General features: G+C 38.3%; 60 protein-coding genes (1 of these 60 cut by a window edge). 14 read left to right on the forward strand and 46 right to left on the reverse strand.

Annotated elements, in window-relative coordinates; genetic code table 11:
- Positions 1 to 117 carry the 5' end (the start) of an aminotransferase-like domain-containing protein gene (locus MKY88_RS14870; protein ID WP_340814039.1) on the reverse strand. 1,281 nt of this gene lie to the left of the window's left edge, so only the first 117 of its 1,398 coding nucleotides appear in the window; its start codon is at positions 115 to 117; its stop codon lies off the left edge, out of view.
- A gap of 129 nt (positions 118 to 246) precedes the next feature.
- Here MKY88_RS14870 and MKY88_RS14875 point away from each other — a divergent pair, with 129 nt between their 5' ends.
- Entirely contained in the window at positions 247 to 1,410 is a 1,164-nt protein-coding gene (locus MKY88_RS14875; protein ID WP_328200386.1) for an aminotransferase-like domain-containing protein, read from the forward strand.
- Between the two features lie 44 nt (positions 1,411 to 1,454).
- Here MKY88_RS14875 and MKY88_RS14880 read toward each other — a convergent pair whose 3' ends face one another.
- Complete coding sequence (locus MKY88_RS14880; RefSeq protein WP_069481891.1) at positions 1,455 to 2,009, reverse strand: helix-turn-helix domain-containing protein; 555 nt, start codon at positions 2,007 to 2,009, stop codon at positions 1,455 to 1,457.
- Positions 2,010 to 2,119: 110 nt separating this feature from the next.
- Here MKY88_RS14880 and MKY88_RS14885 point away from each other — a divergent pair, with 110 nt between their 5' ends.
- Complete coding sequence (locus tag MKY88_RS14885; RefSeq protein ID WP_328200383.1) at positions 2,120 to 2,707, forward strand: LysE family transporter; 588 nt, start codon at positions 2,120 to 2,122, stop codon at positions 2,705 to 2,707.
- Positions 2,708 to 2,749: 42 nt separating this feature from the next.
- On the opposite strand, the gene MKY88_RS14890 is transcribed toward MKY88_RS14885, so the two are convergent.
- The 5 genes from MKY88_RS14890 to bioD all read right to left on the reverse strand — a co-directional run bounded on the left by MKY88_RS14890 (position 2,750) and on the right by bioD (position 6,901).
- A complete protein-coding gene (locus tag MKY88_RS14890) occupies positions 2,750 to 2,872 on the reverse strand; it encodes a hypothetical protein (protein ID WP_008178200.1) in 123 nt (40 codons plus the stop codon).
- Between the two features lie 389 nt (positions 2,873 to 3,261).
- Positions 3,262 to 4,257: a biotin synthase BioB gene (gene bioB / locus MKY88_RS14895; protein ID WP_193832505.1), complete on the reverse strand. Its 996-nt coding sequence runs from the start codon at positions 4,255 to 4,257 to the stop codon at positions 3,262 to 3,264.
- Positions 4,254 to 4,847: a biotin transporter BioY gene (locus MKY88_RS14900; protein WP_258269013.1), complete on the reverse strand. Its 594-nt coding sequence runs from the start codon at positions 4,845 to 4,847 to the stop codon at positions 4,254 to 4,256. The genes bioB and MKY88_RS14900 overlap by 4 nt, the downstream gene beginning before the upstream one ends.
- Positions 4,840 to 6,216 carry an adenosylmethionine--8-amino-7-oxononanoate transaminase gene (gene bioA, locus MKY88_RS14905; RefSeq protein ID WP_340814836.1) on the reverse strand — a complete coding sequence of 459 codons (1,377 nt, stop codon included), beginning with the start codon at positions 6,214 to 6,216 and terminating at the stop codon, positions 4,840 to 4,842. The genes MKY88_RS14900 and bioA overlap by 8 nt, the downstream gene beginning before the upstream one ends.
- Positions 6,197 to 6,901 carry a dethiobiotin synthase gene (gene bioD, locus MKY88_RS14910; protein ID WP_258269011.1) on the reverse strand — a complete coding sequence of 235 codons (705 nt, stop codon included), beginning with the start codon at positions 6,899 to 6,901 and terminating at the stop codon, positions 6,197 to 6,199. The genes bioA and bioD overlap by 20 nt, the downstream gene beginning before the upstream one ends.
- 263 nt (positions 6,902 to 7,164) lie before the next feature.
- On the opposite strand from bioD, the gene MKY88_RS14915 reads away from it, so the two are divergent.
- A complete protein-coding gene (locus tag MKY88_RS14915) occupies positions 7,165 to 7,629 on the forward strand; it encodes a hypothetical protein (protein ID WP_025116115.1) in 465 nt (154 codons plus the stop codon).
- Positions 7,630 to 7,674: 45 nt separating this feature from the next.
- Here MKY88_RS14915 and MKY88_RS14920 read toward each other — a convergent pair whose 3' ends face one another.
- Entirely contained in the window at positions 7,675 to 8,715 is a 1,041-nt protein-coding gene (locus MKY88_RS14920; protein WP_328200375.1) for a beta-carotene 15,15'-monooxygenase, read from the reverse strand.
- Between the two features lie 108 nt (positions 8,716 to 8,823).
- Positions 8,824 to 9,717, reverse strand: a complete 894-nt coding sequence (locus MKY88_RS14925; RefSeq protein WP_193832511.1) for an AraC family transcriptional regulator — start codon at positions 9,715 to 9,717, stop codon at positions 8,824 to 8,826.
- A gap of 107 nt (positions 9,718 to 9,824) precedes the next feature.
- Between MKY88_RS14925 and MKY88_RS14930 the strand changes: the two genes are divergently transcribed.
- Together MKY88_RS14930 and MKY88_RS14935 are read left to right on the forward strand one after the other, a co-directional pair.
- Positions 9,825 to 10,742 (forward strand): DMT family transporter, encoded by a 918-nt coding sequence (locus MKY88_RS14930; protein ID WP_328200372.1) that lies wholly within the window; start codon positions 9,825 to 9,827, stop codon positions 10,740 to 10,742.
- Positions 10,743 to 10,906: 164 nt separating this feature from the next.
- Positions 10,907 to 11,959: a Cj0069 family protein gene (locus MKY88_RS14935; protein WP_193832513.1), complete on the forward strand. Its 1,053-nt coding sequence runs from the start codon at positions 10,907 to 10,909 to the stop codon at positions 11,957 to 11,959.
- Between the two features lie 29 nt (positions 11,960 to 11,988).
- On the opposite strand, the gene MKY88_RS14940 is transcribed toward MKY88_RS14935, so the two are convergent.
- The 3 genes from MKY88_RS14940 to MKY88_RS14950 form a co-directional block, all read right to left on the reverse strand.
- Positions 11,989 to 12,621, reverse strand: coding sequence for a LysE family translocator (locus tag MKY88_RS14940; RefSeq protein ID WP_025116110.1), 633 nt, complete (start codon positions 12,619 to 12,621; stop codon positions 11,989 to 11,991).
- A gap of 117 nt (positions 12,622 to 12,738) precedes the next feature.
- A complete protein-coding gene (locus MKY88_RS14945) occupies positions 12,739 to 13,482 on the reverse strand; it encodes a tetratricopeptide repeat protein (protein ID WP_328200368.1) in 744 nt (247 codons plus the stop codon).
- A gap of 87 nt (positions 13,483 to 13,569) precedes the next feature.
- On the reverse strand, positions 13,570 to 15,285 hold the full coding sequence (locus tag MKY88_RS14950; RefSeq protein WP_193832515.1) for a methyl-accepting chemotaxis protein: 1,716 nt from the start codon (positions 15,283 to 15,285) through the stop codon (positions 13,570 to 13,572).
- Positions 15,286 to 15,491: 206 nt separating this feature from the next.
- On the opposite strand from MKY88_RS14950, the gene MKY88_RS14955 reads away from it, so the two are divergent.
- From MKY88_RS14955 to nspC, 3 genes are all read left to right on the forward strand, one after another.
- Positions 15,492 to 15,698, forward strand: a complete 207-nt coding sequence (locus MKY88_RS14955; protein ID WP_036126902.1) for a hypothetical protein — start codon at positions 15,492 to 15,494, stop codon at positions 15,696 to 15,698.
- A gap of 227 nt (positions 15,699 to 15,925) precedes the next feature.
- Entirely contained in the window at positions 15,926 to 17,155 is a 1,230-nt protein-coding gene (locus tag MKY88_RS14960) for a saccharopine dehydrogenase family protein (RefSeq protein ID WP_036126904.1), read from the forward strand.
- On the forward strand, positions 17,152 to 18,291 hold the full coding sequence (nspC, locus tag MKY88_RS14965) for a carboxynorspermidine decarboxylase (protein ID WP_025116106.1): 1,140 nt from the start codon (positions 17,152 to 17,154) through the stop codon (positions 18,289 to 18,291). Before MKY88_RS14960 ends, nspC begins: the two co-directional genes overlap by 4 nt.
- Positions 18,292 to 18,431: 140 nt before the next feature.
- Here the strand turns inward: nspC and MKY88_RS14970 are convergent, their stop codons facing one another.
- From MKY88_RS14970 to mce, 5 genes are all read right to left on the reverse strand, one after another.
- A complete protein-coding gene (locus tag MKY88_RS14970; protein ID WP_008181662.1) occupies positions 18,432 to 18,920 on the reverse strand; it encodes a chemotaxis protein CheW in 489 nt (162 codons plus the stop codon).
- A gap of 26 nt (positions 18,921 to 18,946) precedes the next feature.
- Positions 18,947 to 20,062 (reverse strand): M20/M25/M40 family metallo-hydrolase, encoded by a 1,116-nt coding sequence (locus MKY88_RS14975; RefSeq protein ID WP_328200366.1) that lies wholly within the window; start codon positions 20,060 to 20,062, stop codon positions 18,947 to 18,949.
- A 136-nt stretch (positions 20,063 to 20,198) separates the two neighbouring features.
- A complete protein-coding gene (locus tag MKY88_RS14980; RefSeq protein ID WP_328200365.1) occupies positions 20,199 to 21,152 on the reverse strand; it encodes a hypothetical protein in 954 nt (317 codons plus the stop codon).
- A gap of 128 nt (positions 21,153 to 21,280) precedes the next feature.
- Complete coding sequence (locus MKY88_RS14985) at positions 21,281 to 22,828, reverse strand: acyl-CoA carboxylase subunit beta (protein WP_025116102.1); 1,548 nt, start codon at positions 22,826 to 22,828, stop codon at positions 21,281 to 21,283.
- Positions 22,829 to 22,833: 5 nt separating this feature from the next.
- Complete coding sequence (mce, locus tag MKY88_RS14990) at positions 22,834 to 23,247, reverse strand: methylmalonyl-CoA epimerase (RefSeq protein WP_069481907.1); 414 nt, start codon at positions 23,245 to 23,247, stop codon at positions 22,834 to 22,836.
- Between the two features lie 125 nt (positions 23,248 to 23,372).
- Between mce and prli42 the strand changes: the two genes are divergently transcribed.
- Positions 23,373 to 23,468: a stressosome-associated protein Prli42 gene (gene prli42 / locus MKY88_RS14995; RefSeq protein WP_150907189.1), complete on the forward strand. Its 96-nt coding sequence runs from the start codon at positions 23,373 to 23,375 to the stop codon at positions 23,466 to 23,468.
- Between the two features lie 21 nt (positions 23,469 to 23,489).
- Here prli42 and MKY88_RS15000 read toward each other — a convergent pair whose 3' ends face one another.
- The 10 genes from MKY88_RS15000 to MKY88_RS15045 form a co-directional block, all read right to left on the reverse strand.
- The gene (locus tag MKY88_RS15000) at positions 23,490 to 24,467 is read right to left on the reverse strand and encodes an aromatic acid exporter family protein (protein ID WP_025116101.1); all 978 of its coding nucleotides are present in this window, start codon (positions 24,465 to 24,467) and stop codon (positions 23,490 to 23,492) included.
- Between the two features lie 188 nt (positions 24,468 to 24,655).
- Positions 24,656 to 25,096, reverse strand: a complete 441-nt coding sequence (locus MKY88_RS15005; protein ID WP_008179942.1) for a BrxA/BrxB family bacilliredoxin — start codon at positions 25,094 to 25,096, stop codon at positions 24,656 to 24,658.
- Between the two features lie 154 nt (positions 25,097 to 25,250).
- Positions 25,251 to 26,348 carry a methylmalonyl Co-A mutase-associated GTPase MeaB gene (gene meaB, locus MKY88_RS15010; RefSeq protein WP_328200360.1) on the reverse strand — a complete coding sequence of 366 codons (1,098 nt, stop codon included), beginning with the start codon at positions 26,346 to 26,348 and terminating at the stop codon, positions 25,251 to 25,253.
- The gene (scpA, locus tag MKY88_RS15015; protein ID WP_008179938.1) at positions 26,348 to 28,501 is read right to left on the reverse strand and encodes a methylmalonyl-CoA mutase; all 2,154 of its coding nucleotides are present in this window, start codon (positions 28,499 to 28,501) and stop codon (positions 26,348 to 26,350) included. The genes meaB and scpA overlap by 1 nt, the downstream gene beginning before the upstream one ends.
- On the reverse strand, positions 28,498 to 30,201 hold the full coding sequence (locus MKY88_RS15020) for a methylmalonyl-CoA mutase family protein (protein ID WP_328200357.1): 1,704 nt from the start codon (positions 30,199 to 30,201) through the stop codon (positions 28,498 to 28,500). Before MKY88_RS15020 ends, scpA begins: the two co-directional genes overlap by 4 nt.
- Positions 30,202 to 30,322: 121 nt before the next feature.
- Positions 30,323 to 31,666, reverse strand: a complete 1,344-nt coding sequence (locus MKY88_RS15025) for a dihydrolipoamide acetyltransferase family protein (RefSeq protein ID WP_340814837.1) — start codon at positions 31,664 to 31,666, stop codon at positions 30,323 to 30,325.
- 167 nt (positions 31,667 to 31,833) lie between these two features.
- Complete coding sequence (locus tag MKY88_RS15030; RefSeq protein ID WP_036148983.1) at positions 31,834 to 32,817, reverse strand: alpha-ketoacid dehydrogenase subunit beta; 984 nt, start codon at positions 32,815 to 32,817, stop codon at positions 31,834 to 31,836.
- Entirely contained in the window at positions 32,817 to 33,833 is a 1,017-nt protein-coding gene (locus MKY88_RS15035; RefSeq protein WP_069481913.1) for a thiamine pyrophosphate-dependent dehydrogenase E1 component subunit alpha, read from the reverse strand. Before MKY88_RS15035 ends, MKY88_RS15030 begins: the two co-directional genes overlap by 1 nt.
- A gap of 88 nt (positions 33,834 to 33,921) precedes the next feature.
- Positions 33,922 to 35,349 (reverse strand): dihydrolipoyl dehydrogenase, encoded by a 1,428-nt coding sequence (gene lpdA / locus MKY88_RS15040; RefSeq protein ID WP_328200355.1) that lies wholly within the window; start codon positions 35,347 to 35,349, stop codon positions 33,922 to 33,924.
- 185 nt (positions 35,350 to 35,534) lie between these two features.
- Positions 35,535 to 36,629 (reverse strand): Leu/Phe/Val dehydrogenase, encoded by a 1,095-nt coding sequence (locus tag MKY88_RS15045; protein WP_008179924.1) that lies wholly within the window; start codon positions 36,627 to 36,629, stop codon positions 35,535 to 35,537.
- A gap of 388 nt (positions 36,630 to 37,017) precedes the next feature.
- Here MKY88_RS15045 and MKY88_RS15050 point away from each other — a divergent pair, with 388 nt between their 5' ends.
- A complete protein-coding gene (locus MKY88_RS15050; RefSeq protein ID WP_008179922.1) occupies positions 37,018 to 37,254 on the forward strand; it encodes a DUF2627 family protein in 237 nt (78 codons plus the stop codon).
- Between the two features lie 46 nt (positions 37,255 to 37,300).
- On the opposite strand, the gene MKY88_RS15055 is transcribed toward MKY88_RS15050, so the two are convergent.
- From MKY88_RS15055 to nusB, 16 genes are all read right to left on the reverse strand, one after another.
- Entirely contained in the window at positions 37,301 to 38,029 is a 729-nt protein-coding gene (locus MKY88_RS15055) for a glycerophosphodiester phosphodiesterase (protein ID WP_069481915.1), read from the reverse strand.
- Positions 38,022 to 39,593: a DUF342 domain-containing protein gene (locus MKY88_RS15060; RefSeq protein WP_069481916.1), complete on the reverse strand. Its 1,572-nt coding sequence runs from the start codon at positions 39,591 to 39,593 to the stop codon at positions 38,022 to 38,024. The genes MKY88_RS15055 and MKY88_RS15060 overlap by 8 nt, the downstream gene beginning before the upstream one ends.
- 333 nt (positions 39,594 to 39,926) lie before the next feature.
- Positions 39,927 to 40,112: a hypothetical protein gene (locus MKY88_RS15065; protein ID WP_340814042.1), complete on the reverse strand. Its 186-nt coding sequence runs from the start codon at positions 40,110 to 40,112 to the stop codon at positions 39,927 to 39,929.
- A gap of 5 nt (positions 40,113 to 40,117) precedes the next feature.
- The gene (locus MKY88_RS15070; protein WP_340814043.1) at positions 40,118 to 40,348 is read right to left on the reverse strand and encodes a hypothetical protein; all 231 of its coding nucleotides are present in this window, start codon (positions 40,346 to 40,348) and stop codon (positions 40,118 to 40,120) included.
- A 250-nt stretch (positions 40,349 to 40,598) separates the two neighbouring features.
- A complete protein-coding gene (gene spo0A / locus MKY88_RS15075) occupies positions 40,599 to 41,390 on the reverse strand; it encodes a sporulation transcription factor Spo0A (RefSeq protein WP_069481919.1) in 792 nt (263 codons plus the stop codon).
- A 392-nt stretch (positions 41,391 to 41,782) separates the two neighbouring features.
- Entirely contained in the window at positions 41,783 to 42,730 is a 948-nt protein-coding gene (locus tag MKY88_RS15080) for a SpoIVB peptidase S55 domain-containing protein (RefSeq protein WP_340814044.1), read from the reverse strand.
- A gap of 122 nt (positions 42,731 to 42,852) precedes the next feature.
- A complete protein-coding gene (recN, locus tag MKY88_RS15085) occupies positions 42,853 to 44,544 on the reverse strand; it encodes a DNA repair protein RecN (protein WP_193832526.1) in 1,692 nt (563 codons plus the stop codon).
- A 33-nt stretch (positions 44,545 to 44,577) separates the two neighbouring features.
- Positions 44,578 to 45,027: a transcriptional regulator AhrC/ArgR gene (gene ahrC / locus MKY88_RS15090; RefSeq protein ID WP_008179906.1), complete on the reverse strand. Its 450-nt coding sequence runs from the start codon at positions 45,025 to 45,027 to the stop codon at positions 44,578 to 44,580.
- A 100-nt stretch (positions 45,028 to 45,127) separates the two neighbouring features.
- Positions 45,128 to 45,946, reverse strand: coding sequence for a TlyA family RNA methyltransferase (locus tag MKY88_RS15095; protein ID WP_340814045.1), 819 nt, complete (start codon positions 45,944 to 45,946; stop codon positions 45,128 to 45,130).
- The gene (gene dxs, locus MKY88_RS15100) at positions 45,946 to 47,847 is read right to left on the reverse strand and encodes a 1-deoxy-D-xylulose-5-phosphate synthase (RefSeq protein ID WP_340814046.1); all 1,902 of its coding nucleotides are present in this window, start codon (positions 47,845 to 47,847) and stop codon (positions 45,946 to 45,948) included. Before dxs ends, MKY88_RS15095 begins: the two co-directional genes overlap by 1 nt.
- Before the next feature lie 161 nt (positions 47,848 to 48,008).
- Positions 48,009 to 48,890, reverse strand: coding sequence for a polyprenyl synthetase family protein (locus MKY88_RS15105; protein WP_340814047.1), 882 nt, complete (start codon positions 48,888 to 48,890; stop codon positions 48,009 to 48,011).
- Positions 48,891 to 48,893: 3 nt separating this feature from the next.
- Complete coding sequence (xseB, locus tag MKY88_RS15110) at positions 48,894 to 49,127, reverse strand: exodeoxyribonuclease VII small subunit (protein WP_193832530.1); 234 nt, start codon at positions 49,125 to 49,127, stop codon at positions 48,894 to 48,896.
- Entirely contained in the window at positions 49,124 to 50,482 is a 1,359-nt protein-coding gene (gene xseA, locus MKY88_RS15115; RefSeq protein ID WP_340814048.1) for an exodeoxyribonuclease VII large subunit, read from the reverse strand. The genes xseB and xseA overlap by 4 nt, the downstream gene beginning before the upstream one ends.
- A 231-nt stretch (positions 50,483 to 50,713) precedes the next feature.
- A complete protein-coding gene (locus MKY88_RS15120) occupies positions 50,714 to 51,529 on the reverse strand; it encodes an undecaprenyl-diphosphate phosphatase (protein ID WP_258268990.1) in 816 nt (271 codons plus the stop codon).
- Between the two features lie 127 nt (positions 51,530 to 51,656).
- Positions 51,657 to 52,514 (reverse strand): bifunctional methylenetetrahydrofolate dehydrogenase/methenyltetrahydrofolate cyclohydrolase FolD, encoded by an 858-nt coding sequence (folD, locus tag MKY88_RS15125; protein WP_193832533.1) that lies wholly within the window; start codon positions 52,512 to 52,514, stop codon positions 51,657 to 51,659.
- 31 nt (positions 52,515 to 52,545) lie between these two features.
- A complete protein-coding gene (gene nusB / locus MKY88_RS15130; RefSeq protein ID WP_008179889.1) occupies positions 52,546 to 52,929 on the reverse strand; it encodes a transcription antitermination factor NusB in 384 nt (127 codons plus the stop codon).
- A 211-nt stretch (positions 52,930 to 53,140) separates the two neighbouring features.
- Here nusB and MKY88_RS15135 point away from each other — a divergent pair, with 211 nt between their 5' ends.
- The 3 genes from MKY88_RS15135 (at position 53,141) to MKY88_RS15145 (ending at position 55,503) form a co-directional block, all read left to right on the forward strand.
- On the forward strand, positions 53,141 to 53,308 hold the full coding sequence (locus tag MKY88_RS15135; RefSeq protein ID WP_083244710.1) for a DUF2197 domain-containing protein: 168 nt from the start codon (positions 53,141 to 53,143) through the stop codon (positions 53,306 to 53,308).
- 11 nt (positions 53,309 to 53,319) lie between these two features.
- Entirely contained in the window at positions 53,320 to 54,156 is an 837-nt protein-coding gene (locus tag MKY88_RS15140) for a MerR family transcriptional regulator (protein ID WP_193832534.1), read from the forward strand.
- 177 nt (positions 54,157 to 54,333) lie between these two features.
- Entirely contained in the window at positions 54,334 to 55,503 is a 1,170-nt protein-coding gene (locus MKY88_RS15145) for an MFS transporter (protein ID WP_340814049.1), read from the forward strand.
- Positions 55,504 to 55,593: 90 nt separating this feature from the next.
- On the opposite strand, the gene MKY88_RS15150 is transcribed toward MKY88_RS15145, so the two are convergent.
- The 3 genes from MKY88_RS15150 to MKY88_RS15160 form a co-directional block, all read right to left on the reverse strand.
- The gene (locus tag MKY88_RS15150; RefSeq protein ID WP_036126940.1) at positions 55,594 to 56,004 is read right to left on the reverse strand and encodes an Asp23/Gls24 family envelope stress response protein; all 411 of its coding nucleotides are present in this window, start codon (positions 56,002 to 56,004) and stop codon (positions 55,594 to 55,596) included.
- A gap of 126 nt (positions 56,005 to 56,130) precedes the next feature.
- Positions 56,131 to 56,457 carry a nucleoside triphosphate pyrophosphohydrolase gene (locus MKY88_RS15155; RefSeq protein ID WP_340814050.1) on the reverse strand — a complete coding sequence of 109 codons (327 nt, stop codon included), beginning with the start codon at positions 56,455 to 56,457 and terminating at the stop codon, positions 56,131 to 56,133.
- Between the two features lie 64 nt (positions 56,458 to 56,521).
- Positions 56,522 to 56,689, reverse strand: a complete 168-nt coding sequence (locus MKY88_RS15160; RefSeq protein ID WP_186321086.1) for a hypothetical protein — start codon at positions 56,687 to 56,689, stop codon at positions 56,522 to 56,524.
- A gap of 190 nt (positions 56,690 to 56,879) precedes the next feature.
- On the opposite strand from MKY88_RS15160, the gene MKY88_RS15165 reads away from it, so the two are divergent.
- Positions 56,880 to 57,404, forward strand: a complete 525-nt coding sequence (locus MKY88_RS15165; protein WP_144787516.1) for a GNAT family N-acetyltransferase — start codon at positions 56,880 to 56,882, stop codon at positions 57,402 to 57,404.
- Positions 57,405 to 57,671 lie beyond the last annotated feature (267 nt).

The following is a 57,671-nucleotide window of genomic DNA, read 5'->3' on the forward strand; positions in this document are numbered from 1 at the left end:
TCCTTCTTTAATGTCTTCCTCTAGCTGTTGTGCAATGGCTATATATAATGGAGCCGTGCTACTACTAATATCTGGCTTCCAACTCATAGGATACGCATCAAATGAATTAATAGGCATTCGCAAAGCGCCTTCTTTCTATTAATTTGCATACAATAGTTTAATTGTCTTGCATACAATGATAATATTGTATGCAACCGATGACAATGATATAATTTTTAAAAAATCAGAAAAAAAGGACCGATCATTATGCAATATTCTGAAAGAATCTTAAATACTCCATCCTCATTTATTCGAAATATTTTGAAAGTGACCGATGCAGAGGATGTCATTTCCTTTGCTGGTGGGCTTCCAAACCCAATTTCTTTCCCAATTGATGCGTTAAGAGCATCAGTAGATCAAGCTATTACAAAAAACGGTAGCCGCCTTTTTCAGTATTCTTCAACACAAGGTTACGCACCATTACGTGAGTACATTGCAGCGAAATATCAACGTTTACACGGACTTGATATCCATGCTGAAGACGTCTTTATTACAACAGGTTCACAGCAAGCACTTGAATTAATTGGTAAAGTGCTTATTAATAAAGGCGATGGCATCATTATCGAAGAGCCTGGTTATTTAGGAGCTATTCAAGCCTTTACATTAGCTGAACCAACCTTCCATGGGGTAACACTAGAAAACGATGGTCTTAATCTGGAAGAATTAGAGCAAGCTCTACAACAACCAAATATAAAATTTATTTACACAGTTCCAAACTTCCAAAATCCAACGGGTCTAACATACTCGAAAGAAAAGCGTGAGCAAATATACGAATTGGTTGCCAAATACGATGTTGCTTTAATTGAGGATGATCCTTATGGGGAGCTACGTTTCCAAGGCGAGCCTCTTCCTTATATCGGCGCTGGTAAATTAGAAAATAGTATTTTACTAGGTTCTTTCTCTAAAACGGTCACACCCGGCATGCGCCTTGGGTTTATCATTACTAAAAACAAAGAGCTTTTACAGCATATCGAAACAGCTAAGCAAGCATCTGATCTTCATACTAATATTTTCTCACAATATGTTATCTATGATTATTTAGCAAGTAATGATTATACGGAGCATGTTAATAAAATAATTAGCCTATATAAAAATCAATCAGAAGCGATGCTGGATGCGATGCAAGAGTTTTTCCCTGCACATGTCGAGTACACACGACCAGAGGGAGGCATGTTCATTTGGGCGACAATGAAAGATGGTACGCCAGCCCTTGATGTATTCCATAAAGCGATGGAACAAAAGGTTGCCTTCGTGCCTGGTGATCCATTCTATACATCCAAAACAAACGTGAATACAATGCGATTAAACTATACAAATGCAACACCTGAAGTAATCCGCGAGGGTATCAAACGTTTAGCAAGTATACTGTAAAAAATGAAACCGTATAAACGCTTTGAAGGCGTTTATACGGTTTATTAATGTGGATAGTATATGGTCATGCTGAGACGTGTTAAAGTCTCCCCGGGGTTGATATATGTGTGGGGGCGATCAGCTTTAAAACGGATTGCATCACCGCTTGCTAATCGATAGTCCTTATCTTGTATTCGAATAATTAATTCCCCATCAAAAACAGTTAGATATTCCTCCGTTTCTTCTCTATGCGCCTCAGCGTGTAATGTCCCATTTTCCTTTATCTCGATACTATAAATTTCAAAGCGGCTATCCTTTTGAAAAGGAAAATGAGGATAGACGATATATTTCCCGTTATCTTCCTCTAATGCATGAATGTCCTTGCCTAAGATGAGCTCTGTCTCTGCCTGCGGTTGATGAATAAGCTCTGTGAAAGAAACTTTTAACCCATTAGCTATTTTCCAAATAGTAGTTAATGTGGGGCTCGATTCCCCTCTTTCAATTTGTCCGATCATGGCTTTACTTACGCCACTTAATTGCGATACCTTCTCTAGGCTTAATTTCTCTCTCTCACGAATAGCCTTTAAATTTCGAGCAAAAATCAGTTGAATATCATCCATATTTAATCCCCTTATATACAATATAACGCACATAGTGTACAATAAAACAACCAACGTTATAATGTCTGTTTCGGACATTATAACATACAAATTGAAAGTGGTGATGATCCTTGCCTGTATTTTCCTTTTTAGTTTTTATCACGATTACAAGCTTCACTCCTGGCCCTAACAACTTTATGGCGATGGTATTTGCTAAACAGCTTGGCTTATCAAAAACTTTGCCCTTCTGTTTAGGTGTAGGGATTGGTTTTTTTATCATTATTGCTCTAAGCAGCTTTTTCAACATAGTCATGCTAAATATTTTACCGATCATTAAATTGCCCTTAACCATTTTTGGTGTCTGCTATATGCTATACTTAGCCTTTAAGATTGTAACAAGCAAAGAGCAGGAGGAAAGCAATGAGGTAGAAGAAAAACGGAACTTATTTTTTGTAGGAACTTTCTTACAATTTATCAATCCAAAAGGAATACTATTTGGGATTACCGTTGTTGCCACTTACATCCTTCCTTATAATTCTTCCTATATAAGCTATCTACTTTTCGCAATCTTTTTAGGCTTCGTTGGGATCATTAGTACATTTAGTTGGGCATTATGTGGGTCCGTTTTTCAAAAAGTATTGCAACAGCATCGACAATTATTTAATATCATCATGGCTTTATTACTTGTGTATAGCGCCTTTTCAATTGTTGTTCATTAAAAAAACAGCCCTCAACTGTCGAGGGCTGTAGTAAAAGAACTTTTATTTTGTATATGTTAAAACCGCATTTTTTTTGAATTTCGCCAAAGCTTCTGTTGCCTCATTTTTGTTTGCATACTCAAAAATTCGAACATCCTTTTTATCAAATACTGTAATAACCCACATGTAAAAAGCTCCCTTCTCTTATTTTTTGTACTATAACAATTACTAAAACTTGTGAGACTATTCGTCAACTGTTTTACAACAATTCCTTACTTGATTCTTATTTTACGCTGAATTTTTGAAAAAGAAAGCTTTATGTGAAGGTCTTCACAAACTGTTCAATTTCAAACCGCTTACATTGAACAATTTGTGAATTTCTTTATTTTTTAGGTATATAACCGGTTTGGAATGTTAGGATTATCCGTCACTTTTCGCTCTATATCCATTGCATTTCGGCTTTTATCCGTAGCTTCTTTCTATTTATCCATCCTCATTACAACTCTATCCATACTTAAGCAAAAAACCGTACGAATGTACGGTTTTCTGTAGTAGTAGATTTCATTTCTAAAACCCTAACAAAATGCTGCTTCTTGCTTTTGTGTTAATTCAATCTCAAAGCCTAAATCCTCCAACATACGATAATCACTATTTGCTTCCTGACCAGCAGTTGTTAAATAATCCCCAACGAATATACTATTCGCCGCATAGAGGCCCAGTGGCTGTAGAGAGCCGAGATTGATTTCACGTCCACCAGAAATTCGAATTTCCTTTGTTGGATTGATGTAACGGAATAATGCTAAAACCTTTAAACAATAGCGTGGATTTAAGTCCTTTGTCCCTTCCAGCTTTGTGCCATCAATCGCATTTAAAAAGTTAACAGGAATAGAATCTGCATCTAAATGATGGAGGGCACGCGCAATATTGACGACATCCTCCCTAGTTTCCTTCATCCCAATAATGGCGCCCGAACAAGGGGAGATACCATGTTTTTTAACGATCTCTACCGTATTGACACGATCCTCATACGTATGTGAAGTCGTAATGAAGGAATGGTGACGCTCAGAGGTGTTCAAATTATGGTTATAGCGATCCACCCCAGCCTCCTTTAATTGCTGTGCCTGTTCTTCTTTTAGCAAGCCAAGGCAGGCACAAACCTTCAAGCCATATTTTTCTTTAATTTCAGCAACTGCCTCACTTACGACATTGACATCCTTCCGTGTCGGTCCACGACCACTTGCTACAATGCAATACGTTCCAATCTTATTATCAAATGCTCGTTTCGCACCAGCTAAGATTTCCTCTTTCGTAATAAAAGGATATTTTTCAATAGGCGCTGTTGATTTAGAGGATTGAGAACAATAGCCACAATCCTCTGGGCAGTACCCGCTTTTAGCATTCATAATCATATTCAGTTTTACTTTTTTACCATAATAATGCCGACGAATAGCAAAGGCACCGTCCATCAGTTGTAATAGCTCATCATCCTTACTATTTAAAATAGCGAGTGCCTCCTCATTGCTAATGATTTTGCCACCAATTACTTCCTGTGCTACCTGTAAAAAATTCATATCATCGTCTCCCCTTCCCCTTGAGAAATACTTACTCTTCTAGCTGACTGAAATACTTTATACAATTTCTCTGCTAATAAGCCGGCTGTAATAGCTAAGCCAAAGTCAGCAATGATACTGCTTACAAAGCCAACAACAAAAACATGTGACCAGCTTGTTTTCATATCTAACCAGAAGTTTAAAGCTATATATAAATACGGAACAGCTACAGCATATACAATGAAAAGCCCCAAAATGGTGGCCCCAATAAAATGCTTTTTCGTTGGCTTCTCAATTCTCTCTACGATCATTCCAATTACATACGCGGCAAGAGCAAAGCCAATAAGATAGCCAAATGTGGGCTGTAATACATAAGTGATCCCTCCGCCCTGAGTAAAAACAGGTAGCCCTACTAATCCAACACCGATATAAACAAGCTGACTATAAAGCCCGTTGCGGCTACCTAGTAAACAACCTGCTAAAAAGACGAAAACAATTTGTAAAGTAAATGGGACAATCGGTAAAGGAATTTTAATAAAAGCCCCTATCGCCGTTAAGGCAGCGAACATAGCAATCATGACTAACGCTAATGTGGAATGACGTTTAATCAACTTCATTCCCCCTATCTTTGAAAAATTGTTCAATTGTTTCTTTCGTTGTATTAATCATAAAAGTCATTTCTTCATTTGAAATGATGTAAGGTGGCATAAAATATACAATATTGCCAAGAGGTCGTATGAGTAGTCCTTTTACTAACGCTTGTTGATAAATTTGGTAACCAATTCGTTCTTCACTAGCAAATGGCTCTTTCGTCTGACGGTCTACAACAAGTTCTATAGCCCCCACTAAACCAACTTGTCGGTATTCACCCACATATGGCATATCACCAAATGCTGCCATTGCTAGCTCTCGCATTTGTTGCCCCTTGCGTTGAATCATGTCCATTATTTGCTCTTCTTCAAATATTGTTAATACTTCCAACGCCACACGACATGCCAATGTATTGCCAGAATAGCTATGAGAATGTAAAAATGCTTTCATTGTCCCATATTCATCATAAAATGCGTTATAAACTTCATCACTTGTTAGGACAGCAGATAATGGTAAATAGCCGCCTGTTATGCCTTTGGATAAACACATAAAATCAGGTGAGATACTCGCCTGCTCGCAGGCAAACATTGTCCCTGTACGACTGAATCCAACAGCAATTTCATCAGCAATTAAATGAACATCATATTGTGAGCATAATGCTCGTAGCCTTTTTAAATAAATAGGTGGATACATTTTCATTCCTGCTGCTGCCTGAATAAGTGGTTCTATAATAACAGCCGTGATTTCCTCATGATGCATCTTGAGCTGTTCTTCTACAAACTGACTACATGATGCGTCACAGCTTTCTGGTAATTTCTGAAACGGGCAACGGAAACAATCCGGCCCCTGGGCACGTACAGTATCCAATAAAAGTGGCTCAAATACTTTATTGTAAAGTCCTACCCCTCCTACAGATAATGCACCAACGGTTTCACCATGATACGCATCTGTAAACGCTAGAAACCTAGTTTTTGTTTGTTTTCCAGTTTGCATATGGTATTGAAAGCTCATCTTCAATGCCACTTCAACGGCAGAAGAGCCGTTATCCGCAAGAAATACTTTATGTAAACCAGGTGGTGCTAAAGCGACTAATTTTTCAGCTAATCGAATAGCCGGTTCATGTGTAAAATTAGCAAAAATCGTATGCTCCAATGTAAAGGCTTGAAGACTTAAGGCTCGACTAATACGCGGATTGGCATGTCCAAATAAATTTACCCACCATGAGGAAACAGCGTCCAAATAGCGTTTATCATGCTCATCATAAAGCCACACACCTTGTCCTTTTTTTATGACGATTGGTGGAAATGCTTCATAATCTTTCATTTGCGAGCACGGATGCCAAATATGCTGTAAATCTCTAGCTTGTAATTCAGTTATTTCTCGTACCATTGCCATAAAGCCTTTCAAATAAAGTAGTGTGTGTAATGTTAATATTCACTAGCTGTGAAATGTCCTGAAGACGTGGAATAACCGCATAGGGCAAAGGGTGATACTGTAAAATCGTATTTATATTGTCCTGTTCCATCATACTGCCCGTGTCACCATTAAAAACAATGCCAAGAACGTCAATCTGGCGTGATTGCAATGCCTCCATCGTTAACAAGGTGTGATTGATTGTCCCAAGTGATGTCCTTGTAACGAGCACTACTGGCAATTTGCTGCTAACAATGACATCAAGCAGTGTTTTGCTTTGTTGAACATCTAAAGGCACAAATAATCCCCCTGCTCCCTCGGCAATAACGACATCGTAGGATTCTTGTAAGAATTGCATACGCTGTAAAAGATTTTCTACATCAATTTGCTGTCCCTCCAGTTGAGCAGCAAAATGAGGAGATGCGGCCTCCTTAAACGAATAGCCATTCATATGCTCTTTATTTAATGCTTGCAAGGAATACTTTTCATACATAGCTGTATCTGCATAATAGCTATGCAAATTGTCGTATACCTCTCCTGTTTGCACAGGCTTGAAAGGAGTAATGTTCAGCCCCAGCCTTTGCAATTGACACATCAACAGCGTGGTGACAATCGTTTTACCAACATCTGTATCAGTACCGACAACCCAAAAATGTTGCATTGTTAACCTCCCCCTCTTTTTAAGTTAACCTAATACAATTTAAAAGTTAACACATTTAATTTCTTTTTGTAAATGCCTATTCTTTAATTTCTCAGAAACTTGCACAAAAATAGCAAAATCTTGTCATAGCTTCTTGAAAATTTAGACCTTTCAAGGAATGCACTAACTGAATACGCTTTTTCATAAAATAAAGTAGGAGATACTTCTTAAATGAAAGGAGTTTTATCGAGTTGTGTAGTATTACACTATATGGGGGTGGTTGTATGTTTGGGATTTTTAAAGACGCAGAGAAAAGCATTGATACATATGAGCAAGTGCATACAATTTTAAAATCATTGCTTACCTATGAACTAAAAGAATTACCGACTCGCTATGAATTTTGGTATCGTGTAGCTATTCGTCAGGAGGAGTGTCGTAGTCTTCAAGCGGAACATCGTGCAAAAATTTCGATGACCTCTGCAGTAGGACGGTTTCATCAAAAACAATATGAAGCGATGACAAAAAAACTAGCCAAACTGGAGCGCCTAGCTGACATCTATAAATTATTTTGTCTGGAGGAAGAACGAGCGAATCTAAATCATCGACTATCCTTCCATCAAGAAGATATTGCCGCTCTATACGATCATATTCAGCATAAAGAGCTTTATACGTATTGTGACTCGGTTCAACTGCAATTTTGGGAAGCCATCCGTGATGACATTTTACAGGCAATCGCAGACCTCGATTAAATAAAAAAAGCCAACGTTTTTAATCAAAACGTTGGCTATATATATTTAGGCAAAATGCTTTGACATTCTTAGTTGAAGCAATTGTTTAAATTCTTGTGACTGGTCAACTTTAATCGCTACTTGATGATAGCTTTTTTTAATGCCTAACATAAAGGTCACTTCCACTGGCTCTTTCATTTTTAAAATAACGTGCGGATAAGCTTCACCAAAATCACGTGCCACGAAATCTATCGTATCCTTTGATAATTTTCCTTCTAATAGTACCTTATCCTCTATGATCTCTTCAATTTTATTAAAGTCTATTTCTGTACGCTTCATTAAACCTAGCGAAATATATATTGTTTCGTCTGTTACGTATACAGGATTTAATCGAATCGCCTGCATATCTGCGATAAAAAAGATCACTGAATACACATTAAAAATGAGCAAAACAATGGAAAGGATCATGGACTTCTCATGTAGCCACCAATGAATGCCAATTGTTTCAATCACAATACCGTGGATAATCATCAGCTGAAAAGCGATATAGCTAGAATTTTTATGCAAAGTGAAACCGAGTCGTTCTTGTCGCTTCCAGCTAGCAAACCCATAATAAAGGACAAGTAAATCCGAACAAATCATTTGAATGACAGGATGCTGTGGTATTTGTTTTTCCACAGCTTTTGAAAATGAAAATAAATCGGGTAATGAACTGGCACGTACTTCGGCAAGCACTCTTGGTAGATAACCTACAAGTGTAGCAATGAGTAAAATTTCTAACACGATCATAATGCCTTCAATGGCAAAGCCTGCCCACGTGACTGCCACAAAGGGCTGAAGATGCTCTAGCGGAATGATAAAACGTGCGGCAATACAGCCAACTGCGGCTAATAATATGGCTCGCTTTAATGAAAACTTCCCTTTATAAAGCATCCATAATACAGGTATGATGACTACTAGATCAATAAGGGAACCTAAGACAATTCCATTTGTTTCGATTGGCAAGATGGACGAACCAAGCCCCGTATTATAAAGCGTATAATTGCTGACTAACACGATGAATAAAAAGGCTAGCCATATATTTTGCTTTTTCCTTAAAACCATCATTCTAACGCCCCCTACATGCTATTCATTTCAATTTATTGCAAATGATGAATCATGTATATATTACAGGCATAAATGATTATACTTTTTCCAATTATGTTCAAGATTTTTTCACATTTTAATATTTTGCAGAAATTTCTTGCGATAAACATGTGGTGAATAGCCAGTATATTCTTTAAACTTCTCAATATAATAGCTGACAGTACTAAAGCCTGTATTGGCAGCAATGATCGTGACGGTTTGCTCGTCATCCCTCAATAATTCAATACTTTTGCGAAGTCGATATTGTAATAAATAAGTAAATGGTGTTAGTCCAATTATTTTCTTAAAATAACGGCTGCACTCTGTCCTACTTAAATACACGTGCTTTGCTAAATCTTCTAAAGTTATTTTTTGCTGAAAGTGCGTATGTAAAAAATTCAGCATCATTTTAGCCCGTTCTTGTTGCACAATGATAGAGGGGTCCATGATTTCTTCAGTCAGCAAGGATTGGGTTAACATCAATTCCCAAATGTATAGTAGCTCTCTCCATACTTTTAGTTGAAAAAAGGCATCTTGCTCTCGCAATATATCAGCCATACATGCCACCTTTTGTGATAACTCCTTTGTAAGCTTGACGTATGGCAGTCGATGATTCGTTAAATAAGGTTGAACATAATTAGTTATAAAAATACTGCCCTCATGTCCACCGATGATTATAGGATCTACGTTTATACAGTAAACAATAGCCTGCTCCATTTGAAAGGGCTTCGCCTCATGTAATTGTGAGGCGTTGATGAATAGCCCCTCCCCCTCCTCCAAAACTAAAACATTCGTTCCTATCCGATACTTAGCACGTCCACTTTTGAGATAAACAAATTGTATTTCTTTATGCCAATGGAGCGGTAAAAAATCCATACTATCCATGCTCATTGTTGTTTCATACAAGGCAACTGGAAATTCTTTAGATCCATGCAATGTTAGCTCTTGTAAATCTTTCGCAATTTTTATATGTGTTAAAGGCATCCTCATCACCTCAATATATTGATATTTTTAACGTGTTAACACGATATTTATTGTTTTTTAGATATTTTATAATCACTTTATATTGATAGTTTAGGAGATGTTCATCCATGAATCAAATCATCCCAAAAAATCGTACCCTCGGATTTTTACTAGTTATCCTCGGGGCAAGTTTTTGGGGAATCGGTGGAACCGTAGCCCAAAGACTATTTCAGCAGGAGCAAATAGCTGTAGAATGGCTAGTTTCTAGTCGTCTACTTTTGTCTGGTCTATTACTTATAGGGATATATAAAATAACCCATCGACATGGATCAATATTTGTAATGTGGCGGACAAAACAAAACGCAATGAGACAGCTACTATTTAGTTTACTAGGCATGCTTGCTGTCCAATATACGTATATGATGTCTATTTCCATTGGAAATTCAGCGGTAGCCACGCTTCTACAATATTTAGCACCGTTGTTTATTATGGCGTATTACCTCTTATCTAAACAAAGCCCGCTGACAAAACAGGATAGTATTGCTGTTACACTTACACTTGTGGGAACTTTTTTATTATTAACAAATGGGTCCTTTTCAACACTGTCAGTTCCTTTTATGGCGGTCTTCTGGGGAGTAGTATCAGGACTTTCAGTTGCCTTTTATACACTATACGCCGTTCCCCTTCTACAGCAATTTCATTCCTTACTTGTTGTTGGTTGGTCCATGATCATTGGAGGAATCGTTATGAGTTTTTTCCATCAACCATGGGCTATTGATGTATCAGACTGGACTGTTTCTACGATTTCCTATTTTCTTTTTATTATTATATTCGGCACAATGCTAGCTTTTTGGTTTTATATTGCTAGCTTGCATTATTTATCCCCGAAGGAATCAAGCTTACTAGGAAGCTTAGAACCATTAATGGCCGTCATCACAAGTGTATGGTGGTTAAAAATAAGCTTTGGAGGTTATCAGTTTATTGGCACTTTGCTAATTCTTCTAATGATTCTATATCTCACAGTGTTTCAAAAGAAACAGGATTAAACACCTAAATGTCTGATTTTTCTGATTTTTCATAGTCAATACCTCCTATATCGAATATTGAAATATATGAATTTATACATAAAATTTACATATTTCATATATCTTTTCTCCTTGTTTGTCTACTATACTGAAAATAATGACAACCAAAAAGGGAGGTATTATTGATGAATAAAAAAGTAATTTTTTTCGAGGTTGAGGGTGGCACAGACAAAGGACCTGATGGCTATCGTCCAGATACAATGCCAATGGTGGAAGCTTTAAAGCAACGTGGGCAAGATGCAGAGGTGCTATTTTTTGAAATTGCAAAAAAACAGCAAATTTTTGACTATGTGAAAGAACATGGTGCTGCCTATGTATCACGTATAAACCCTGGCAACTTACAGCATGAAGAACAATATTTTGCGATGCTTCGAGAACTTTGCCAAGTCGGCGTAATTGGTATGCCACATCCCGATGCAATGATTAGCTATGGCTCTAAAGATGTATTATCCAAGCTTACTGCTACAAATTTAGTACCTAATGATACGTTCGCCTATTATACGATTGAAGCATTTAAAGCACAATTTCCTACTTCACTAGCATTAACAGAACGTGTTCTGAAGCAAAATCGTGGTTCTACGGGTGAAGGTATTTGGCGTGTAAAATTAGTAGAACCTCTAGCCGAAGGAATGACTGTAGTTCCACTAGATGCACAAATTAAATGTACGGAAGCGAAAGATAATCATGTGGAATATTGGTCGCTTGGAGAATTTATGACATTTTGTGAGCCATATATTACTGGACTGAATGGTATGTTGATCGATATGCGATTTCTTCCACGTATTACAGAAGGTGAAGTTCGCTTATTGATGTTGCGCAATCACCCCGTTCACGTAGTACATAAAAAACCTGCCAATACCGAGGATGCCTTTAGCGCAACATTATTCTCAGGTGCGCAATATCGCTATGATCAACCAGAGGATTGGCAAGAGCTTGTCGATAACTTTTTATCACAACTCCCTCAAGTAACGAACTTATTAGGTGGTTATGACTTACCCTTAATTTGGACAGCTGATTTTATGTTAGATACAGATGAAGCTGGAGAAGATTGCTATATATTAGGTGAAATGAATTGTTCTTGTGTGGGCTTTACTTCAGAGCTTTCCTTAGCACATCAAGTAGCAGAAGAAATTTTGGCTTGTCTCCAAGAGCAGACAACAGTCGTTTCACCATCATAAAAAAAGTGCGATCTGAGAGATCGCACTTTTCATATATAAATTTTAATTGCTTGTATAAATTCATATATAAAATATCCAGCAAAGCCAATTAACAAGAATCCTGCCACAATCGTAAATGTTTTAATCATTTTACGATTCATAGCTTTACGCGTAACTGAGACAATGGTTAGTAAACCAAGATCATGGAGTAAAATTCCACTAAGGACGCCAGCAGCAATGATTAAAAAGCTTGTTTGCTCCCCTTGTCCGTAAGATTTAGCTAGAACCACACCGAATACATTGACCCAAAAAACAAGGTTACCAGGGGAGATCGCTACCAATAATCCATTAAAATAAGAGGCAAAAAAGGACTTGGTTACTTTTTCTCCTGCCAATGTAATATCATGATCGGCATTCTTAATAGAGTCATACCCTAACAAGAATAAAAAGCCCGCTCCAATGATCCACATCGGAAGCTGTACCATAGGCATTGCCAAAATGGAGGCTAATCCCATATATAAGGCAAAAACTAATACGATGTCAATGGTCATGCCACCAAGCCCTACAGCCCAGCCGTGCAGAAAACCATTTTTGAGTCCTTGCTTCGTCATTTCCACTGTAATAGCACCTACAGGCATGGCAATGGCAAGTCCCACTAATACATACGCTACATATAAACTCAAAAAAACACTTCTTTCATGTCATCGATAAGCTTCATACGTCCGTTTATAGTTTCATAATAGCATAAATATACTTAAAAGGAAATAATTATTAATAGTTTAAACGTCTCTTTTCTAGATTTATAGCATTTGCTTTTTCCATTGACTTAACACATCATTTGATTTCACGAGATCCATTTTCAAGGTAATTTGCTTGGTAGAACAGCGTTTTTTAGCTCTTTCCCAAGCCTCTTCTAAAGCAGGTAAATAGCTTAAATTTTTCGTAGCAGCTACTAGCTGTAAAAAAATATTACCTTGAATATAGTGCCAGCGAGGATTCATACCATCTAGCTGTATGGCTTCCTCAATGAGTCTAAGTGCTAAATAAGGGCTCCCCTCATGACGATTTAAAAATTGAGCAAAGGCACCCCAATAGAGACCTTTGTTAGGCTGTAATTTGATAGCCTCCGCAAATTGTACCATTGCTTTGTCATGTTCTTTAGTAAGGACGTAGTATTCAGCCATCGTATAATACGCGTTTGCCTGTGCTTCAATGGGCCCGGCTAATAATTCGTCTATTACCTTCCCAAACTGTTCCTCATCTTGAGTTCCGATATAGGCTGTAAGAACATCTCGCTCTGGGTACGAACCATCTGTACGTTCTGCACTTTGCATTACTTTTTCATCAGTCGTTTCGGGCATATTGGCATATCCATTTGCCTCAAGTAATGCAACATGTTGCTGAATAAGCTGATGGGTCTCACCTTTTAAATTTATCTGGTTGGCAAGTATCTCCTTTGCTAGCTGATAACTCTCTTTTACTTGACCACTTATAAATAAGTCATTCATTTGCTGTACTTGCTCATCCATTTGTTTTACCACCATTAAATCCTCACCTTCACCAAAAGAAAAATCTTATTGATAGTGTACCATCTTAGACACGCAAGCAAAAGCTAACTTATTCTAATTTTTCTACAATTCTTTTAATTTAAATGCTTTTACGTGTTGCTCTAGTGTATGTGCCATATGGGTCGTTTCATTCGAACCTTGCGCAACCTCATCAATACTTGCTGTTGTTTGCTGGGCTGCTAAAGTAATTCTATTCATGGCTCCTTCGATGTCTCTAATGGATTCAGTTAATTGTTGTATCATCTGGACAATTCGAGCTGACTTTTCATTTTCAGCAGTCACTGCATGAGAAATACTTATAATTTCCTCAACGGTCTTCGCTACAGCGTTTGAAATATTTCCTAACGATTGTGCTGTTAAACCGACAGTCTCTGTTCCTTTTTCAATATATTGCGTATTATCATTCGTTGACGACATTACTTGCTGAACATGTTTCATCATATCCTGAATAAGCTGTTCAACTTGTAATACTTCTGCATTGGACTGCTCTGCTAGCTTTCGCACTTCCTCAGCAACAATCGCAAAGCCTTTTCCTTGCTCTCCTGCTCTAGCCGCTTCGATAGAAGCATTCAGTGCTAATAAATTTGTTTGTGATGCAATACCAGCAATGGATGTTGTAATTGCCTGTATTTTAGCAGCAGACGTAACTAAGTTTTCAACAGTATGCTTCACTTCATCTGATCCGCTTTGAATTGATGCCATATCATTGTTTATGTCTTTGGCTAGCCTTTCTCCCTCTGTTGCTAGTTTCATTGTTTCTCGTGCATTATTAGCACTATCCGTAGCATTGTACTGGATTACCTGCAAGTCATCTGCTAAGGAGGTAAGCACTTCGGTAGCATTTTCAGCATGATGCATGCCTGCCGTCACAGTGCTTGTTACCTCTTCGATATTATGAGCGACCTCTTGAATGGTATTTGTCATATCGTTTAAGGTGCAAGCGGTTTCATCAGCATTATTAGCAAGTGTATTAGAAGTAGAACGCATGGTCATGATCATACTTTGCAGGCTAGCGGTCATACGATTTAATGTCTTCGCTAAATCCTCCACCTCATCCTTGCTATTTATTTTTGTTTCAGCTACTGCTAAATTGCCATTCGCAATTTCTTTGGCCTGTTGAATGAGAACACTAATTGGCTTCACTTTTCGTCGGATTAAAAAGCCTGTAATAATTGAAGCAATCAGCATAGGGAAAATACTAATTAATATCCCACTTCGCACAACATCCCATGTACGCTCCTTGACAATATTGGCGTCAAAATCGATCACACTGATGGCAATGATTTCTTTACTTGAATCGTGATCTTTGAAAATGGGCGCATAACCCGATAAGCGATCCATGTCAGCATACGTATAGGGCTGAGAGTAAGTTGGATGCTTATCTTGTAACAACCTATCAATCGCCTCTTGATCCAAATAGAAAGAATCCCCAGGGGCAAATCCTTTCTCGGCTAAATGGTCGTCCAGCGCTAACAATGTACCATCAAGGGACAGAATATATTGAGTTTGAAAAATATCTTTGTGTCCGGTTGTCCAGTTTAAGTCATTCCCAATCCGTTCCTGAGCTGCCTGGTCACCACGCATGGCCTTGTCCATCAGTTCAGGAGCAATTAAACCAGTCGTAATATTGGCACATCCATATGCCTCCACACCAGCAGCATCATAAAGTTTATTGTAAGCAGTTATGTATGTAGCGAACGATGTAATCCCTAGCATGACCACTAAAATACCAGCGATAATCGTTCCAAGTTGAAAAGTTAATGAATTTCGTAATTTCACGATTCATCTTCTCCCCTTTCTTGTAATAATCTATGAATTTTCCCTTTATTTTCTCATCATACTATAAAAAGATGTATTAAAAAAGCATCTTTAATTTTTCCTATAAAATAAAAGTATTGGATAAAAGTTCTGAATTATGCGATAATTGAAACGGACTAACTTTATTTTGAGGCATTTATCATTCATCTACAAAGGGGGGGCTTACAATGAATAAACGTTTTCATTTTGTATCGCTTATTACTGGAAATTTGCTAACAATAGGAGCCATATTCATTTATGCCGTGCAAAGCCAAGTACATGTAGCCCTCAGTACGTATGCACTAGTGATGGGATTTTTAAGTACATTACTTGTGATTTTCTTCTATGTATGGGGAGATGAAAAGCAACAAATATCCAGTCGTTTTTTAAAATAAAAAGAGTGAAATGATGTTCTGATGTTTCAAGCAATGATGTCCCTTGCTACCTTTGTAGAAAAGGGATTTTTTCATGTATTCCATGCTTTTTTCTTCTGATTACGTCTAATTGATGTAGAAAAATTAAATTTTTTGTAGAAAATTTTAAAACAATGATTGAGTACTATATCAAATTTCTGTATAATCAGCTTGTTTGACAATACTTTTATGAACTTGGGGGTAGACAATTGGGTAAAGCATTGATTATCGGAGCTGGCGGAGTTGCCAGTGTTGTGGTACACAAGTGTGTTCAAAATTCGGACGTATTTGAGGAAATTTGTATCGCAAGTAGAACTGTTTCAAAATGTGACGCTCTAAAAGAAAAACTAGACGGCGGAAAAACAAAAATTCATACTGCACAGGTAGACGCAGATAATACAGAAGAGGTTATTGAGCTTATTAAAGCTTTCGGACCAGATGTAGTGATTAACGTTGCCCTACCTTATCAGGACTTAACGATTATGGATGCTTGCTTAGCGACAGGTGTGCACTATGTGGATACTGCAAACTACGAGCCACCTGAAACGGCAAAATTTGAATATAAATGGCAATGGGCTTATAAAGAAAAGTTTGAAAAAGCTGGCTTAACTGCATTACTTGGTAGCGGTTTTGACCCAGGTGTAACAGGCGTTTTCACTGCTCATGCGCAAAAACACGAATTTGATGAAATCCACTATATCGATATCGTGGATGCAAACGCAGGAGATCATGGTTATCATTTCGCAACAAACTTCAACCCAGAAATTAACATTCGTGAAATAACAGCGAATGGTCGTTACTGGAAAGAAGGCGAGTGGGTTGAAACGGCACCACTTGAGAAAAAAGAAGTGTATAACTTACCAGAAATTGGACCAAAAGATATTTACCTTCTATACCATGAAGAGCTTGAATCACTAGCGAAAAATATTAAAGGATTAAAACAAATCCGCTTCTGGATGACGTTCTCTGAAAAATACTTAACACACTTAAAAGTATTAGAAAACGTTGGTATGACATCAATCGAGCCGATCGAATTTGAAGGTAAAATGATTCAACCAATCCACTTCCTGACAGCGGTATTACCAGATCCAGCTTCTCTAGGACCACGTACGAAAGGTAAAACAAATATCGGTTGTATCATTCGCGGTCTAAAAGATGGCAAAGAAAAAACGTATTATGTGTACAACGTATGTGACCACGAAGAATGCTATAACGAAGTGGGCTCACAAGCAATTTCTTACACAACTGGCGTACCTGCTATGATTGGTGCAATGCTTGTGATGAACGGCGAATGGCGTAAACCAGGTGTTTGGAATGTAGAAGATTTCAATCCAGATCCATTCATGGATGCATTAAATAAATGGGGTCTACCATGGCAAGAAAGCCATAACCCAGAGTTACTGGACCTTGATTTAGATACAAAGGAATTAAGCCGATGAAACCAATTGATTTTTCAAAAGTTCCATCCCCTTCTTATGTAGTGGATGAGCGATTATTAACAAAAAATCTTGAGCTTTTAAAATCAATTCAAGATCGTACAGGCTGCCGCATTTTACTAGCCCTTAAAGGGTTCTCTATGCATTCAACTTTCCCGCTAGTAGGGGAATATTTAGCAGGTATTACAGCCAGCTCCCTGCATGAGGCACGTCTTGGCTACGAAAAAATGGGCAAAGAAGTTCACGTTTATGCACCTGCTTATATTGAGCATGAAATGGACGAGCTTCTAGGCTATGTGGATCACGTCGTATTTAACTCATTTAACCAATGGGCTCAATTCAAGGATAAAGTAAAATCTACTGGTAAAACAATTGAATGCGGTATTCGTGTGAATCCTGAGTACTCTGAAATTGAAACAGCTCTTTACGATCCTTGCTATACGAATTCCCGTCTTGGAACGACTTTGGCTAACTTCGATAAATCCCAACTTGACGGCATTGATGGCTTACACTTCCATGCAATGTGTGAACAAAACTCGGATACGCTAGAGCGTATTATTGAAGTAGTGGAAGAAAAATTTGGTGATGTATTACATCAAATGAAATGGTTGAATTTCGGTGGTGGTCACCATATCACGCGTGAAGATTATGATGTAGAGAAGCTTGTGAACATCATTAATTATGTGCAAGAAAAATATAACCTGCTTGTGTATTTAGAGCCAGGTGAAGCAGTAGCCCTTAATACTGGTTATTTAGTTGCTACTGTACTTGATATTCAAGAAAATGGGATGGATCTTGCTATTTTAGATACGTCGGCAACATGTCATATGCCTGATGTACTTGAAATGCCCTACCGTCCAATGATTATTGGTTCAGGTCAAGCTAATGAATTTGCCCACACATATCGCTTAGGTGGACTAACATGTCTTGCTGGTGATGTTATTGGCGATTATTCATTTGAACAGCCATTAAAACCAGGAGATCGTCTTGTATTCACGGATATGGCCCATTATTCAATGGTAAAAAACCATATGTTTAACGGTGTTAACCTCCCTTCTATCGTTTCTTACAATGATGAAGAAGGTATTAAAATTATTCGTGAATTTAAGTTTGAAGACTACAGTGGTCGTCTTTCTTAAGAATACGAAAAAGCCCTTCCGTTTTTTGCAGGAAGGGCTTCTTTTTATAGCTGTATAGTCTTTTAACGATATTGGGATCGGTTCACATGTTGCCTTGTCCCCCATTACATTCTATTTGAACATAAGAAAAACGTAGAAGCCTAAGCCTCTACGTTTTCTTTTTCATTCTCAAGCATTTTGTGTAAATAATTGATAATTTCACGAATACCCTCTAATGAATTGACGAGTATTTTTGGGTCAACATACGTAATCATCCGGTTTTCAAGATTAGCTACAGCTGTAAAGTAGCGAGTTTTACTATAATTCACAAGTCCTAGCTGTTGAAGTATAGACTCATCTAAATCAAGAATTTCACGAGCTTCCGTAACAAGTAACCCATAGTTAACAACATCTGTATTCAATACAATCACCCGAGCAGTTGCTGTATTCGAAGAGCGATTATATAATATTCGTTCAAAATCTAGGACAGGCACAAGCTCCCCACGAATTCTTGTAAAACCTAAAAGATAGTTAGGTAAATGAGGAATTGGTGTTACCTGCTCTAATTTTTCAATTGAAATCGCTTGCTCTACAGGCACTGCATATTCCTCTGTACCACAAGCAAAAACTACTGCTTTTACACTTTCCATATGGTCACACCCTTCAAATTCGACTATTATTTTTTCGCAGATTCTTTGACGATCTCAACTAGTAAATCTGCTAATTTTTCTAATTCTTCAACGGGTATTTTTTCATTTGTCGTATGAATATCCTCATACCCAACTGATAAATTAACTGTTGGAATACCAAAGCCTGCAATCACATTTGCATCGGACCCACCACCTGAAATACCTAATGTAGGGGTACGATCAATTTGGTGTGCCGCTGCCATTGCCACTTGAACGACTTTGTCTGATTCGGTTACACGGAAACCTGGATACATAAGCTTCACTTCAACTTCAGCTCGTGCTCCTAATGAAGCAGCTACTTGTTCAAATGTCTCTTGCATATGCTTTGTTTGAGCATCTAATTTTGTTTTATCAATCGAACGCGCTTCAGCTAGAATAGTAACTTCGTCGCAAACAATATTTGTCGCCTGTCCACCCTCAAAGCGACCAATATTGGCTGTTGTTTCTTCATCTAATCGACCTAGCTTCATCTGTGCAATACATTTTGATGCAACTGTAATAGCTGAAATTCCTTTTTCAGGCGCAACACCAGCATGCGCAGTTTTGCCGATTATCTTCGCGAAAATTTTCGCTTGGAACGGTGCTGCTGTCACAATACCTCCAACTTTGCCATCACTATCCACAGCAAAGCCATATTTTGCTTTAATGATAGATGGGTCTAATTCTTTGGCACCAACAAGACCGCTTTCTTCACCAGCAGTAAGTATAAACTCAATATCTCCGTGAGCGATATTTTGCTCTTTTAAGCGTTTTACCATTTCTAGTAGTGCTGCTAGTCCTGCCTTATCGTCCGCACCTAAAATCGTTGTGCCATCCGATACAATATAACCATCTTCACGTAATGATGGCTTTATGCCCTTACCAGGAACAACTGTGTCCATATGAGAAGTAAAATAGATCGGTTCTACATCTAATGTGCCTTTTAATGTGGCAATTATATTGCCTGCACCATGTCCGTTACGTGTATGGGCGTCATCTTGGACTACTGTAAATCCAAGTGCTGATAACTTATCGACTAAAATTGGTGCGATTTCTTGTTCATATTTTGTTTCTGAATCAATTTGAACGAGCTCAAAAAACTCTTCCACTAAACGACTTGTCATGTTGTAAAACTCCCTTAGTTTACGTGTTTTTCCACGTTATAGTATAAGTATTATTTTAGCACAACGTCAGAAGAGTTGAAATCATTCAACAATACTACCCATATAAAAAGTCTGAGAAATTAATCTCAGACTCAACTTACGCATTGAAAATGGTTCCTTGTTCTTGTTCGATTGTTTGTAAATAGTTCGCTGCTTTATTATGTTTATCCTGTAAGCGCCAAATTGTATTATGTACATCATCTTGGACACGTGAAACCTGTTCTCTTGCGGTTGAAATTTTAGAATGGACCGACCAAGCTGAAAAAAGATCATCGAAGAAGTAGTCCGCAAATTTAACAAAACCATCTGTTTCGACTTGTAGTGTCTTTGTAGACATCTCATGAACATCTAATAACTCATTATGAAAACGTTGCAGCGCAATTTGGGCACTATGTATATAATTTTCTGATTGATCAAGTGCACCATGCTTTAAGTGTGTAGCGATAACTCCACCGCCCAAGAATGTATCCCAAGTCGAATATCCGTTGGCCGAATGAAGTGACGCAGCTGCTTGCCCCAACTTTGTCAGAGCTACCTCCCCTGCTCCTTCTGCTTCTTGAATTTCAGCAATGAGTTGCTTTGTGTGCATTTTTTCCTGAGCTAAATGCTCCAATCTCTCTGCCTGCCCAGGATTATGGATTTGTAAATAGCCCTTCTTTTTTGCGTGAATTTCTCGAAGCTCATCTTGTAATGCTATTTTATCGATTTGAGCTAATTTCTGAGTTATTTGAACTTTATCTTCGTTTAAATCCGTCTGCATTTTCTTCGCTTCTTTAATTTTTAATTCAAGCACGGCTGCTTTATCAATTTTTTCAGCCCGTAATTCATCTTGTTGCCCCGTCCAAGTACGAATCATATTCATAAATGAGAAACCCTCTAATTTATGTAGTTTGGACCGAATTTGATTGAGTGTCCTAAAATGTTTGTTTATTTCCTGTTGTGTATGCTCAATCTGCTTGTCAATTAACAGTCCTTGCTCGTTTAGCCTTGCTGCTTTTCTTAGTTGTGTATGAATCTTTTCCTGCTCTTTTTGTAATTGCTTCCATTCCATTCATATCAACTCCTTATATATCAGTACGGTTGACAAGGAAAAATGTTTCAACTTTCATTGATAATATTGCATACTAATTTTTGGAAATTAAAAGCCTAGTAACTGCATAGCTACTAGGCTTGGACATTTTATAATGGAATATTACCATGTTTTTTCTCAGGACGCGTTTCCTGTTTATTAGATAACATATCAAGTCCTTGAATAAGTTTAATACGTGTATCTCTTGGATCAATAACATCGTCTACCATACCGCGAGATGCTGCAACATATGGATTAGCAAATTTCTCTTTATATTCTTCAATTTTTGCGGCACGTGTTGCTTCTGGATCATCTGATTTCGCAATTTCACGGGCAAAAATGATGTTTGCAGCTCCGGCAGCTCCCATAACTGCAATCTCAGCGTTTGGCCAAGCAAAAACAAGGTCCGCACCAATTGATTTAGAGTTTAGGGCAACGTAAGCGCCTCCATAAGCTTTACGTAAAATCACTGTGATTTTTGGTACAGTTGCTTCTGAATAAGCATAAAGAATTTTCGCACCATGACGAATGATTCCTCCGTGTTCTTGTTTAACACCTGGGAAGAAACCAGATACGTCTTCAAATGTAATGATTGGAATATTATAAGCATCGCAAGTACGGATAAATCGAGCTGCTTTATCGGAAGAATCAATATCTAATCCTCCAGCAAGTACTTTTGGTTGGTTACAAACAAGACCAACTGACTCACCAGCAATACGTGCAAAGCCAACTACAACGTTTTTCGCAAATTCTGCATGAACTTCCATGAATGAACCTTCATCCACTACTTGTTCAACGACTTTACGCACATCATAAGGACGTGTTGTTTCAATCGGCACAGTATCTACGATTTCTGGACGGTAGTCATCCCCCTCTGGTCGATCCTGACGAGGTGCTTTTTCTTTATTGTTTTGTGGTAAATAGCTTAATAGTTTTTTAATTTCTTGAATTGCCTCTTCTTCAGATGGTGCACGGAAATGAGCATTTCCACTTACTGCATTATTTACTTTTGAACCACCTAAATCTTCAGCCGAGATTTTTTCACCTGTTACAGTTTCGATAACTTTAGGTCCTGTTATAAACATTTGAGATGTTTTATCTACCATTAAGATAAAGTCTGTGATGGCAGGAGAATATACAGCTCCTCCAGCACATGGCCCCATTATTACGGAGATTTGCGGAATAACGCCCGAGTAAATCGCATTACGGTAGAAAATATGACCATAGCCATCTAGTGAAAGAACACCCTCTTGGATACGTGCGCCACCTGAATCGTTAATACCGATAAATGGTGTGCCATTTTTCGCAGCGAGGTCCATAACTGTTGCCATTTTTTTCGCATGCATTTCACCTAGTGCGCCACCAAACACTGTAAAGTCTTGAGAGAATAAGTATACTGGACGTCCGTTAATTTTACCGAAACCAGTTACAACACCATCACCAGGTCCTTCCATTTTCTCCATTCCGAAGTCTACTGTACGGTGAGTAATAAATGGGTTGATTTCAAAAAATGTGCCTTCGTCTAGTAACAAATCTATACGTTCACGAGCTGTTAATTTCCCTTTTTCATGCTGTTTTTCGATGCGCTCATAACCACCACCAAGTTCAATTACCGTCTTACGATCATACAAGTCATTGATTTTGTCGAACATATCCATATTAATCACTTATCCCCTTTTCCACTTTTATCACATAATTCATATAACACCCCGAACGAAGATTTAGGATGCATGAACGCAACCTCTGCACCTCCAGCACCAGGTCCTGGCTCTTCCGATAAAAGACGTACACCTTTTTCACGAAGCTCTACCATACGCTCACGAATTCCTGTCACACCAAAAGCAATATGGTGAATACCTTCTCCACGTTTTTCAATAAATCCATGAATGGCACTTTTTTCACTCATTGGTTCTAATAGCTCCAATTTCACGTTACCTGCGTCAATAAAGGCAACACGAACTTGTTGTGAATCTACTTCTTCCACTTTCATCAACTTTAAACCTAAAGTTTCTGTATAATATGTAATGCGCTCATCAAGATCGCGCACCGCAATCCCAATATGGTCTACTTTCTCCATGGTGACATCTCCTTCTGTTATGGTACATACTCTATTTTACAGACTTTTTTGTCAAAACTCTACTACTTGAGAAATTTTTCAGATTTGATAAACTATTTATAAGAAAAGAAGGAGCGAACGAGCATATGAGTAATAAAAAGTTTCAAAAAATCGTTGTTTATACTATGGTCGCAATCATGCTAATCTCATCTCTAGCATTCGGCTTATCAATGCTAGTTTAAGGCAAGGCCATAGCGTCCACACTACTGTGGGCGCTCTTTTTTTACCTTTAAACCCTTAAATGACTGCTTTATTTCTAAATACCTGTCCATTTCCTCGATAAACTGATAGAGTGCGGCTTGAGCGATAAATTGCTCATGGTTTTGCGGCAATGGTAGCTGAGAGAAATCATGTTTCACCTGCTCTAGCTTTTCCCGATAATGACTCGCTGTATTTCCAGAATGAATATGTCCCCCGAGGTCTTGTAAAAAATCTGCCACAATTTCAGCCTCTTGTACTATAACAGGTAAAGTTGTAATTTTTGGTAATACTCTTTCAATAATTTCTAGCTGCTTTTCTCGCATATCGAAATACATATAGTAATCATTTTTGCGTCTCGTAAAATGGTTTTCAACATCTTTAAATGCCAAGGACTTTGCATCATTTAATGTTCGAATAGCTTCAATGATCTCATGCCCATCCCATAACGTATCCCCTTGTCGTAAATAGCTAGCAATTTCTAAAAATATCTTGCTATATAGTTCCTCAATTTTAACTCTGTAGTAATTTAATTCCTTTTGAATATCTGGCATATACATATTGATGGCTATACCGGTTCCATAGCCGATAGCCATTAACGCCAATTCATTATAAACAAGCTCCATCGAAAAACTTTTAGCGGCGTAAATATGCATAATAATTACGACACTAGAAATAAATCCGTCTGCAACTCTCAAGGACACAATTGTTGGAATAAAAAGTATTAGCATTCCCGCTAGTGTAAGTGGCTGGTAGGAAAAAAGCTCAAAGCTTACAAAGGCAAAAAACATGGCCACTATACTAGCAACTAATCGTGTATAGGCTGCATGAATGGATTTTTTCTTCGTTGGCTGTACACATAATATCGTTAGAATACCAGCAGAGGCATACGAGGCTAAATTAAAATATTGAGCAATGGCAATCGCAAGTGCTGCACCAATTGCTGTTTTTAAAGTTCGATAGCCGATTGAAAACTTCTTCAGGCCGACTGCCTCCTATCTTTTAGTACTCTTCAGTGAAAATAGCTAATTATTTAGCCAATATTACAAAAATTTTAATGGTAATGCTGAACTATCTATACATGATAATTAAGTAGGAAGCCTGCATAGATCAACTTTCTATGAGGCTTTTCTACTTAGTTATAAAGGATTGCTCTTATGCAAGAATTGACTTAAAGCTCGTCACAATATTCTTCGAAGTTTGCTTGTAAGTTTGTCACAACTGACATCGGGTCATGCCCTTCAATTTCATAGCGCCCCACTTCAGCCACAACTTGTCCATCCTTTAATAGAATAAATGATGGTGAAGATGGTAGGTGATCTTCTCCAAAAAGATAACGCGCCGCTGCAGTCGCTTCTTTATCTTGCCCTGCAAATACTGTTACTAAGTGATCTGGGCGTTTATCGTAATGTACACATTGCGCTGCTGCTGGACGAGCAATACCACCCGCACAACCACACACTGAGTTCACCATAACTAATGTTGTACCTGGACGAGCAAACGCCTCCTCAACAGCCTCTGGTGTTTTTAGCTGTTCGTAGCCAGCCGTTTCAATTTCAGCACGAGCTGTTTTTAAAATTTCCTGCATAAATAAATCATAATCCATATTCATATAGCGATAGCTCCTTTCAAATCGCGTCAATTCAGCTTTTTATAGTAGGTATTTGACGCACATACATCTCTTATCATAGCAGTTTGCAACGAATTTGTGCACCCACTTGCTCATACATGTCAGTTGAATTTTCTAAGCTTTTAAAGAAACTAGTTTACTGATCTTCCTGTTCCTCGCTAAATAAACGATCTACACCTTGTGTAACCGTTAGTTGGCCACTTAAAATTTGACGTTCCAGAAGCTGTACCTGTGCTTTACGTTGTGGATTTCCATAGAACATATCTATTAAATGATCAGTAATCATGGATTGGAACCACTCTTTTGTTTGTTTTTGACGTCGAGTAGCCCAATAACTGTTTGATTCAACAATTTGTTTAAATTCTTCTATGGTTCCCCAAACCTTATCGAGACCCCGTTTTTCCAATGAACTAACTGGCATTGCAGTTGACATCCAGCCTGGTGTAGCAGGCTGTAAAAAATGCAGAATCTGTTTATATTCTGCGACAGTTTTTTTGGCAAGCCTCACATTATCACCATCTGCCTTATGCACAACAATGGCGTCTGCTAACTCCATAATGCCCTTTTTCATGCCCTGCAATTCATCCCCTGCTCCAGTTAAAACTAGAAGCAAGAAGAAATCCACCATGCCTCGGACATAGGTTTCACTTTGTCCCACACCCACTGTTTCAATGAGAATGACATCATAGCCTGCTGCTTCACAAACTAACATCGTTTCACGTGTCTTTTTATGAACACCCCCAAGGGTACCAGCCGATGGTGAAGGGCGTACAAAAGCAGTAGGCTTCTTGACGAGCTCCTCCATGCGCGTTTTATCCCCTAAAATACTCCCCCCTGATAAAGAAGAGCTTGGGTCAATCGCAAGGACTGCTACTCGTTTTCCCATGTCACAAAGCATTGTTCCGAAAGCCTCAATGAACGAGCTCTTCCCCGCTCCTGGAACGCCCGTAATCCCGATTCGAATACTCTTTCCTGTATACGGTAAAAGTTCCTGTAAAAGCTCCTGTGCTTGGACTTTATGAGTGGCATTCGAGCTTTCAATGAGGGTAATCGCTTTTGACAAATGTGTGCGAGAGCCTGCACGTACTTGTTGTGTAAGCTCTCTAATATTAACAGTGTCGGCTTTTTTCTTTCGGAATTTTTTAGGTGTACCATAGTGCATACCGTCGTGAGTCGCCTCGACCCCGTCCATCACAAATAGCGCACTTTCTTCCATTCCTTTGTTGTTGTCCATTATTCAGACACTTCCTCATAGCCTAAACGTTTGTAGATTTCCTCAATGATTTTCTGTGCGGATACAGGAATCACGGTACCTGGCCCAAAGATAGCTACTGCCCCAGCATTATAAAGGAAATCATAGTCTTGAGCTGGTATAACACCACCCACAATGATGATAATATCTTCACGCCCTAATTTTTCTAGCTCCGCGATCAATTCAGGCACTAATGTTTTATGCCCCGCTGCTAACGAAGAGACACCAATGACATGAACATCATTTTCAACAGCCATTTGCGCTGCCTCAGCAGGTGTCATAAATAATGGAGAAATATCTACGTCAAAGCCTAAATCAGCATAGCCTGTTGCGACAACCTTGGCTCCACGGTCATGTCCATCTTGTCCCATTTTAGCTACTAAAATACGTGGACGACGGCCTTCGTTTTCAAGGAATTCTTCTGTCATTTGCTTCACTTCTGAAATTTGCTCTTCATCAGAGAAGTTGGCAGAGTAGACACCTGAAATAGAACGGATGACAGCTTTATGTCGTCCAGAAACGGCTTCAATTGCATCCGAAATTTCTCCTAATGAAGCACGTGCACGAGCCGCATCAACTGCTATAGCTAGTAAATTTTCTTCGCCATCTTGCGCGGCCTTCGTTAAACGAGCTAAATGTTTTTGAACCTCAGCCTCATCACGTGCGGCTTTCATCGCTTCTAAACGCTCAATTTGTTTTTGTCGCACTAGGGTATTATCAATATCTAGAATATCAATTGGCTCTTCTTTCGTCAGACGATATTTATTTACACCAACAATCGTCTCTGTCTTGGAGTCAATTTTCGCTTGACGTTTAGCAGCGGCTTCTTCAACTTTCATTTTCGGAAGACCCGTTTCAATTGCTTTCGCCATACCGCCAAGTGCTTCAATCTCTTCAATCAATGCCCATGCTGATTTAGTAATTTCTTCGGTTAATTTCTCCACGTAGTACGAACCACCCCATGGATCAATTACTTTCGTCATTGCTGTTTCCTCTTGTAAAAATAACTGCGTATTACGTGCGATACGTGCAGAGAAATCCGTTGGAAGTGCAATAGCTTCATCCAGTGCATTCGTATGCAGTGATTGAGTATGTCCCATTGATGACGCATTTGCTTCGATTAACGTACGTGCTACATTATTAAACGGATCTTGCTCTGTTAATGACCACCCTGATGTTTGCGAGTGGGTACGTAAAGCTAATGTTTTCGGATTTTTTGGATTAAACGTTGACATCATCTGTGCCCAAATACGACGTGCTGCGCGCATTTTAGCCACTTCCATATAATAGTTCATGCCAATGGCCCAGAAGAACGATAGACGTGGTGCAAATGCATCGATATCAATACCTGCTTTCAAACCTGTACGCACATACTCCAAACCATCTGCTAACGTATAGGCAAGTTCAATATCATTTGTTGCTCCCGCTTCTTGAATATGGTAACCAGAAATCGAAATCGAGTTAAATTTCGGCATATACTTCGCTGTATATTCAAAAATATCTGCAATGATTTTCATCGACATAGCTGGTGGGTAAATGTATGTATTACGCACCATATATTCTTTTAAAATATCATTTTGAATCGTCCCTGCTAATTTTTCTGGTGTTACCCCTTGTTCCTCCGCTGCCACAATATAGAAAGCAAGAACTGGTAGTACGGCACCATTCATCGTCATAGAAACAGACATTTGATCTAACGGGATTTGATCGAAAAGAATTTTCATATCCTCGACAGAGTCAATGGCAACACCGGCTTTTCCTACATCCCCTGTAACTCGTGGATGATCAGAGTCATAGCCTCGGTGAGTTGCTAGGTCAAACGCTACAGATAACCCCTTTTGTCCCATTGCCAAATTTCGCTTGTAAAAGGCATTAGATTCTTCAGCTGTTGAGAAACCAGCATATTGACGAACAGTCCAAGGACGAGCCACATACATAGTAGGGTATGGTCCGCGTGTATTAGGTGCAATACCTGCTACATCATTTAAATGTTTAGCATCCTTGATATCTTCTTTTGTATAAATATCTTTAATTTCAATACCTTCATTTGTCATAAACTTATCATCAGATGCTTGAGGTGCATTAGCTGATAAAACTTTTTCTATTTCAATTGCATTAAAATTTGGCTTACTCATCGTTGGACCTCCTTTATGCTCGCGAACACTGACTGTAATTTTTCAATGATGTTCTGTCCTGCGAAAATAAAGCCGTTTAAGCCATTTGCTAACCAAGCTTCTTCTTCGTCTTTAAATTTCCCAGCAACATCTACAAGTACACCCGCTGGTTTGTCTGCTAAAATGGCTTGGACAAATTCTTTTGTATCCTCATCATTGCCTGCAATTACAACATATTTAGCCTCTGTTGCCTTTAGCCAAGCTATTGCCTCTTCAACAGTCGCCGCCGGTTCACTTTTTTCAGGAACAAGACCTACCGTATTTAAGAAACCAGCAATAAAATCTGCTCTTGGCTTGGAGCTTTTTAATGTACCTAATGCTAAAATACCCGTTTTCACATCAGCTACTGTCATTTCTGCACGAAGCTTTTCAAATGGAATAGCACTTCGTTTAATGCTAGCAAATAACGGATTCGTTTCACATTCAAGTGCATCAGCTGGATTGGCATAAATATTCGTTCCAATCAATGATTGCTTACGTGTTTGTGCAGCTTGAATACGAGATTGATACGATTTCTCTACTTCATCAGCGAGGTTGCCAGATGCGGTGTATTCATCAATGCCTCCAGCTGCCTCTATTGCTAAGAATAACGCCCATGCCTCTTTGACAAAGTCCGCCGTTAACGACTCGATAAAGTAAGAGCCACCTGCAGGATCGATTACTTTTAAGACGTTCGTTTCTTCTTTTAAAATTAATGACACGTTACGAGCAATACGTACTGACTGTTCTGTAGGTTTTGTTAACACATCGTGTGGATGAACCGTAAAGAGATCAGCACCGCCGATTAGTCCAGAAAGCGCTTCATTAGAAGATCGTAATAAATTCACGTAAACATCCAATTTAGAGAAGCTTCTTAAAGATGTTTCAGCAACTGTTGGGATTTTTACATTTTCTGTAACACCATATGCGGATGAGAACGCTTTCCAAAGTACTTTAAAAGCACGGAGTTTTGCAATTTCTGTAAAGAATTGTGTATCAACAGCAAAGGATACAAAAAATTTCTTGGAAAATACTTCGAAGCTTTCTTCCTGTTCTACAAACTTTGCTGCTAATGCAAGTGCATAGGCTAATTCTTGAACGGCGTTGGCACCTTCATTATGATAAAGAACTGTGTTAGCGCCGACTGAGCGCACGCTCGGAAAAGCTTGTAAAGAGATTGGTTCGTTCGAAACGATGAAGCCCTTCACAGCTTCTCGTTGATCCAAATCAATTTTGTCAAACACTGTTAATAATGGGTCTTTTGTATCTTTAATAGTAATTTTAAATGAATATTCTGAGAAATATGATGCTAATTTGACCAATACATCTTCTGTCCAGTCAAAATTAACACGACTATCAATTGTAATAACTTCATTACCTCTAGCTAAACTGTCATCAAGCTGTGCAAAAAACGCTTCACTCGTATCAGCATGAACTTGCTGAGCTACTTGAAATGCTTGACTATTTTGTAGGGAACGGATTGTGGCAACTTGTCGATCAAGCTCATCACCAAGCTTAGCTACTAAACTTTCTTGTGTGTAAATTGGCTGTAGTGTAACACCCTCATTTGTTTTCGTGAATAGAGACTCAAATGGTTTCCCCTTTAAAGCTTTGATTGCTGCATCTTGCCAGTCGGAATAGGCCGGCTTTTCAAATTCAATATTTTTCATGTTGTTTGACATGCGGACGCTTAATCAGCTTCCCCCCTTAGTAGTTTCTATTTGTTATTCTACATGACAAATTGCGACTCGGAAAGCATAAAAAAAATCGGAAACCCTTATACAGCAGGTTTCCGACAAGTCATCAGTAGACTGACGTTGAAGATTTATTTGTATTTTCGAGTATTTCTTTTACTCTATTTAGGAATTTACCACATACTAGTCCATCCAACACACGATGATCTAATGATAAACATAAATTCACAATATCACGAGCGGCAAACATTCCACCTGGTAAAACGACCGGTTTTTTTACAATACTTTCCACTTGGAGGATAGCAGCTTGTGGATAATTAATGATACCCATTGATTGAATAGAGCCAAATGCTCCCGTATTATTAACGGTAAATGTACCACCTTTAATATCATCCATGGCTAATTTTCCAGTTCGAACTTTGTTGGCAAGCTCATGAATCTCTTTAGCAATCCCTTTAATGGATTTTTCATCAGCGTGTTTTATAACAGGCACGAATAATGCATCATCCGTCGCTACAGCAATCGAAATATTGATGTCATGCTTTTGAATAATTTTATCCTCAGCCCACATCGAATTCATCATTGGGAATTCCTTTAAGGCCTGAGCCACTGCTTTTACAAAGAAGGCGAAATATGTAAGATTAAAGCCTTCTTTTTGTTTAAATTCACCTTTTAGGCTATCTCGGTAAGCAACTAAATCTGTTACGTCCACTTCCATCATCATCCAAGCGTGTGGAGCCTCATGAACGCTTCTCACCATATTATTTGCAATGGCACGACGGACCTTCGTCACTGGGATTTCAATATCTCCAGGCTGGGTAGGTTGTACCGGCGCTGCAGGCTTTTCTGCATGCTGTGCTTGTGCAGGAGCTGGCTGTGCGGATATCGCTTGAATCGCTGCTGGCGCTGGTGCCGCACTAGTTGCTGTTGGAATATTGCCCGTTTCAATTAGCTTTAACAAATCTTTTCTTGTAATGCGACCACCCTCGCCCGTTCCCGTAACTTGATCGAGTGCAATATCATGCTCCTGTGCAAGTCTTAGAACAGCAGGTGAGTAGCGTACTTTGTCCTTACGCACTTCTTTTGGAGCGGCTGAAGGAGGAGTAGAAACTGATTGTGATGCCTCTTGTTTCTTTTGAACACCTGCATTTAAAATGGCTGTGCTTACTGCAGATTTTTTTTCAGGTGGTGGTGGTGGTAATTCACTATCCCCTGCAATTTCAATCGAGCATACGACTGCGCCAACTGGTAATGTTTGACCTTCTTGTGCAATTAGCTCCGTAATAACCCCTTCAAACGACGATGGAATTTCTGCATTTACTTTATCTGTCACAACTTCTGCTAAAGAATCATATTTTTTTACTGTATCGCCAGGCTTCACAAGCCATTTTTCAATTGTACCTTCTGTTACACTTTCGCCGAGTTGTGGCATAGTAATATTTTGAACCGCCATCATTTATTCCTCCCATCAATTAAGCCTAGGCGTCATTGTACCTGATGCAGCGCTAAATTAATAAACGAAGATAGGCAAATAGACAGATTTTGACTTTCAAACGGCTAAGTCAAAATCTGTTCTTCCGTCTGAGGCTTTCATTTTTTCAATCAGCCTTGCTTGGTATGTTAAAATGCCGCAAGTTCTCGCATCGCACGTTCAACTTTATCAGGATTAATCATAAAATATTTCTCCATTGTTGGTGCATATGGCATTGCTGGCACATCAGGTCCTGCTAGACGTTGAATTGGTGCATCAAGCTCAAATAAACAATGTTCCGCTATAATTGCGGCAACTTCACTCATAATACTGCCTTCTTTATTATCCTCAGTAACAAGTAATACTTTTCCTGTCTTACTTGCTGCCTCAATAATTGCTTCCTTATCAAGTGGATAAACTGTGCGTAGGTCAAGTATATGGGCAGAAATACCATCTGCAGCAAGACGCTCAGCAGCTTGTAGCGCAAAATGTACAGCTAAACCATAGGTAATGACCGTCACATCATCCCCTTCACGCTTTACATCTGCCTTACCGATTGGTAACGTGTAATCGTCTAACGGTACCTCCCCCTTAATTAATCGATAAGCACGTTTATGCTCAAAGAATAATACGGGATCTTCATCACGAATAGCTGCTTTCAGCAATCCTTTGGCATCATACGGAGTTGATGGTATAACTATTTTTAAACCAGGTGTACCCGCAAAAAGGGCTTCAACGGATTGAGAATGATAAAGTGCCCCGTGAATTCCTCCACCAAAAGGTGCACGGATTACCATTGGACAAGACCAATCATTATTAGAACGGTAACGGATTTTAGCTGCCTCAGAGACGATTTGGTTGACAGCTGGCATAATGAAATCAGCAAATTGCATTTCTGCGATTGGACGCATTCCATACATCGCTGCCCCAATACCAACCCCAGCAATCGCACTTTCTGCAAGTGGCGTATCTAGCACACGGTATTCACCGAATTGATCGTACAGACCTGTAGTCGCTTTGAATACACCGCCCTTACGGCCAACGTCTTCTCCTAAAATGAAAACTCGTTCATCTCGTTCCATTTCTTCTTTCATTGCTAATGTAATCGCATCAATATAAGACATAACTGCCATTACACGTCACCTCCGTCCACTGGTGCATAAACATATTTCATAGCATCCTCTGGTTGTGCATATGGAGCCGCTTCTGCATAATCAGTAGCTTCATTTACTTCCGCCATCACACGTTCTTCAATTTCTTTACGTACTTTTTCAGTCATGACGCCAGCATCTGTTAGATACTTTTCGAATAACACAATCGGATCTTTTGCCTTACCTTCTGCAATATCTTCTGCCGTACGATATTGACGATCATCATCATCCGAAGAATGGGCTGTTAAACGATATGTGACTGTTTCAATTAAGCTTGGGCCCTCTCCATTACGTGCACGATCCGCTGCTTCTTTCACCACTTTGTAAACTTGTAATGGGCATTTCCCATCAACCGTCACACCTGGCATACCGTAGCCAATTCCACGATCAGAAACCTTCGCACAGCCTAACTGACGTTCAACTGGTACAGAGATCGCATATTGATTGTTTTCTACCATGATAATAACTGGCAATTTATGAACACCTGCGAAGTTTGCCCCTTCATGGAAATCCCCTTGGTTAGAAGAACCTTCACCAAGTGTCACGAAAGATACAAAATCCTCTTTTTGTAGACGTCCAGCAAGTGCAACGCCAACTGCGTGAGGCACCTGCGTCGTTACAGGCGAAGATCCTGTTAATATACGATTTTTCTTTTGACCAAAATGCCCTGGCATTTGACGTCCACCAGAGTTCGGATCTTCCGCTTTTGCAAATGCAGACAACATCAACTCTTTTGGTGTCATACCAAAGTGTAAAACAACACCCATATCACGATAATATGGTGCAATATAATCTTTATCTTTATTTAGCGCAAAGGCTGCCCCAACTTGTGCTGCCTCCTGACCTTGACAAGAAATAACAAACGGAATTTTACCAGAACGGTTTAATAACCACATACGCTCATCTAATCTTCTGGCCATTAACATTGTTTCGAACATAGCAAGTACATCTTCATTTGACAAACCTAAATCTTCATGTTTGATTTGAACATCTTGCATACGAACACCCCTTTCGTATTATAGAGAAATAACTATCTTATCCTATATCCCCACATTTGGATACGTTAGTTATGAAATTCAGAAAAATTTAAAAATGGATAGCACGACCATCAACTGCTAAAGCAGATTCCACTAATACCTCATTTAATGAAGGATGTGGATGAATTGCCTGACTAATTTCCCATGGCGTTGCATCCAATAATTTAGCTAAAGATGCTTCTCCAATTAAATCTGTCACGTGCGGCCCTACCATATGAATACCCAAAATATCATCTGTTTCTTTATCAGCAATAATTTTTACAAAACCTTCTGCTTCTCCATTTACCAATGCCTTACCAATTGCCTTGAACGGGAATTTACCGATCTTTAATGAAAAGCCTCTCTCTTTGGCAGCAACTTCTGTTAAACCAATGCTAGCAACCTCAGGATATGAATAAACGCATTTCGGTACGTTCAGATCATCTAAATGCTCTGTTTTACCTGTCGCTATATGCTCAATCGCTGACAGTCCTTCATGAGAAGCAACATGCGCTAACTGTAAGCCACCAATCACATCCCCAATGGCATACATATGTGATTCCTTCGTTTGATAAGAATCATTCACTTTAATGAAGCCATTTTCCACTTCGATTTCTGTATTTTCCAAACCAATATCTTGTGTATTTGCTTCACGTCCTACGCAAAGTAATAGTTTATCTGCCTCAAAGATTTCTTCCTGCTCATTCACTTTGGCAGAAATGAAAACGTTATCATTTTCTATTTTGAATGTATCTGCATCTAAACGGGCATTTGTCACAATGCGAACTCCCCGCTTTTCAAGCTGCTTTGTTACTTCTTTGACGATATCTGCATCCTCTGCAGGTAAGATAGTTGGTCCGTACTCTACCACTGTTACATATACGCCAAAATCGCAAAGCATAGATGCCCACTCAATACCAATGACACCACCGCCAACAATTAACAATGATTTCGGTAAATTATCAAGCTCCAAAGCATGATCTGAATTCATCACATATTGACCATCAACTGTTAATCCGGCCATACCTCGCGGCTTTGAGCCAGTTGCAATGACAACATTCGTCGGTACAAGCATTTCATTTTCTTCCCCATTAGACATTTCTACTGAGATCGTTCCTGGCATTGGTGAGAAAATAGATGGACCCAAAATTCGTCCTGTACCATGATAAACATCTATTTTACCTTTTTTCATCAGTGTATTCACACCTTGGCTTAATTGCTCAACGATTGCTTGTTTCCTAGCTTGAACTTTGTCAAATTGCAGTGTTACACCTTCAATATCGACACCATATTCACTAGCCGTTTTATTAGCCATTCGATATACTTCTGCACTTCGAAGTAAGGCTTTACTTGGAATACAACCTTTATGCAAGCATGTTCCGCCTAAACGCTCCCGCTCTACAATAGCTGTTTTCAAGCCTAGTTGCGCTGCTCGAATGGCCGCAACATACCCGCCTGTACCTCCACCTAAAATGACAACATCATAATTTTGAGCCATGTTTATTCCCCCTTTTGAGAAAAGTGCTAAAGTATTCTATCTATTAAACAATCACCCTATCAATTAGCTTACGGTCTATTCTTGCTTAAGAAGAACTTTAGCTTTACTACAACGATGCTCTTATTTGTTGGTAAAATTAGAAGAAGTCGACAATGCGACTTCTCCAAATTTTCAAACCTTGTATATTAGCGACCGTGTAAAATATTTTTTTCATTTTTTAAGAATTGGCTGCGAGATTTTGCCACACGCGCAATGCGTTCTTCAGCTAAACGATTCGCTGCCACATATGTTGGAATGCCATCTCGTTTTGAAATAGCAAAGATCTTTTCAATACTATCATAAATACCGTCAACGCGTTTCAAAGCACGTTCACGATTATAGCCATATAATTCATCCGCAACGTTAATAACTCCACCAGCATTAATGACATAATCTGGTGCATAGACAATACCTAATTCATGTAGGTAATCACCATGACGTGAATCTTTTAACTGGTTATTAGCAGATCCAGCAATTACTTTTGCTTTTAGTTGTGGAATTGTTTCATCATTTAATATAGCACCTAAAGCACAAGGTGAGAAAATATCAACGTCTTGCGCGTAGATTTCATCTGGAGCTACTGCAATTGCGTCAAAGTCATTTACAACTCGATCAATTGCTGCCTGATTGATATCTGTTACAACAAGTTTTGCCCCTTCATTATGTAAATACTCGCAAAGCTTGTAAGCTACATTTCCTAGACCTTGTACAGAAATTTTTAATCCCTCTAATGATTCTGAACCAAATGCTTCTTTTGCAGCCGCTTTCATACCACGGTAAACACCATACGCCGTTACTGGAGATGGGTTCCCTGATGAACCGAATGCAGGTGAAATTCCTGTTACATAATCTGTTTCCTCATGGATTAAATCCATATCTGTTACCGTTGTACCTACGTCTTCTGCAGTAATATAACGGCCATTTAAGCCTTGGATGAAACGACCTAATGCACGGAACATTTCTTCGTTTTTATCTTTAAATGGGTCACCGATAATGACCGTTTTTCCACCGCCAAGGTTTAAACCAGCTGCCGCATTTTTGTAGGTCATGCCTCGTGCTAAGCGCAATGCGTCTTCAACCGCATTTTCCTCTGAAGCATATGTCCACATACGTGCCCCGCCTAATGCTGGTCCAAGTGTTGTATCATGGATAGCGATAACCGCTTTTAACCCTGATGCTTCATCTTGGCAAAATACCAATTGTTCATAATCATACTTTTCCATATACTTGAAGATTTCCATGAAACTCGCCCCTTTGCTTTGGAAAGTGCATCCCCAAATGCCCGTCCCAATCAAGTTTTATCTAACAATTCTTTCCCTTGTTGTCCTCTTCTCAGCAAAATACTGAGCCCCATTTTCCAGTAGGTGTTTAGACCCTTATACAGGAAGAAAAAAATTGTTTAGTAATGGATAATATTGCTCCACTTATTTTTACAATACTGACAAATTCACAATTTCGCAACTATTATTACACATTCTTATTTAAGTAAGAATTTTCTAAACATTCAGTAACAAAAACCATTTTATATCCCGCCTAGCTTTGCGGAATAAATATTATATTGATGATACCCTTTCTTGACATTCCCCCATCCACAGGTACAATTAATCATAGGAATAAGGAGGGGTATACATGGCCCGTTTAGCTGCATTTATTGTAATGCTTATTCCAGGTCTTATGGCTGCAGGCGGCATTAAATTTATGCGTGATACATTATTTGGAAAGCTTCTTTCGCCTTTCCCATTTTTATGGCTACAATTTGTAGTGGGTGTTATTTTCTTTGTGATAGGCTTCGGCTTTTTCGCAGGATTTTTACTACATCGTGACCGCAAAAATGGAAAAGTAGCACCTCGCTTCCAAAAAAAATAAAAACAGCTATCCAAATAAGTCACAAGGACTTACTGGATAGCTATTTTTATACTCGCTGCTGTGTAGTAATGACTTTATCAGGGTAATCCGTAATCCAACCTAAAACAGCATGGTGTGGATTCGTTAAAAACGGTTCATTACCATCAATTGCATAAAAACGACAGGCTTTGCCGCTTGTAACACATGCTTCTAAATATCTTGGCTTGTAGTATCTTTTATGCATATGAACAGTATCAGCCGCTTTGTAATCAGCTAACAAATCCCATTTTAATTTTTTCGTGGCTATTAGCGCCGTTTCATATTCAGGCCTTTGTTTTTTCACAATTTCCAGTAATTCATAATGGAATGATGAGAAGTGGCTCCCTGTTGGTAATGAGAGCCCTTGTAGAAAATCTTTTAGTCCACTTTGATTGTCTAGAATGGTTGATTTTAATTCAATATTTAAAGGGAGCTTATTTGTTTTAGCCCATGCTAAAACTGCATCAAATGCTGGCATTTTAGCCGATGAAAAAAGACGCCTCCAAGGCTTTCCGAGTTTAAAGCGTAATAACTCTTCCATCGTACAATCACTCACCAGTTTATTGATACCTACTAATCTTGACAATTGTGGATCATGGTACACGATTGGACATCCCTCTTTTGAAAACTGGATGTCTAACTCAATGCCATCAGCCCCAAGCTCCAATGCCTTTTCGAAAGCTTTAAAGGTATTTTCAAGCGCATAGGCCGAAGCCCCTCGATGTGCAAACACTGGAATATAGGACAAATTAGACATTTAACTCACCAAACTCTAGCAGAAATTTCCCATTGGTCATTTTGCTTAATAAAGATGATTTTTTACCAATTTGAATATACGTCCCCGGATGCGCTTCCTTTGTTACAACAATCTCTTCTTTTCCAATATGACGCATTTCGTCCATTATCAGTTTAATTTCACGATCTAATGTAACAGCTTCTGCCTTTAATTTTGTTAAAGCTTGCTTTGTCTCTTCAAAGGATGCTGTTTGTTCTTTAGACATTTGGTTGAGGAATGGTAATAAGCTTTTCATTTTGGCCTCATGGGCTGCAATTTCTGATTGTAACTCTTTAAGCTGAACAGCTTTTTCCTGCATCATCGAATTATTTTCTTGTTTATTGACACTTTCAATAATCAAATCCGTTCGACGTTCCAATCTGTTACCTGAAATGGCAGTGACAATCGTATTTTTAGCTACAGCACGTCCTCCAATAATTTTACCTTTTCGTTCGTCCACAAAAATAGAATGAGCGGAAAGTTGTGACCCTAATGCATAGAAGCCTATATGGATACTATCCGCCGCAAATAAATTTGCTTCATTGACATGTTTGACAAAAATATTGCCGCCCGCTTCCACAACTGTTGAGCCCAGACCAAAAATGCCTCCGCGAATATAAACATCGCCTTCAATAGATTTAATTAGTTTGGCACCGCTTACACCTTCAGCACCATCAATGGAAATATCGCCAGTTGCAATTACCGTATAGCCATTTGTTACTGTTCCTTTAATACTAAGAGAACCATTAAATTCTAGATTTCCTGTTTCAACGCCCACATCACCGTTAATAGGTAGGTGTCTGTTTACACCAATCATACCTTTTACATCATCTAGAACACCAGCAATTTTCGAGCGGATCACAATTTTCCCGTCCTCTTCCACTTCATATGCTGATTTTGTATCGTATCGGATAGGAAAATCCCGTCCTGGTGCAGCAGCCACTACCTCACCTAGCACATTTTTCCCTGGTTTACCTAATGTAGCAGGAATCTTTTCACCTAGCCATGAGCCTTCTGAAATTTCTGAGATAAAATTCATATCAAAGTAATCCGCTTTTCCATCATCACGAATGACCGGTTTTCTCTCCGGTTTAGGTAAGTATGTAATTTGTGCATCCGTGCCAGCTATTGGTGGTTGCCCCTGTGCAATCAAAAATGCTTTTCCTGGTTCAGCCTTCGAAATATCAAAATCTAATATTCCATGCACAATTTCATTTTCAGCAAGTGTTTCTTGTACTTGCTGTGTTAGCTTTTCTTTATGATTTGCCATATATTCGTTTGTTTCATAGATAAAAATAGAGGCTGACATTTTATCACGGGCAATTTCAGCTTCTATATTTGGAAGCCAGCGACCAATTTCTACTGGACTTGTGTTTTGAGTAGACAGCACATTTTTTAAAATTGAAAAATTAGATAATTTAAGTCGCGGATGACTACGTAGGATGCTATCAAATTCTTTTAATGGGAATCCGGCACTAAAAGTAAGCATAAATACCTTGCCATTCTCTTCAGAAATTTCGAAGTTTTCATTTCGAACTAGAATCAAGCTACCTCCTCCTTCCCTCTATATGTAAGTATATACAATCCTCTTACATTTGTTTAGAGACCATTGTCACTAACGAGAAAGAAAATAGTACTACTTAATCATTAAAACATCCAACTATATTTTATTTCCAATATATATAAATAGGTGTATAATACTAAAAAAATGTTTATTATTTAATTTTTTTAATAAAATTACCCTTAAATACAAGGTTATTCTATTAGGATAATTTGAACGAATCGTATTCCCTCTCTATATATTATAGGATAGGATTGTCATAAAATTTAAATATTAAAGGGTCTTTGGAACTATAAAAATATCAGATATTAAGGCTCTTTATTCAAGATAACTCTTTATATTTCCAATTTGAAAGGTCGAACCAAGTTGTCCCAATTCCTCCTTGCTCATATATTGCATCCTTATTTTACCGTCTAATACGAGTCGGACTTCAAATAAATGTTCCTCTAGTTGTGTAATTTCTATTGAGTCCATTCCATCTAATTGAAAGTTGACACTTTTCATTTTGATCACCTGCTTTTAATTATTTCTTCTATGCGTAGTCCTTTGTCGACTGCTGATTGAATATAACCACTTGCATAGTGACTTTTAGGGACATCTTTAAATTGCGTTACTCTTTGAGTACCACCCAACCCTAAAAGATTTCCAATTTCTACAATTGATTCTGCACGATTTGAAATTTTTTCATTCACTTCTGAACCACTAAATGAAAGAATAGACAAAATTAATACAAAAAACAATGAACTTAACACTTTTTTTCATATGTATACCCTTATTTATACTTACATAGAAATCTAAAAACGCTATTACAAAAGTATCACCCTTCATAAGATTAGATTACCATCAAACCAAATTTTTGAAAGGGGTTAATGATATAAAAAAATACGCCTTTCTAAACAGTGGTCACACTGTCTAAAAATGGCGTTATAAAAACTCGAGGTATAATTGCTATATCAGTTTTTCTATCGTTTATTGCTAAAAATTATACGTTTAGCTAGCCATCATGTCGATGCGGATTTTGTCTGCAATCATGGCAATGAATTCACTATTTGTCGGCTTGGATTTCAAGTGATGGACCGTATAGCCAAACATCGATGAAATGGATTCATAATTGCCACGATTCCATGCGACTTCGATAGCATGACGAATAGCACGTTCAACGCGTGATGGTGTTGTATTGAATTTCTTCGCGATTTCCGGATATAAAATCTTTGTCACAGATCCTAATAATTCAATATCCTCAAATACCATTTGAATGGCTTCACGCAAATAAGAATACCCTTTAATATGTGCAGGCACACCGATCTCTTTAATGATAGCTGTAATCGTGCTGTCTAATTGATGTTGATTTAATTTTTGAGGGACGGTAGGTTGTAAAACGCTTGTCTTTTTAGGAAGTGTCGCCTTCTGTCCAGCACAATGTAAAATCTTTTGCACTAATTGGTCAAATTCAAATGGCTTTAGCATGAAATAGGATGCCCCTAGATCTACAGCCTGCTTCATGACATCTTCTTGGCCAAAAGCAGTTAACATAATTACTTGGACTGATGACATTTTCTCATTTTGATACATCGATTCTAGAACAGCTAAACCGTCAAGATGAGGCATGATTATATCTAGAAGTAAAACATCAGGTGTAAATTCCTCAAGCATTTGTAGACAAATTTTTCCATTTGAAGCCGTCGCAATAATTTCTATTTCGGCATGTCCCTGGAAATATTGCTCCATTGTTTTTAATAACTCACGATTATCATCTGCAATCGCCACTTTTACCTTTGTCATTTCAATTCCTCCTTCTGGACTTGCTTTGAACACTCCAAAGCGTTAACCTAACCCCTAAATGCCGTTTTTGGCACACTGTGGAATTTTCGACATTTTTGTTTAAAAACCTTTTTCATTTCCAAAAATGAGTATGTAGTCCGATACTTTCTTTTTATATCGACAAGTTGCGCTAAATATTGGCAAACTGTCGAAACGCTCTTATTACCTATTTTAGATAAAAAAATAAGATAAAACTACAGTTTTTTTAAATATCATGGCTCCTTTAGGTTATTATTAGAAATACTTGTTGAATTCAAGATGTTTATAACATAAAGATAAAAATCCGCAAGTCTCCAGCGGCACCTGTTCTGCCTGCGGAAAATGCGGATTTTTACCAAATGCCATCCCTATATTTAAGAAGACTTTCTTAACATTTCGGCTACTGTTAGAGCTGCTCCCTTTTTCGGCTCCTCCACAAACATATGTGTTACAGCACCGACAAATCGACCGTCTTGAATGATAGGACTGCCACTCATTCCTTGCAAAATTCCACCAGTTTTTTCAATGAGCTTTTCGTCAGAAACTATAAATTCAAGTCGTTCATTTTCAACCTTTGTTATTTCAATGGAAAAAGTTTCGACTTTTCGGCCTTCAATAGCTGTATATATTTCCGCTTTCCCTGTTTTTATATCTTTTTCATGCATAATTTCAATCGCTTTGGGTAATCTTTGTGGATAGCCTTCTTCCCAACGGCCAAAAATTCCATAAACAGTATTTTTATCTATACTGCCCAGACGTTCCTGATGTTTTTCAATGGAGGAAATTTTATAACCTGGTTGGCCAGGCGTACTTTTACGGATTTGTTGAATTGAAGCTAAAAATATGGAGCCAGCTCTAAATACAGGGGCCTCTTGTAGGGTTGAATCGACAATTTGATGACCTAGTGCACCATAGTTTTTTGTCTCTGGATCAATATAAGTCAGTGTTCCTACTCCATCTGTTTCATCTTTTAAGAAGGATATGATATGCTCTGCTTCTTGATTTTGTAATTCGAGTGTTACTTGTTTTCCGTCATTATTGATCGTCCATTTCTGTTGGCCTTCTTTAGCCATAGCTTGTTTGGCATCTGCCAGCGATTTTACAGGTATATCATTAATTTTTTCAATCACTGCGCCACCTTTCATCCACTGATTGGAAGCTAACAGTACATCATGCGCTACGAACACATGTGATAATTTAAGTTGGATTCCAATGGCTTCACCCATCGGTATAAGCTTTTTGGCGGCTAAAGCTTGTATAGGCATCACTAACAAAAAGATGAGCATAGGTAAAATGACTAATTGACGCCAACGACGATTCATACGACACCTCCTTTTCATTTTTGTCTTTTTACTATGTGTTGTTGTGGCGTTCTTATAAGCGGTAAATATTTGTGCAAAAAGAAAAAAACCAGAAACAGGGTTCAACTGTTTCTGGAATATGGTTAACGCATTTGTTTTTTTCGCTCTTCTGCCATTGTTAATAGCTCCGTTGCATGCTGTAGCGTTAAAGCAGTAATTTCTGTTCCAGACATCATACGGCTGACTTCTTCAATCCGTGCCTTTTGATCAATTTCTGATAAAGAAGTAAATGTTCGATCATGCTCGACTTCTTTCTTAATAAAGTAATGATGATCAGCCATCGCAGCAACTTGAGGTAAGTGTGAAATACATAATACCTGTGAATTAATGGATACCGCTGCAATTTTTTCTGCAATGGCCTGTGCCACTCTTCCACTAACTCCTGTGTCTACTTCATCAAAAATGATGGATGTGATACCATTAGAAGAAGAGAAAATGGTTTTCAGTGCCAGCATCATTCGTGATAATTCTCCTCCCGAAGCAATTTTCGGTAAGGACTTTGGCGGTTCTCCAACATTGGTAGAAATATAGAAAATAATTTGATCTTTTCCATTCGCATCGAAATATGGTAATTCTTCAAAATTGACAATAAATTTAGCTTTTTCCATATGTAATTCACGTAACTCTGCCATAATGGCTTCACTTAACTGTTGGGCAGCAGCTTTACGCACAGTAGAAAGTTCTGAAGCAAGCTCATTAAGCACCGACTCCATTTCGAGCACTCTTCGTTCTTTCACCTGCAAAATTTCATCGCGATTTAGCAGTTCATTTAACTCTGTTTTTATTTTTTCGAAATACGCTAAGATATCCTCCATTGTCGAACCATATTTGCGTTTTAAATTTTGGAATAGTGCTAATCGTTGTTCTACCTCATTTAAACGCGCTGGATCAAACTCCAATTCATCTAATACATTTTTGACCTGATAAGCCGCATCTTGTAGCGCATAAAATGCCGTTGTCACTGCCTCAGAAGCTTCTTTGAATTGCTCGTCCACTGTTGCTGCATCGTCCAAGGCACCCATTGCATTACCAATCCAATCAAGACCTTTTGATTCTCCCTGAATGGCCTCATAGGCAGCACTAGAACGTTCAAAAATTTTATTGTAATTCATGAGACGACGGCGTTCATCAAGAAGCTCATCTTCCTCACCTAGCCTTAAATTGGCTTCTTCTAGCTCTTTTATTTGGAATTGATACAAATCAATACGTTGTGCCATCAGTTGTTCATCGATGGAAATCGAGGCTAAGTCCTTTTTCAGCAATCGATATTCTTCATATTGTTCGCTATATGTTTTTTGAATAGGCAACAGCTGCTCTTCTGCAAACTGGTCGAGTAAATTGATATGTTGTTTTTCATCCATCAGCTCTTGGTTTTCATGTTGGCCATGAATATCAATGAGACTCGCACCAATTTCTCTCAGTACTGATAATGGCACAAGTTTACCATTTACACGGCAAATACTTTTACCTGAATCGTTTAAATCACGACGTAAAATAACTGTATCTTCTTCAATTTCAATGCCTGCTTCTTCTAATTTTTTCAGCACAGGATGCGTGGAATTCGAAAGTTGGAATAAGCCACCTAATTCAGCTTTTCTTGCCCCATGACGAATAAATTCAGTATTTCCCCGTCCACCAGCAAGTAAATGAACCGCATCAATAATAATTGATTTACCAGCACCAGTTTCCCCAGTAAGTACGGTCAAACCTCCTGAAAAGCTCACAGTCAAATCCTCAATGATAGCAAAGTTTCGAATACTAAGCTCTCTTAACACTAATTGTCACCTCTGAATCCATTTCCCCATTTTTTAAAGCATGTCTAGTAAGCGATTCTTTGTATTTTCCCGCTCATTTTCATTTCGACAAATAATTAAAATGGTATCATCTCCAGAAATTGTACCTAAAATTTCTGGCCAATCTAAATGGTCTAGTAAGGATGCAATGGCATTCGCATTACCCGGAAGAGCTTTCATCACTAAAAAGTGGGATGCTCCATCAATGCTTATAAAGGCATCCGCTAATGCCCGATGTAATTTTTGCACTGGGTTAAATCGTTGATCAGCGGGCAAGCTATACTTATAGCGACCGTCCTGTAATGGTACTTTCACCAAATGTAGTTCTTTGATATCTCGTGATACTGTTGCTTGTGTCACATTATAGCCTGCATCTTTTAGGAAATCGACTAAATCATCTTGTGTTTCAATTTCATGATTAGCAATAATATCCCGAATCCGTATATGTCGTTGTCCTTTATTCATCGTAGCCACCTCTAATAAATAATTAAATATGTGTATAATCACACTACCATTTTCAACAAAAAAGCACAAGAAAAAACACGGCTCTATAAGCGAGCACGTGTTATTTTAAAGAATTATGCGCTTCTTCAACGAGTGCATTAAAAGCTGTATATGCACGAATGTCTTCTTCTCCAATAGGATTCACTAAATGGAATAAAAATTCAATATTTCCTTCCCCACCTGTTATCGGGGAATAAGAAGCATCCTTCACAACAAATCCAATTTCTGTGGCCATTGCCGCTGTTTTTTCTAATACTTCGAGATGGACTTTTTTATCACGAACGATACCTTTTTTTCCAACTTTATCTTTTCCCGCTTCAAACTGTGGTTTCACCAATGCCATGACATCGCCACCTGGTAGCAATACTGTTTTTAACACCGGTAAAATTAATGATAAAGAAATAAAACTAACATCTATTGTAGCAAAATCAGGTAATCCTTCAGATAAATCTGCTGCCGTAGTATAACGGAAATTAGTTTTTTCCATGACGGTAACACGTTCATCCGATCGAATTTTCCATGCTAATTGATTGGAACCAACATCCAATGCATAGCAGTGTCTTGCGCCATGTTGCAACGCACAATCTGTAAATCCACCTGTAGAGGAGCCAATGTCAAGCATTAGCTTCCCTTCTACAGACATATCAAAAATTTGTAGGGCCTTTTCTAGCTTCAGACCACCACGACTAACATATTTTAAATCGGAGCCTTTTACTTGTAGAGGGGCATCGATAGCAATTTTTTCTCCTGCTTTATCGATACGTATTTCATTTGAAAAAACAAGTCCCGCCATAATGGAACGTTTTGCTTTTTCTCTTGTTTCACATAATCCACGCTCTACAAGTAAAATATCCACTCGTTCTTTTGGTTGTTTTGTCATTATTTATTTAAACCTACTTGCTGTTTTTGTTGAAGTAATACTTGCATACGTGCTACCGCATCCTCTGCTGTCATATGAATTTCTTCAAGCAGCTGATCGACGTTACCATGTTCGATATATTGATCTGGAATACCCATTCGATCAACAATTGCATTGAGATAGCCATGGTCGTGAGCAAATTCTAATACTCCGCTACCAAATCCGCCTTGTAAGACAGCTTCTTCAATGGTTAATATCGGTTTATGATTAGATAAAATTCGGTGAAGCATATCCTCATCCATCGGTTTGATAAAGCGTGCATTGACCACCTCGATATCAACACCTTGCTGCGCTAACATATCCGCTGCTTGCATGGCCATCGGAATCGTTGTGCCAAATGTTAAAATGGAAGCGTCTTTTCCTTCTCGTAAAACTTCCCAGCTACCGATTGGTAATGCTACAAGCTCATCATCTAGCGTGACGCCAATCCCATTACCACGTGGGTACCGTAGTGCAATTGGACCACCATCGTACTCAATAGCTGTTTTAACCATATGTTGCCCTTCATTCTCATCTTTAGGCATCATAATCGTCATATTTGGAATATGGCGAAGGAAAGCGATATCAAATACACCCTGATGCGTTTCACCATCTGCTCCAACTAAACCAGCACGATCAATACCGATAAAGACATTTAAATTAGGACGCGCAATATCATGCAACACTTGGTCATAAGCACGCTGTAGGAATGTTGAATAAATGGCTAAAAACGGCTTCATATTTTGTGTAGCTAAACCTGCTGCCATTGTTGCTGCATGTTGCTCGGCAATCCCCACATCGAAGAAACGATTTGGAAAATCTTGTTGAATACCTTGTAATTTTGATCCGACAGGCATAGCAGGTGTGATCGTCACGATTCGCTCATCTTCATGAGCAATTTTACGAACAGTTTCTGCAATTAAACTACTCCATGCTGGGCCTTTAGTCTCTGACTTAACAAAGGCACCATTTTCAATTTTATAAGGACCTGTTCCATGCCAATTTCCGATCGTATCGTCTTCAGCGGGTTTATAGCCCTTTCCTTTTTTCGTAATTACGTGAACAAGGACTGGCCCTTTCACTTTTTTTGCATGGGATAATGTCATTTCCAATGCTTCAAAATCATGACCATCAATAGGACCAAGATATTTAAAGCCTAACTCCTCAAAAAAGACACCTGACACCACTAAATATTTTAAGCTATCCTTAAGTCGTTCCGCAGTAGAAGCAAGCTTTCCACCTAATACCGGAATTTTATTAATAAGTGATTCTAGCTCTTCTTTGGCTTTTGAATACTCCTTGGCAGTACGCAAACGACCTAAAACACTGTGAAGCGCACCAACATTTGGAGCAATGGACATCTCATTATCATTTAGGATGACAATCATATTCGTTTTGGCATGACCGATATGATTTAACGCTTCAAGCGCCATACCGCCAGTTAAAGCGCCATCCCCAATAATAGGAATTACATAGTTATGTTCTTTTTTAATATCACGTGCTGCTGCCATACCCATGGCTGCTGATAAGGAAGTCGAGCTATGACCAGTTTCCCATTCATCATGTTCACTCTCCACGCGCTTTGGAAATCCACAAAGCCCTTTGAACTGACGAAGTGTGTCAAATTGACTCGCACGACCTGTTAAAATTTTATGCACGTAAGCTTGGTGGCCAACATCCCACAAAAACTTATCTTTTGGACTGTCAAACATTTTATGCAACATTATCGTAAGCTCGACTACTCCTAAATTCGGCCCGATATGTCCCCCTGTGACAGAACATTTTTCGATTAAGAAGGTACGAATTTCTTGCGCTACCTGCTCAAGCTCCTTCTTATTTAAGTTTTTTAAAAAGGATGGACTAGTTATTTTATTTAAATCCACCTTTCTCACACACCTTTTCAATAAAATATTCACCGCATTCGTTTTCACTATTATAGCAGTGTTATCAATATGCTAAAAGTACGAGCACTTCATTGTTTACAATTTGTAAACGTTCCCACCTATTCTAGCATATTCTTTTCCTTCAATGCCTTGATTTTCTCTTAGTTTTTACGATGAACAATATATGCCGCAAAGTATCGTAATAAGCTAGCATCTATTGGTAATTGATCGAGTGCATTAATAGCATGTTGATAATGCTCCGCAAGCTTTTCTTTCGCTCCATTTAGCGTTAAAAGTGCTGGGTAAGTACTCTTATCACTAGCTACATCTTTCCCAGCCGTTTTTCCTAGTTCCTCTGTTGTTCCTTCGATATCTAAAATATCGTCTTGAATTTGGAAAGCTAGGCCAATATGATGGGCATATTCCTTCAATGTAGCACGGTCTTGTTTAGATGCGTCTGCTAATACAGCTCCCGCTTCAATACTAAATCTTAATAAAGCACCGGTTTTATTAACATGGACTTGTTCCAGTTCAGTTAAATCAAGCTGACGCTGCTCACCTTCCATATCCAGTACTTGACCACCAACCATGCCCTCAGCACCTGCGGCAACGCTTAACAATTGAACAAGCTCAATTCGCTTTTCAGCCGTTAAATCCATGCGCGCTAAAATACCAAACGCCAATGTGTTTAATGCGTCTCCCGCCAGTGTTGCAAGTGCTTCTCCATAAACTTTGTGGTTTGTTGGCTTTCCTCTTCTAAAATCATCATTATCCATGCTTGGTAAGTCATCATGGATTAACGAATACGTATGAATGATTTCAATGACAGCCCCTACAATTAAACCATCCTGTAAATTTTTTTGATAAAGCTCAAGGACAGCTAATACAAAAAGTGGTCGTATACGTTTACCGCCTGCCTTTAATGAATATAGCATGGAGTCCTTTAAATCTACTGGAGCATCAATTTTTGAAACAAGTGCAAACATAGTTTCTTCAATTTGTGGTATGTTGCTTTCGATAAAGTACTTTAATGGCTCATTCATTTCCTAATTCTCTCCCTTTAGTGGATCAAATGCTGTTGTTTCACCTGTCTCTTGGACAATAGATACTAGCTGCTCTTCAGCATGCTGCAGCTTACTATGGCAAAACTTTGATAGCTCCATTCCTTGCTTGTATAAATCAATCGCATTTTCCAATGGCACATCGCCTTGTTCTAGCTGGCGAACTATTTCTTCCAATGCCGTCATAGCATCTGCGAAAGTTTGTTGTTTTTCTGTCACAACGATTCCCCCTCATTCTTTGGCAACATATCCTTCACTTCAGCCACAACCTTCCCATCATGGAAAGTCAATGTCAGAAGATCCTTCTTCTGCACGTCAGTGGACGATTTGATCATATGTTGATCTTTATAAGCGACTGTAAATCCTCTTGTTAAAATGGAAAGTGGATTTAATGCTTCTAATGTTCGAATGGTTGCCTCAAATTGTTGTTGCTGCTTCGCTACATAATAGGTTGTAGCACGTGTTAATTGTTGCATGCGCGCTTCTAGTTCCCGTTGATGGAAAGCAAGTGCTTTTTTTGGTGAATGTTGTGCCACCGTACTATGTAATTGCTGAAGCTGAGCACTCTTCTTCATCAAATCTACCTGCATAGCTGTTTGCAATCCTGACTCGAGCTGTGCCAATCTTTCAGTGAACGGTCGATAAAGCCTTTCTGGCATTGACAGTGGATAAGACTGTTGGAGCTTATTAAGACGTTGTCGTTCAGCCATAAGTTGCGACCTAACTACTTGATGAATTTGAGATTTTTGCGAAAGTACCCGTTGGAATAGCTCCGCTTGATCTGGTACTGCCATCTCAGCGGCCGCTGTTGGTGTAGGTGCACGTAAATCAGAAACATAATCGGCAATTGTCGTATCTGTTTCATGACCAACTGCGCTAATAATAGGGATTCGACTATCAAAAATAGCTCTCGCCACTATTTCTTCATTGAATGCCCATAAGTCCTCGATAGAGCCTCCCCCTCGTCCGACAATCAACACTTGACAAGTTGCATCTTGATTGGCACGTTGAATATTTTGCACAATATTTGGTGCCGCCTGTGCTCCTTGTACGAGTGTAGGGTAAATCAGAATTTCAGCTAGAGGGTAACGTCTCTTTAAAGTCGTACAAATATCTCGAATCGCTGCTCCTGTTGTTGATGTTAGCACACCAATTTTTTTAGGAAACTTTGGGATCGATTGTTTCCATTCTAATTTAAAAAGCCCTTCTTTTTGTAATTGCTCTTTTAATTGATTAAAGGCAACAAATAGACTACCTATACCATCCGGTTGCATTTCTTGGACATATAGCTGATAAGTCCCGTAGCCTTCGTAAACGTTTACATCACCACGGATAAATACTTGCATACCTTCTTTTGGTTCAAATGCTAATTTCGTGGCAGCCGTTTTAAACATGGTGGCAGCAATTCTTGCCCCATCATCCTTTAATGTAAAGTAAATATGGCCAGATTGATGAATTTTTACATTTGATAGTTCACCTTTCACATACACTTCGCGTAGGTGAGGGTCTGCATCGAATTTTCGTTTAATATATTTTGTTAATGCTTTTACAGTTAAATAAGAAGCAGAGGACATGTTTTCGGCTCCTTTACTAAGATCAAGTTTTTCACAAAAACTACACCTATCATAACATTTTTTACTGGTGTTGACGCGTTTAAATGCAGTTTCGCTAGAAAAAATGCCTGTCTTTTATCTATCAAAAAACAACTATAACATATTCATACACGTTCTAACTAATAGAAATTGACTATTCAATGAATAACAAAACAAGGTCCCATAACAACAATTGTTATGAGACTTTACATTTTAATAAAATAATAATAATAGTGTTCCTACAATAAAACAGTAGTACGTAAAATAGCTAAGTTTACCACTTTTCATAATGCCCATAAACCAACGCATGGCAAAGTACGTCATAATAAGTGTGGCTAGAAAAGTCGCTGCATAAGGAATCGCTAACGCACCTTTATTAGGCTCATCTAAAAAATCAGTTATTCCTAATACGACCCCACCTAAGCTTACTGGAATATAAAGCATAAAGGAGAAACGTAAAGCTGTATCCTGCCTCATACCTACTGCAATAGCTGAAATAATCGTAGCACCTGATCGGCTAATACCTGGTGTGAGAGCGACTGCTTGCCCTAACCCAACAATAATGGCATCCTTCGCACTTAAATCTGCATCTTTTTTCTTCCCACGCATATTACGAATCAACCATAATGCTGCACCCGTAACAAACAACATGAGCGCAATTGTCGTCATACTCACATTGTCAGCAATAACATCACTTAATAATACTCCTAAAACGCCCGCCGGAATAGAACCTATAATGATATACAAGGCAAAACGAAAATCAGCATTGTAGCGCTTCTCACGTGTTTTCAAGTACAAGAAGAAATGGGAAATCAATCGCACTATATCCTCACGATAAATATAAACAATAGCAAGTAACGACGCTGTATTGGTTAGAATGGCGAACGTAAACCCTTGTTCACCAAGCCCTAGAATTTCGCTGGCAATCATCACATGTCCACTTGACGATACGGGAATTGGTTCTGTAAACCCTTGGACAAGGCCAATAATGATATGCTTCACAATTAACACAATATCGATATTCTCCATAAAAACCTCCTACTAAGTATGTATGTCCCAAACGTTACATTAGACGTCAAAAATAGCATAAAAGTTCTGGAATCGATCCATAAAAAAAGTCATCCCAACACGATATTGAGATGACTCCTTGAAAAGGCTATTTAATAGCAAGCTTATTTTCAGCTGCTTGTACAGTGTTGAATAGTAACATTGTGATGGTCATCGGTCCAACACCGCCTGGTACAGGTGTGATATGAGACGCTAAACCATCTACTTCAGCAAAGTTTACGTCGCCGCATAATTTATTATTGTCATCACGATTAATGCCAACATCAATTACAACAGCCCCTTCTTTCACATGCTCTTTTGTAATAAAGTTTGCACGTCCAACAGCAGCAATTAATATATCCGCTTGTTTTGTAAATGAAGGTAAATCTGGCGTTTTGGAATGTGTATACGTAACCGTAGCATCTTTTTGCAATAGTAGTTGCCCCATTGGCTTACCAACAATATGACTACGTCCTACGATTACAGCATGTTTTCCTGCAATTTCAATTCCTGAATACTCAAGAAGCTTCATTACGCCAAAAGGAGTACAAGGTAAAAATGTTTCTTGGCCAAGCATCATTTTCCCAACACTGACAGGTGAGAAGCCATCAACATCCTTCTCGACAGCAATTGTCGCGATGACTTTATCCTCATCAATATGTTTTGGAAGTGGTAATTGTACTAAAATACCGTGAATATCTTCACGTTGATTTAATTGTTGAATTTGTGTTAATAATTCCTCTTGCGTCGTTTCTTCTGGCAATTTAATCAGTTCCGAATACATACCAATTGCTTCACAAGATTTTTGTTTATTTCTCACATATGTAGCTGAAGCTTGGTTGTCCCCAACTAACACAACCGCTAAACCAGGTGTTAACCCTTGTTCTTTTAAACGAATTACACGCTCTGCTACAGCATTACGAATTTCTTGACCAATCTCTTTACCATTAATAATTGCACTTGACATAAACCTTCGTTACTCCTTCCAATTCAACACATTATTCTTGTTCTGTAAATTTAGAAAGTACACCATTGACGAATTTAGATGAACTATCATCGCCAAATGTTTTACATAACTCGATTGCTTCGTTTAGTACTACTCTTTTTGGTGTTTCTGGCATGTATAACAGCTCGTATACAGCTAGGCGTAAAACAGTTCTCTCAATTTTGGGTAAACGGGCAAGTGACCACTTTTCAAGATGCTGTTCTAATGTAGCATCAATCTCCTCCAAATGTTCAGCTGTTCCAGTAACAATTTTTTCGTAGAAGGCATTTGTCGGTTGGCCTTTAATATGACCCATTGCTTCTTCAACTGTTAAATCTGTATTGTCTAGCTGAAACAAAACTTGCAACGCTTTTTCGCGTGCTTCATGTCGTTTCATGTAAAGCTCTCCTTCTTAAGTGGCATTAAGGTTTATAATAGCATAAAATCGCCCGAGAAACACGATTTCAAGCAAGTTTTCAATAATCTGAAACCTTTTTCAAGAAACTTTTTGCGCATCTAACAATTCGTGTTGAGCATTCCAAAATGATTGTTTAATTCACAAAATGTTATAATAAAGAAAATTGAAAGAATCTTCAGAGGTGTTCACAATGCAATATGAAGCTATTTGCACAAGCTGTAAAAAACCATTCAAGCTCCAAGAAGGTGAAGTACAATATAAACAAATGAAAGAACGTAAAGCTCACCTATTTTATTGCGAAGAGTGCAAGCATAAAATTCGCTTTGATGCCATCCGAAACTTCTTTAGCTACTACTAGTGGAGGCCATTATGAAGGAACATTATTATACAATCGGTGAGGTTGCCAAGCTGTCCAATCTATCCGTTCAAACTTTACGCTATTATGATCAGATCGATTTATTTAAGCCCGCATATACCGATACTTATACCAATTATCGCTATTATAAAGATAGTCAAATTTTCTATTTAGATATCATTAAATCACTTAAATATATTGGCATTTCGCTAGAGGATATAAAAAAAGCGCTCAAATTAACGTCTGAAGAACTACTTGACTTTTTTGCTCAGCAGGAGCTAAGAATTGATAATAAAATTTCACGCTTGAATGAAGTTAAAAACACGTTATTAAAAACCAAAAAGCAATTACAAGAACAAATTGATATCCCCTTCTTTGGTGAGGTGTATATACAGGTAGAGGAAGCAATGCCCATTCTACAAGTGACAACTAGCGAATTAACTCCAACTTCTAGTACCAATACATATTACGCAACACTTACAAAAATTATTGAGAAGGAAGGCAGTGTATTAAATAGTCGCTATGGTTGTATATATCCGCTCGCTCCCTATGAAGATGTGAATGCAATTATTTATGATGCCATTTTCACCCCTCTATTAACAGAGCGAATATTTTCGAAGCTATCGTCAAATATTGAGCAAACAATTATACCTGCTGGTACATTTGTCTGTATTGCATTTATCTACCACCCGGATACCTACTTTTCTTTTTATGAAAAATTAAGGAATTATGTCATGGCTCAGTCAGAAACTTTTGAATCTCAAGTTTATGAACTGTATATGCCTGCAACCCTTACTTTAGAGCATGAAAAGAAATTCATTGTTGAATTAAAGATTCGGAAAAAACAATAAAGATACGCTTTCCGGTTATGTATAACTCTCCACATTAATTTCCAAACTGATAAAAAATCATCAAATTGAAAACAAATCTTTTGACCCTATAGTTACTATAGGGTTTATCGTATTACATGGAAATATTCTAGTAGAATGTCAATTTCATGTATCGTGAACGAATAAAAGGAGAACATTATGAGCAAGAAGCAAAATATAACATTAGCAATTTTACTATCGAATCTATTCATTGCCTTTTTAGGTATTGGTTTAGTCATCCCTGTTTTACCAACCATCATGAATGAGCTTCATATTTCAGGCTCTGTCGTTGGTTATATGGTTGCAGCCTTTGCTATTACGCAACTGATCGTGTCACCCATTGCTGGTAAGTTAGTCGATAATATTGGCCGCAAAGTCATGATTGTTGCAGGGCTTTTTATTTTTGGACTTTCTGAGTTTTTATTTGGATTGGGACGTTCCATTGAAGTCCTCTTTATTTCTCGAATGTTAGGTGGCGTGAGTGCGGCCTTCATTATGCCAGCCGTCACTGCTTATATTGCCGATATTACAACACTATCTCAACGCCCGAAAGCCCTTGGCTATATGAGTGCTGCCATTAGTACAGGCTTTATAATTGGTCCTGGGATCGGAGGGTTTTTAGCCGAATATGGTACACGTGTTCCTTTCTATGCGGCAGGTGTCCTAGGTCTTGTAGCAGCAATCTTTTCATTGGTATTTCTAAAAGAACCAACACGTGCTGGAGATAAGGAAGATACACCAACATCAATTTTAGGGAGTGCCAAGCGAGTATTTAGCCCGCTTTATTTCATTCCATTTATTCTTATTTTCGTCCTATCATTCGGCTTAGCTGCATTCGAATCATTATTTAGTTTATTCGTCGACCATAAATTCGCCTTTACGCCATCAGATATCGCCATTATTATTACAGGTAGTGGGATTGTAGGTGCATTGGCACAATTATTACTTTTTGATTGGCTGACAAAGAAAATGGGAGAAATTAATGTCATTCGCTATTCACTGATCCTTTCAGCGGTCTTGACTTTTGCTATGACTATCGTGAATCATTATTTTGCCATTTTATTTGTCACATTCTTTATTTTTGTTGGTTTCGATTTAATTCGTCCAGCAGTCACTTCCTATTTATCTAAAATTGCCGGCAATGAGCAAGGGTTTGTGGGTGGTATGAACTCTATGTTTACAAGCCTTGGTAATATTTTCGGTCCTATTTTAGGCGGGATATTGTTCGATATTAACTTGAACTATCCATATTACTTTGCCACAATTGTTTTAGTGATTGGAGTCATCCTTGCGTTATTCTGGAGAAAACCAAAGCATATTGAATTATAAACGAACAGCGATACCATATTATGAATGAATTTCCAAATTAAAAAAGGATTGCCCACAGATTAATGTCATCTACGGGCAATCCTTTTAGTTTTATTCATGTACCACAGTTTCTTCTTTTTCGAAATGAATCGCTGTAATATGCACATTTACTTCTGCAGTTTCGAGTGCTGTCATATTAAAAATAGCTTGGCGTATCTGTGTTTGTACTTCCTTCGCTACCTTAGGAATGGCATATCCATATTTCACAGAGCAAAATACATCAATAGCGATTTCACCCGTTTCTGTTACACCTGATTTAATCCCTTTATTGTGTACCTTTTTACCGAAACGTTCCACGACACCTGTCGCAATATTACCACGTGTTGCAGCAATGCCTTCGACCTCATTTACTGCGATCCCTGCCACAACCTCGATAACCTCTGCCGCTACTTCAATTTTTCCAAGCTCTTCTTTTCCAGAAGGTGTTGGTTGTACGAAAGATTGTCCTACTTTCTCTGCCATACAAATATCATCCTTTCCCTTACACATCACAAACAAATGCTGTACTTACGCTTATTATACTATAAAAAGGAAGGTTTGGCTGTCGAAAGCCGTTATAATTTATAAAGAAGCTTTATGAAATAATTATTATTGATCCTGAACATCTATTAAATAAATCCCCTTCTCAAAGCCTCCGCGCTCTATTTTCTTTTGAATACGGAATGCCTCAAGCTCTTCATAGCTCACACCTAGTGCACTGATTGCTGTATGTACTAGCTCTAAAATATCTACTAATTCCTCAACCTCATCTTGTACAGTAATAGCTTCATGAAACTCCCTAGCTTCCTCGAGCATTTTTGCTTTCACTTCCATTAAAAGCTCATTTGGTTCTAGAGTACGTGCACGATAATTTACACCTTTTGCATCCATTATTACTAAAATATTATCTCTTATTAGCTTACTATATATAGGCATACTGATCCCCCCACCTCAACTGCTCTACCCAAATTATACGATGGTATAAACAAAAAACGAATGCTTACTTCACTTTTTCTGCGACACCCAATACAGCATTCTCTTCAAGGAACTTCGTTTCGAATTGTGCTGATTTAAAGACATCATTATTCATGAGTGCTTGGTGGTAAGGAATGGTTGTTGTTGCGCTTAGTTTAATAAGAATAGGATTTTCGTGAATGATGAATCTCATAGCTAGTCCTTTTTATGCTTTCAAATCAATCATAAGAACGCTCATAGGTGTTACAGTCGCTTCGAACACATCTACAAGATTTTGCAATCTCCATTTAACTACCAACTATCACTCTAATATGTTATGTTATTAAATAAAAAGAATTTTCTGTTATTTAAGGAAAAGATAGAAATATGATGGGGGAATGAAGATGAAAATTAGAACAGCAACAATTCAAGATGCACAAGGTATTGGAAAGGTCCATGTTGACAGTTGGAGAACAACCTATAAAAATATTATTCCTGATAGTTTTTTAGATAAATTATCCTATGAACAACGAGAAAAATTATGGGAAGGAAATATCAACAGAGAAGATAATTATGTTCTTGTCGCTGAAAATGAAATTGGAGAAATTGTTGGCTTTGCAGTTGCTTCAACTAGAGAAACAAACGTTGAACGTAATTCAAGTGACTTAACCTCGATTTACCTACTAGAAGAATATCAAGGCAAAAGGATTGGAAAACTTTTATTGAAAGAGTTATTTATGTATTTTAAACAGAAAGGGTATCAATCAATATTTGTAGAAGTATTAGCAGAAAATAAAACACGTTTATTCTATGAATATTACGGAGCGGAATATGTGAAAACGGTGCAAATTAATATTGGTGGAAAAGTGTTAGAAGAATACGTCTATGTGTGGAATGATATTGATAGGGTATTGGAAAAACTAAAATAGGGACTATGATCAACCATTCGACATTCAAAACAATAGCCATCATGGCTTGTGAGTATGATTCAACCTCATTACACACAAGTCCTTTTGCTATGCTCTCACAATCAACAGTGAGATTAATCCACTTGAACAAATCATCCACTAAACGTTTAAAAGTATAACTATATTCGCTGATTGTCACCTAACGAACGCCTGACAGACGCATTTGCTCTTTCATAATTAACAAAGCACTATTAATTTCTACACCTTTCTTAGCCTCATGTCATTCAG

The sequence above is a fragment of the Lysinibacillus sp. FSL R7-0073 genome (assembly GCF_038009065.1).
Lineage (GTDB): Bacteria > Bacillota > Bacilli > Bacillales_A > Planococcaceae > Lysinibacillus > Lysinibacillus fusiformis.

Coding starts and splice junctions, on each gene's coding strand:
- nusB (WP_008179889.1), bottom strand. CDS start 52,929: ATGAAACGACATGAAGCACGCGAAAAAGCGTTGCAAGTTTTGTTTCAG.
- MKY88_RS15080 (WP_340814044.1), bottom strand. CDS start 42,730: ATGAATCGTCGTTGGCGTCAATTAGTCATTTTACCTATGCTCATCTTT.
- MKY88_RS15165 (WP_144787516.1), top strand. CDS start 56,880: ATGAAAATTAGAACAGCAACAATTCAAGATGCACAAGGTATTGGAAAG.
- MKY88_RS14980 (WP_328200365.1), bottom strand. CDS start 21,152: ATGGAATGGAAGCAATTACAAAAAGAGCAGGAAAAGATTCATACACAA.
- MKY88_RS15035 (WP_069481913.1), bottom strand. CDS start 33,833: ATGCAAGATGTTCAAATCAAACATGAAGATTTAGGTTTGTCAAATGAA.
- folD (WP_193832533.1), bottom strand. CDS start 52,514: ATGTCAAGTGCAATTATTAATGGTAAAGAGATTGGTCAAGAAATTCGT.
- MKY88_RS15095 (WP_340814045.1), bottom strand. CDS start 45,946: ATGACAAAACAACCAAAAGAACGAGTGGATATTTTACTTGTAGAGCGT.
- bioA (WP_340814836.1), bottom strand. CDS start 6,216: ATGGTACGAGAAATAACTGAATTACAAGCTAGAGATTTACAGCATATT.
- MKY88_RS15155 (WP_340814050.1), bottom strand. CDS start 56,457: ATGCCTATATATAGTAAGCTAATAAGAGATAATATTTTAGTAATAATG.
- MKY88_RS15105 (WP_340814047.1), bottom strand. CDS start 48,890: ATGAATGAGCCATTAAAGTACTTTATCGAAAGCAACATACCACAAATT.
- MKY88_RS15030 (WP_036148983.1), bottom strand. CDS start 32,817: ATGGCAGTTATGTCTTATATTGATGCGATTACATTAGCAATGAAAGAA.
- MKY88_RS14935 (WP_193832513.1), top strand. CDS start 10,907: ATGAATAAAAAAGTAATTTTTTTCGAGGTTGAGGGTGGCACAGACAAA.
- MKY88_RS14930 (WP_328200372.1), top strand. CDS start 9,825: ATGAATCAAATCATCCCAAAAAATCGTACCCTCGGATTTTTACTAGTT.
- nspC (WP_025116106.1), top strand. CDS start 17,152: ATGAAACCAATTGATTTTTCAAAAGTTCCATCCCCTTCTTATGTAGTG.
- prli42 (WP_150907189.1), top strand. CDS start 23,373: ATGAGTAATAAAAAGTTTCAAAAAATCGTTGTTTATACTATGGTCGCA.
- xseA (WP_340814048.1), bottom strand. CDS start 50,482: ATGTCCTCTGCTTCTTATTTAACTGTAAAAGCATTAACAAAATATATT.
- MKY88_RS15135 (WP_083244710.1), top strand. CDS start 53,141: ATGCAATATGAAGCTATTTGCACAAGCTGTAAAAAACCATTCAAGCTC.
- lpdA (WP_328200355.1), bottom strand. CDS start 35,349: ATGGCTCAAAATTATGATGTTGTCATTTTAGGTGGAGGTACAGGCGGG.
- MKY88_RS15120 (WP_258268990.1), bottom strand. CDS start 51,529: ATGGAGAATATCGATATTGTGTTAATTGTGAAGCATATCATTATTGGC.
- MKY88_RS15020 (WP_328200357.1), bottom strand. CDS start 30,201: ATGTCAAACAACATGAAAAATATTGAATTTGAAAAGCCGGCCTATTCC.
- MKY88_RS14915 (WP_025116115.1), top strand. CDS start 7,165: ATGTTTGGGATTTTTAAAGACGCAGAGAAAAGCATTGATACATATGAG.
- MKY88_RS14945 (WP_328200368.1), bottom strand. CDS start 13,482: ATGGTGGTAAAACAAATGGATGAGCAAGTACAGCAAATGAATGACTTA.
- MKY88_RS14890 (WP_008178200.1), bottom strand. CDS start 2,872: ATGTGGGTTATTACAGTATTTGATAAAAAGGATGTTCGAATTTTTGAG.
- MKY88_RS15065 (WP_340814042.1), bottom strand. CDS start 40,112: ATGAAAAGTGTCAACTTTCAATTAGATGGAATGGACTCAATAGAAATT.
- spo0A (WP_069481919.1), bottom strand. CDS start 41,390: ATGACAAAGGTAAAAGTGGCGATTGCAGATGATAATCGTGAGTTATTA.
- MKY88_RS14875 (WP_328200386.1), top strand. CDS start 247: ATGCAATATTCTGAAAGAATCTTAAATACTCCATCCTCATTTATTCGA.
- mce (WP_069481907.1), bottom strand. CDS start 23,247: ATGGAGAAAGTAGACCATATTGGGATTGCGGTGCGCGATCTTGATGAG.
- bioD (WP_258269011.1), bottom strand. CDS start 6,901: ATGCAACATTTTTGGGTTGTCGGTACTGATACAGATGTTGGTAAAACG.
- MKY88_RS15150 (WP_036126940.1), bottom strand. CDS start 56,004: ATGGCAGAGAAAGTAGGACAATCTTTCGTACAACCAACACCTTCTGGA.
- MKY88_RS14880 (WP_069481891.1), bottom strand. CDS start 2,009: ATGGATGATATTCAACTGATTTTTGCTCGAAATTTAAAGGCTATTCGT.
- bioB (WP_193832505.1), bottom strand. CDS start 4,257: ATGAATTTTTTACAGGTAGCACAGGAAGTAATTGGTGGCAAAATCATT.
- MKY88_RS14920 (WP_328200375.1), bottom strand. CDS start 8,715: ATGATGGTTTTAAGGAAAAAGCAAAATATATGGCTAGCCTTTTTATTC.
- MKY88_RS14975 (WP_328200366.1), bottom strand. CDS start 20,062: ATGACAAGTCGTTTAGTGGAAGAGTTTTTTGAGCTCGTTCAAATTGAT.
- MKY88_RS15055 (WP_069481915.1), bottom strand. CDS start 38,029: ATGTCTAATTTGTCCTATATTCCAGTGTTTGCACATCGAGGGGCTTCG.
- MKY88_RS14970 (WP_008181662.1), bottom strand. CDS start 18,920: ATGGAAAGTGTAAAAGCAGTAGTTTTTGCTTGTGGTACAGAGGAATAT.
- MKY88_RS14955 (WP_036126902.1), top strand. CDS start 15,492: ATGAATAAACGTTTTCATTTTGTATCGCTTATTACTGGAAATTTGCTA.
- MKY88_RS14985 (WP_025116102.1), bottom strand. CDS start 22,828: ATGGATATGTTCGACAAAATCAATGACTTGTATGATCGTAAGACGGTA.
- meaB (WP_328200360.1), bottom strand. CDS start 26,348: ATGGACAACAACAAAGGAATGGAAGAAAGTGCGCTATTTGTGATGGAC.
- ahrC (WP_008179906.1), bottom strand. CDS start 45,027: ATGAATAAAGGACAACGACATATACGGATTCGGGATATTATTGCTAAT.
- MKY88_RS14925 (WP_193832511.1), bottom strand. CDS start 9,717: ATGCCTTTAACACATATAAAAATTGCGAAAGATTTACAAGAGCTAACA.
- MKY88_RS15045 (WP_008179924.1), bottom strand. CDS start 36,629: ATGGAAATCTTCAAGTATATGGAAAAGTATGATTATGAACAATTGGTA.
- MKY88_RS15140 (WP_193832534.1), top strand. CDS start 53,320: ATGAAGGAACATTATTATACAATCGGTGAGGTTGCCAAGCTGTCCAAT.
- MKY88_RS15160 (WP_186321086.1), bottom strand. CDS start 56,689: ATGAGATTCATCATTCACGAAAATCCTATTCTTATTAAACTAAGCGCA.
- MKY88_RS15145 (WP_340814049.1), top strand. CDS start 54,334: ATGAGCAAGAAGCAAAATATAACATTAGCAATTTTACTATCGAATCTA.
- scpA (WP_008179938.1), bottom strand. CDS start 28,501: ATGAGTAAGCCAAATTTTAATGCAATTGAAATAGAAAAAGTTTTATCA.
- MKY88_RS15025 (WP_340814837.1), bottom strand. CDS start 31,666: ATGGCGGTTCAAAATATTACTATGCCACAACTCGGCGAAAGTGTAACA.
- MKY88_RS15005 (WP_008179942.1), bottom strand. CDS start 25,096: ATGAATATGGATTATGATTTATTTATGCAGGAAATTTTAAAAACAGCT.
- MKY88_RS15050 (WP_008179922.1), top strand. CDS start 37,018: ATGGCCCGTTTAGCTGCATTTATTGTAATGCTTATTCCAGGTCTTATG.